This is a genomic window from Bacillus swezeyi (genome assembly GCF_030908325.1).
Classification (GTDB): domain Bacteria; phylum Bacillota; class Bacilli; order Bacillales; family Bacillaceae; genus Bacillus; species Bacillus swezeyi.
Map to the genome: position 1 here is coordinate 3,155,411 of NZ_CP133085.1, position 57,671 is coordinate 3,213,081.

At 46.0% G+C, this 57,671-nt stretch carries 55 protein-coding genes, 1 tRNA gene and 2 other annotated features (2 of these 58 running past the window's edge); of the genes, 6 read left to right on the forward strand and 50 right to left on the reverse strand.

Features of this window, described 5'->3' with window-relative positions; all coding sequences use genetic code 11:
* Both RBH91_RS15650 and RBH91_RS15655 read right to left on the reverse strand, forming a co-directional pair.
* Window positions 1-676 carry the 5' portion of a M50 family metallopeptidase gene (locus RBH91_RS15650; protein ID WP_307892156.1) on the reverse strand. Its footprint begins 191 nt before the window's first position, so only the first 676 of its 867 coding nucleotides appear in the window; its start codon is at window positions 674-676; the stop codon falls past the left edge of the window.
* The gene (locus RBH91_RS15655; protein WP_307892157.1) at window positions 669-1,460 is read right to left on the reverse strand and encodes a M23 family metallopeptidase; all 792 of its coding nucleotides are present in this window, start codon (window positions 1,458-1,460) and stop codon (window positions 669-671) included. The genes RBH91_RS15650 and RBH91_RS15655 overlap by 8 nt, the downstream gene beginning before the upstream one ends.
* A gap of 147 nt (window positions 1,461-1,607) precedes the next feature.
* Here RBH91_RS15655 and RBH91_RS15660 point away from each other — a divergent pair, with 147 nt between their 5' ends.
* Both RBH91_RS15660 and RBH91_RS15665 read left to right on the forward strand, forming a co-directional pair.
* Window positions 1,608-2,045 (forward strand): SRPBCC family protein, encoded by a 438-nt coding sequence (locus tag RBH91_RS15660; RefSeq protein WP_076762993.1) that lies wholly within the window; start codon window positions 1,608-1,610, stop codon window positions 2,043-2,045.
* Window positions 2,045-2,377: an ArsR/SmtB family transcription factor gene (locus RBH91_RS15665; RefSeq protein ID WP_148958197.1), complete on the forward strand. Its 333-nt coding sequence runs from the start codon at window positions 2,045-2,047 to the stop codon at window positions 2,375-2,377. The genes RBH91_RS15660 and RBH91_RS15665 overlap by 1 nt, the downstream gene beginning before the upstream one ends.
* A 45-nt stretch (window positions 2,378-2,422) precedes the next feature.
* On the opposite strand, the gene minD is transcribed toward RBH91_RS15665, so the two are convergent.
* From minD to RBH91_RS15720, 11 genes are all read right to left on the reverse strand, one after another.
* Complete coding sequence (gene minD / locus RBH91_RS15670) at window positions 2,423-3,229, reverse strand: septum site-determining protein MinD (RefSeq protein ID WP_076762997.1); 807 nt, start codon at window positions 3,227-3,229, stop codon at window positions 2,423-2,425.
* Window positions 3,230-3,231: 2 nt separating this feature from the next.
* Window positions 3,232-3,915 carry a septum site-determining protein MinC gene (gene minC, locus RBH91_RS15675; protein WP_076762999.1) on the reverse strand — a complete coding sequence of 228 codons (684 nt, stop codon included), beginning with the start codon at window positions 3,913-3,915 and terminating at the stop codon, window positions 3,232-3,234.
* Window positions 3,916-3,969: 54 nt separating this feature from the next.
* Window positions 3,970-4,488, reverse strand: a complete 519-nt coding sequence (gene mreD, locus RBH91_RS15680) for a rod shape-determining protein MreD (protein WP_307892158.1) — start codon at window positions 4,486-4,488, stop codon at window positions 3,970-3,972.
* Complete coding sequence (gene mreC, locus RBH91_RS15685) at window positions 4,485-5,396, reverse strand: rod shape-determining protein MreC (RefSeq protein ID WP_076763003.1); 912 nt, start codon at window positions 5,394-5,396, stop codon at window positions 4,485-4,487. Before mreC ends, mreD begins: the two co-directional genes overlap by 4 nt.
* 30 nt (window positions 5,397-5,426) lie before the next feature.
* Complete coding sequence (locus RBH91_RS15690) at window positions 5,427-6,437, reverse strand: rod shape-determining protein (RefSeq protein ID WP_076763005.1); 1,011 nt, start codon at window positions 6,435-6,437, stop codon at window positions 5,427-5,429.
* 87 nt (window positions 6,438-6,524) lie between these two features.
* The gene (radC, locus tag RBH91_RS15695) at window positions 6,525-7,199 is read right to left on the reverse strand and encodes a RadC family protein (RefSeq protein WP_076763007.1); all 675 of its coding nucleotides are present in this window, start codon (window positions 7,197-7,199) and stop codon (window positions 6,525-6,527) included.
* Between the two features lie 54 nt (window positions 7,200-7,253).
* Window positions 7,254-7,826, reverse strand: coding sequence for a Maf family protein (locus tag RBH91_RS15700; protein ID WP_076763009.1), 573 nt, complete (start codon window positions 7,824-7,826; stop codon window positions 7,254-7,256).
* A gap of 159 nt (window positions 7,827-7,985) precedes the next feature.
* On the reverse strand, window positions 7,986-9,014 hold the full coding sequence (locus tag RBH91_RS15705) for an SPOR domain-containing protein (protein ID WP_307892159.1): 1,029 nt from the start codon (window positions 9,012-9,014) through the stop codon (window positions 7,986-7,988).
* A 203-nt stretch (window positions 9,015-9,217) separates the two neighbouring features.
* Window positions 9,218-9,967, reverse strand: coding sequence for a prepilin peptidase (locus RBH91_RS15710; protein ID WP_307892160.1), 750 nt, complete (start codon window positions 9,965-9,967; stop codon window positions 9,218-9,220).
* A gap of 142 nt (window positions 9,968-10,109) precedes the next feature.
* On the reverse strand, window positions 10,110-11,408 hold the full coding sequence (locus RBH91_RS15715) for a bifunctional folylpolyglutamate synthase/dihydrofolate synthase (protein WP_307892161.1): 1,299 nt from the start codon (window positions 11,406-11,408) through the stop codon (window positions 10,110-10,112).
* A gap of 78 nt (window positions 11,409-11,486) precedes the next feature.
* Window positions 11,487-14,129, reverse strand: a complete 2,643-nt coding sequence (locus tag RBH91_RS15720; RefSeq protein WP_307892162.1) for a valine--tRNA ligase — start codon at window positions 14,127-14,129, stop codon at window positions 11,487-11,489.
* Between the two features lie 60 nt (window positions 14,130-14,189).
* Window positions 14,190-14,420 (reverse strand) — a binding site (T-box leader).
* Window positions 14,421-14,587: 167 nt separating this feature from the next.
* On the opposite strand from RBH91_RS15720, the gene RBH91_RS15725 reads away from it, so the two are divergent.
* Window positions 14,588-14,779 carry a YszA family small membrane protein gene (locus RBH91_RS15725; protein ID WP_076763020.1) on the forward strand — a complete coding sequence of 64 codons (192 nt, stop codon included), beginning with the start codon at window positions 14,588-14,590 and terminating at the stop codon, window positions 14,777-14,779.
* Between the two features lie 20 nt (window positions 14,780-14,799).
* Here RBH91_RS15725 and ysxE read toward each other — a convergent pair whose 3' ends face one another.
* The 8 genes from ysxE to hemA all read right to left on the reverse strand — a co-directional run bounded on the left by ysxE (window position 14,800) and on the right by hemA (window position 23,771).
* On the reverse strand, window positions 14,800-15,822 hold the full coding sequence (gene ysxE / locus RBH91_RS15730; RefSeq protein ID WP_307892163.1) for a spore coat protein YsxE: 1,023 nt from the start codon (window positions 15,820-15,822) through the stop codon (window positions 14,800-14,802).
* A gap of 27 nt (window positions 15,823-15,849) precedes the next feature.
* Entirely contained in the window at window positions 15,850-17,370 is a 1,521-nt protein-coding gene (locus RBH91_RS15735; protein ID WP_307892164.1) for a LysM peptidoglycan-binding domain-containing protein, read from the reverse strand.
* Between the two features lie 147 nt (window positions 17,371-17,517).
* The gene (gene hemL / locus RBH91_RS15740) at window positions 17,518-18,813 is read right to left on the reverse strand and encodes a glutamate-1-semialdehyde 2,1-aminomutase (protein WP_307892165.1); all 1,296 of its coding nucleotides are present in this window, start codon (window positions 18,811-18,813) and stop codon (window positions 17,518-17,520) included.
* 25 nt (window positions 18,814-18,838) lie between these two features.
* Window positions 18,839-19,813, reverse strand: a complete 975-nt coding sequence (gene hemB, locus RBH91_RS15745) for a porphobilinogen synthase (RefSeq protein ID WP_076763028.1) — start codon at window positions 19,811-19,813, stop codon at window positions 18,839-18,841.
* 3 nt (window positions 19,814-19,816) lie between these two features.
* The gene (locus tag RBH91_RS15750) at window positions 19,817-20,608 is read right to left on the reverse strand and encodes a uroporphyrinogen-III synthase (RefSeq protein WP_307892166.1); all 792 of its coding nucleotides are present in this window, start codon (window positions 20,606-20,608) and stop codon (window positions 19,817-19,819) included.
* Entirely contained in the window at window positions 20,598-21,539 is a 942-nt protein-coding gene (gene hemC / locus RBH91_RS15755; protein ID WP_307892167.1) for a hydroxymethylbilane synthase, read from the reverse strand. Before hemC ends, RBH91_RS15750 begins: the two co-directional genes overlap by 11 nt.
* A 34-nt stretch (window positions 21,540-21,573) precedes the next feature.
* Entirely contained in the window at window positions 21,574-22,404 is an 831-nt protein-coding gene (locus tag RBH91_RS15760; protein ID WP_076763034.1) for a cytochrome c biogenesis protein, read from the reverse strand.
* Window positions 22,405-22,409: 5 nt separating this feature from the next.
* Window positions 22,410-23,771, reverse strand: coding sequence for a glutamyl-tRNA reductase (gene hemA / locus RBH91_RS15765; protein WP_307892168.1), 1,362 nt, complete (start codon window positions 23,769-23,771; stop codon window positions 22,410-22,412).
* Between the two features lie 188 nt (window positions 23,772-23,959).
* Here hemA and RBH91_RS15770 point away from each other — a divergent pair, with 188 nt between their 5' ends.
* Window positions 23,960-24,445 (forward strand): hypothetical protein, encoded by a 486-nt coding sequence (locus tag RBH91_RS15770; protein WP_076763039.1) that lies wholly within the window; start codon window positions 23,960-23,962, stop codon window positions 24,443-24,445.
* A gap of 44 nt (window positions 24,446-24,489) precedes the next feature.
* Here the strand turns inward: RBH91_RS15770 and yihA are convergent, their stop codons facing one another.
* The 15 genes from yihA to gdhA all read right to left on the reverse strand — a co-directional run bounded on the left by yihA (window position 24,490) and on the right by gdhA (window position 45,353).
* Entirely contained in the window at window positions 24,490-25,077 is a 588-nt protein-coding gene (gene yihA / locus RBH91_RS15775) for a ribosome biogenesis GTP-binding protein YihA/YsxC (protein WP_076763041.1), read from the reverse strand.
* Window positions 25,074-27,398: an endopeptidase La gene (gene lon, locus RBH91_RS15780; RefSeq protein ID WP_307892169.1), complete on the reverse strand. Its 2,325-nt coding sequence runs from the start codon at window positions 27,396-27,398 to the stop codon at window positions 25,074-25,076. Before lon ends, yihA begins: the two co-directional genes overlap by 4 nt.
* A gap of 219 nt (window positions 27,399-27,617) precedes the next feature.
* Window positions 27,618-29,273 (reverse strand): ATP-dependent protease LonB, encoded by a 1,656-nt coding sequence (lonB, locus tag RBH91_RS15785; protein ID WP_076763046.1) that lies wholly within the window; start codon window positions 29,271-29,273, stop codon window positions 27,618-27,620.
* A gap of 394 nt (window positions 29,274-29,667) precedes the next feature.
* Window positions 29,668-30,933 carry an ATP-dependent protease ATP-binding subunit ClpX gene (clpX, locus tag RBH91_RS15790; RefSeq protein WP_076763048.1) on the reverse strand — a complete coding sequence of 422 codons (1,266 nt, stop codon included), beginning with the start codon at window positions 30,931-30,933 and terminating at the stop codon, window positions 29,668-29,670.
* Between the two features lie 269 nt (window positions 30,934-31,202).
* Window positions 31,203-32,477, reverse strand: a complete 1,275-nt coding sequence (tig, locus tag RBH91_RS15795) for a trigger factor (protein ID WP_307892170.1) — start codon at window positions 32,475-32,477, stop codon at window positions 31,203-31,205.
* A gap of 232 nt (window positions 32,478-32,709) precedes the next feature.
* The gene (ddcA, locus tag RBH91_RS15800; protein ID WP_307892171.1) at window positions 32,710-33,717 is read right to left on the reverse strand and encodes a DNA damage checkpoint antagonist DdcA; all 1,008 of its coding nucleotides are present in this window, start codon (window positions 33,715-33,717) and stop codon (window positions 32,710-32,712) included.
* Window positions 33,718-33,859: 142 nt separating this feature from the next.
* Window positions 33,860-34,459 (reverse strand): 3-isopropylmalate dehydratase small subunit, encoded by a 600-nt coding sequence (gene leuD / locus RBH91_RS15805; RefSeq protein ID WP_307892172.1) that lies wholly within the window; start codon window positions 34,457-34,459, stop codon window positions 33,860-33,862.
* Between the two features lie 12 nt (window positions 34,460-34,471).
* Window positions 34,472-35,890 carry a 3-isopropylmalate dehydratase large subunit gene (leuC, locus tag RBH91_RS15810; RefSeq protein WP_307892173.1) on the reverse strand — a complete coding sequence of 473 codons (1,419 nt, stop codon included), beginning with the start codon at window positions 35,888-35,890 and terminating at the stop codon, window positions 34,472-34,474.
* 33 nt (window positions 35,891-35,923) lie between these two features.
* Window positions 35,924-37,036, reverse strand: a complete 1,113-nt coding sequence (gene leuB, locus RBH91_RS15815; RefSeq protein WP_307892174.1) for a 3-isopropylmalate dehydrogenase — start codon at window positions 37,034-37,036, stop codon at window positions 35,924-35,926.
* Window positions 37,037-37,063: 27 nt separating this feature from the next.
* The gene (locus RBH91_RS15820; RefSeq protein WP_307892175.1) at window positions 37,064-38,620 is read right to left on the reverse strand and encodes a 2-isopropylmalate synthase; all 1,557 of its coding nucleotides are present in this window, start codon (window positions 38,618-38,620) and stop codon (window positions 37,064-37,066) included.
* The gene (gene ilvC / locus RBH91_RS15825; protein ID WP_076763063.1) at window positions 38,607-39,635 is read right to left on the reverse strand and encodes a ketol-acid reductoisomerase; all 1,029 of its coding nucleotides are present in this window, start codon (window positions 39,633-39,635) and stop codon (window positions 38,607-38,609) included. Before ilvC ends, RBH91_RS15820 begins: the two co-directional genes overlap by 14 nt.
* Window positions 39,636-39,658: 23 nt before the next feature.
* Window positions 39,659-40,177, reverse strand: coding sequence for an acetolactate synthase small subunit (ilvN, locus tag RBH91_RS15830; RefSeq protein WP_076763065.1), 519 nt, complete (start codon window positions 40,175-40,177; stop codon window positions 39,659-39,661).
* Window positions 40,174-41,898 carry an acetolactate synthase large subunit gene (gene ilvB, locus RBH91_RS15835; RefSeq protein WP_307892176.1) on the reverse strand — a complete coding sequence of 575 codons (1,725 nt, stop codon included), beginning with the start codon at window positions 41,896-41,898 and terminating at the stop codon, window positions 40,174-40,176. The genes ilvN and ilvB overlap by 4 nt, the downstream gene beginning before the upstream one ends.
* Window positions 41,899-42,054: 156 nt before the next feature.
* Window positions 42,055-42,313: a binding site (T-box leader), on the reverse strand.
* Between the two features lie 4 nt (window positions 42,314-42,317).
* On the reverse strand, window positions 42,318-43,232 hold the full coding sequence (gene ilvE / locus RBH91_RS15840) for a branched-chain-amino-acid transaminase (protein ID WP_076763069.1): 915 nt from the start codon (window positions 43,230-43,232) through the stop codon (window positions 42,318-42,320).
* Window positions 43,233-43,970: 738 nt separating this feature from the next.
* Window positions 43,971-45,353, reverse strand: a complete 1,383-nt coding sequence (gene gdhA / locus RBH91_RS15845; protein WP_307892177.1) for an NADP-specific glutamate dehydrogenase — start codon at window positions 45,351-45,353, stop codon at window positions 43,971-43,973.
* A 423-nt stretch (window positions 45,354-45,776) separates the two neighbouring features.
* Between gdhA and RBH91_RS15850 the strand changes: the two genes are divergently transcribed.
* The gene (locus RBH91_RS15850) at window positions 45,777-46,040 is read left to right on the forward strand and encodes a hypothetical protein (protein ID WP_307892178.1); all 264 of its coding nucleotides are present in this window, start codon (window positions 45,777-45,779) and stop codon (window positions 46,038-46,040) included.
* Window positions 46,041-46,097: 57 nt separating this feature from the next.
* Here RBH91_RS15850 and RBH91_RS15855 read toward each other — a convergent pair whose 3' ends face one another.
* From RBH91_RS15855 to RBH91_RS15920, 14 genes are all read right to left on the reverse strand, one after another.
* Window positions 46,098-46,580 carry a hypothetical protein gene (locus RBH91_RS15855; RefSeq protein ID WP_307892179.1) on the reverse strand — a complete coding sequence of 161 codons (483 nt, stop codon included), beginning with the start codon at window positions 46,578-46,580 and terminating at the stop codon, window positions 46,098-46,100.
* Between the two features lie 971 nt (window positions 46,581-47,551).
* Window positions 47,552-47,625, reverse strand: a tRNA-Arg gene (locus RBH91_RS15860).
* A 118-nt stretch (window positions 47,626-47,743) separates the two neighbouring features.
* The gene (locus tag RBH91_RS15865) at window positions 47,744-48,265 is read right to left on the reverse strand and encodes a metallophosphoesterase (RefSeq protein ID WP_307892180.1); all 522 of its coding nucleotides are present in this window, start codon (window positions 48,263-48,265) and stop codon (window positions 47,744-47,746) included.
* 16 nt (window positions 48,266-48,281) lie between these two features.
* Window positions 48,282-48,869, reverse strand: coding sequence for an XTP/dITP diphosphatase (locus tag RBH91_RS15870; RefSeq protein WP_076763082.1), 588 nt, complete (start codon window positions 48,867-48,869; stop codon window positions 48,282-48,284).
* 22 nt (window positions 48,870-48,891) lie between these two features.
* Window positions 48,892-49,632, reverse strand: coding sequence for a ribonuclease PH (rph, locus tag RBH91_RS15875; protein WP_307892181.1), 741 nt, complete (start codon window positions 49,630-49,632; stop codon window positions 48,892-48,894).
* A 137-nt stretch (window positions 49,633-49,769) separates the two neighbouring features.
* The gene (locus RBH91_RS15880) at window positions 49,770-50,879 is read right to left on the reverse strand and encodes a GerMN domain-containing protein (RefSeq protein ID WP_076763087.1); all 1,110 of its coding nucleotides are present in this window, start codon (window positions 50,877-50,879) and stop codon (window positions 49,770-49,772) included.
* A 180-nt stretch (window positions 50,880-51,059) separates the two neighbouring features.
* Window positions 51,060-51,881 carry a glutamate racemase gene (gene racE, locus RBH91_RS15885; protein ID WP_094777361.1) on the reverse strand — a complete coding sequence of 274 codons (822 nt, stop codon included), beginning with the start codon at window positions 51,879-51,881 and terminating at the stop codon, window positions 51,060-51,062.
* A gap of 7 nt (window positions 51,882-51,888) precedes the next feature.
* On the reverse strand, window positions 51,889-52,332 hold the full coding sequence (locus tag RBH91_RS15890) for a MarR family winged helix-turn-helix transcriptional regulator (protein ID WP_076763090.1): 444 nt from the start codon (window positions 52,330-52,332) through the stop codon (window positions 51,889-51,891).
* Window positions 52,333-52,494: 162 nt separating this feature from the next.
* Window positions 52,495-52,719 (reverse strand): spore germination transcription factor GerE, encoded by a 225-nt coding sequence (gene gerE, locus RBH91_RS15895; RefSeq protein ID WP_003184172.1) that lies wholly within the window; start codon window positions 52,717-52,719, stop codon window positions 52,495-52,497.
* Window positions 52,720-52,915: 196 nt separating this feature from the next.
* Window positions 52,916-53,614 (reverse strand): SDR family NAD(P)-dependent oxidoreductase, encoded by a 699-nt coding sequence (locus tag RBH91_RS15900; RefSeq protein ID WP_307892182.1) that lies wholly within the window; start codon window positions 53,612-53,614, stop codon window positions 52,916-52,918.
* A 36-nt stretch (window positions 53,615-53,650) separates the two neighbouring features.
* Complete coding sequence (locus tag RBH91_RS15905; protein WP_307892183.1) at window positions 53,651-54,103, reverse strand: acyl-CoA thioesterase; 453 nt, start codon at window positions 54,101-54,103, stop codon at window positions 53,651-53,653.
* Between the two features lie 59 nt (window positions 54,104-54,162).
* Entirely contained in the window at window positions 54,163-54,927 is a 765-nt protein-coding gene (gene sdhB, locus RBH91_RS15910; protein WP_076763094.1) for a succinate dehydrogenase iron-sulfur subunit, read from the reverse strand.
* Complete coding sequence (gene sdhA / locus RBH91_RS15915; protein ID WP_076763095.1) at window positions 54,924-56,687, reverse strand: succinate dehydrogenase flavoprotein subunit; 1,764 nt, start codon at window positions 56,685-56,687, stop codon at window positions 54,924-54,926. Before sdhA ends, sdhB begins: the two co-directional genes overlap by 4 nt.
* A 33-nt stretch (window positions 56,688-56,720) precedes the next feature.
* A complete protein-coding gene (locus tag RBH91_RS15920) occupies window positions 56,721-57,329 on the reverse strand; it encodes a succinate dehydrogenase cytochrome b558 subunit (protein ID WP_076763097.1) in 609 nt (202 codons plus the stop codon).
* A 302-nt stretch (window positions 57,330-57,631) separates the two neighbouring features.
* Between RBH91_RS15920 and RBH91_RS15925 the strand changes: the two genes are divergently transcribed.
* Window positions 57,632-57,671 carry the start of a YslB family protein gene (locus RBH91_RS15925; RefSeq protein ID WP_307892184.1) on the forward strand. The gene runs 404 nt beyond the window's last position, so 40 of the gene's 444 nt are visible here — the first part of the coding sequence; it begins with the start codon at window positions 57,632-57,634; the stop codon falls past the right edge of the window.

Sequence of the window (57,671 nt, forward strand, 5' to 3'; positions counted from 1 at the left end):
GTGACAACAAGCGCACTTCCCGCTCCTTTCCATAGTAGCGTTCAAGCAAAAAACGGATGTGTGCATAATGGCGATTGCGGTATTCGTTATGCAGAGAAACAGCCAGAAAGATAAACAGCACCCAGGCGCTCAGCTGCGAAGGAGAAATCAGCAAAATCAAGCCGATTAAAAAGGTACAGCCAATGCACGACGCAAACAAGCTCATCCGCTGTGCTTTTTGATATGGAATATATCTTGAAAACAGCAAAAACAGCAGTTTTCCCCCGTCAAGCGGCCAGACGGGGAATAAGTTAATCAAGAGGATCGTTATATTGTAAAAAGTGAACATCTTAAAAACTTCCGGCCCGATCAATGCATTGGCTGACAAAACCCAAGCTGCACATTGAAGCCAGATATGCTGCACCGGCCCCGCCGCTATGACGGAGAGCTCTTCTTTTAACGGTCTGTTGCCATGTTCATCAACCTCTAACGTTCCGCCAAAGGGGAGCAAAAAAATGCCCTTAATCCTCCATGAAAAATAAACGGCTGCCGCAGCATGGCCAAGCTCGTGAATGAAAATAATAATCATTAAACAAAATAGCGCTTTAATATGCCCGGTCATCAAACCGAGCGCCATCACAAACCACAGCAGCGGATGAATATGAAGCTTTGTGATGAGCTCCGTCCATTTATTCAAATGTAATCACCTGTATCGGGTCGACAAATTCCTCTCCCTGTTTAATCGCAAAATAATAGACGCCCTTATGATTTTTGCCCTGTTCAATCGTTCCCAGTTTGCTTCCTTTATCAACAAAATCATATAAAGCGACATCTGCTTTTTTCAACTGACCGTAGTAGGTGTAGCTGTTATCCGCATGCTGCACGACAACCGTCAGGCCGGTATCAGGGTTTTTGTCCACTTCAATGACATAGCCCTCCTTCATGCTCCGGATGGTTTCATCTTCTGTTTCTACCTTAATGCCCTGACCGGAGAATTTCTCCTGAACCTTTCCCATAGCAGGTGTAGCCAAGTCTTGATTGACCTCTACCTGACCGGACGGCTTGCCGCTTTTCGGCTGAAACAGTGCGAGCGGATGGCCGAATTTTGATTCATACCAATGCTCGAGAGCCGCAAACTGAAATTCTTCGGTGAACACCTGGCTGATCGCTGGTCTGACCTGTTTCAAGGGTGCAAATTGCCCTTTGTAGGCAATCGCGGATATAAGAACGAGGCAGGCGGCCAAAAGACATTTGATCATGAGCACATCTGCCTTTATAAGCGGATGCTTTCCGTTTATCAGAAAAGAACTTCCTTCATGCGCGGGAAATTCACCGTGTTTTTCATCTTCGGGAAAGGCAGTCCAGACAGGCGGCTTGGCCGGCCTTTTTTTGCTGTCCGGCTGACCGGGCGTTTTTCCCGCGGTTTTCTGCTTTCGTTTTTTGGCCATTCTTTTTCGAATCTCATCTGCTCTATGACTCATAACCCTCATCCTTTACATTCAGGTTGGTTTGTACATGATATGCCTTGTCCACGGCGATTATGCCGACAACATTGACATAAAACCAAAAGGTTGCATATAATAAAATGAAACCTTTTGGTTTTATTTTGATGATGGAGGTTGTATGCAATGAAGGAAAATCATCAGCAACATGTGCCTGATATACATAAAAAGGTTGTATTTCATGCACCGATTCAAAAAGTGTGGGAGGCTGTGGCCACTAGTGAAGGGATTGCCGACTGGTTCATGCCGAATGATTTTCGGCCGGAAATCGGCTATGAGTTTACCCTGCAGTCACCGTTCGGACCTTCCCCGTGCAAAGTGATTGAACTTGAAGCACCGCACCGCCTCGCTTTCAGCTGGGACACATCAGGCTGGATTATTACATTTGAACTGAACGAGACGGCTGACGGAAATACAGAATTCACCTTGATCCATTCGGGATGGGGAGATCCGGAAGAAACGGTTTCAAAAGCCGGCGAAAAGCAGGCGGATGTCCGCAACAGGATGAACGGCGGCTGGGAAAACATCGTCAATCAAAAGCTTCGTCAGGCAGTTGAAAACTAGTGTCATCATCCGCACGAAAACACGATGTGTTTCAAGCCGTTTCAGATCCCACCCGGAGAAAGCTGATGAAGCTCCTTGCCGATCAGGAATTGCCCATTGCTGATATCAGCAGACATTTCCCGATAAGCCGGACTGCCGTGACAAAGCACTTGCGGGTTTTATCTGAAGCGCAGCTTGTGAGCGGACGCAAGGTTGGAAGAGAAAAGCTGTACAGACTGCATCCAGAGCCGCTGAACGAATTGCAGCAGTGGCTCTCGTATTTCGACCAGTATTGGGACAACAAGCTTTCAATGCTGAAACATAAGGTCGAGATCAGGGATAAAGAAAAATGAAGCTATAAAAAAAGCAATCTCAGGTGATGAGATTGCTTTTTTCCTTTAAGCACGCACGCCAAAAAATGATTTAATTTTAGCAAATACGCCTTTATTTTCTTCTTCAAACGACTGTAAAGGCACCGATTCGCCCAGAACGCGGCGGGCGATGTTCCGGTAGGCGATCGAAGCTTTGTGATTCGGGTCCATGACAACAGGCTCTCCATTGTTGGACGCTTTAATGACTTCATCATCATCAGCGACAATACCGATCAATTCGATCGACAAGTGCTGGATCACTTCATCGACATCAAGCGTATCGCCGTTTTTCATTAAATGGTTGCGGATCCGGTTGACGATCAGACGCGGCGGCTCGATGTTTTCTTCTTTCTCAAGAAGCCCAATGATCCGATCGGCATCGCGAACAGCGGAAATTTCCGGTGTAGTCACAACGATCGCTTTGTCTGCGCCTGATACCGCATTTTTATACCCTTGTTCAATCCCTGCCGGACAGTCAATAACGATATAATCAAAGTCCTGTTTCAACTGCGTGATTAACTTGACCATCTGCTCAGGCAAAACGGCAGATTTGTCGCTTGTCTGCGCAGCCGGCAGCAAATAAAGCAAATCGTCAAAGCGTTTATCCTTTACAAGCGCCTGATGGATTTTGCATCTTTCCTCAACAACATCCACCAGATCATAGATAATTCTATTTTCAAGGCCCATGACAACATCCAGATTGCGCAGCCCAATGTCTGTATCAACGAGGCATACCCGTTTTCCTAAAATGGCCAAGGCGGTGCCAAGATTTGCGGATGTCGTTGTTTTCCCTACTCCGCCTTTCCCCGAGGTTATTACGATAGCTTCACCCAATTTTACATTCCTCCCTCAAGCCTTGTTAAACTAGGTCTTAAATGAGCTAATTGTTGAAGGCGGTCAATGACCATATTCTCATTTTCATCTAAATAAGCACATTCCATGTTGTCGTTCCCTTCTTGGATGTGGTCTGGGGAGCGATTGAGCACATGATTGATACGCAACTGAGTCGGTCTCATGTCCGAAGCCGCAATAACAGCTCGTTTATTTCCATTAAAACCAGCGTGGGCAATCCCTCTTAATGAGCCGAGGATAAAAATATTCCCTCCGGCTTTCACCATTCCTCCCGGGTTCACATCCCCAATGAGAAGCAGATCGCCCTCTGTTTCCAGCACTTGTCCTGAACGGACAATCTTAGCGACAGAAATGATCTCGCTTTCGGCTTTTAGGCGGTTTGCTTCTTTCTTGGTCATGACTTCACTTTCAATGGAGTGGATAAACAGGTTTTGTTTTTCAGTGATCACTTCGGTCAGTTTTTCTTCTTGTTCCTTTGTCACATAACGGTGTCCGAGCTTAATGAGAACACTGATTTTCTGGCCTTTTCCATCCATATAATGTTCGAGTGACAGCATATCCTGAAGACCGTACAGTAATTCTTCAAAAGAGCATGTGTCATCAAGATGAAGCGTCAGTCCATTTTTCGTTCCTTTAATTGTTACGTATTGCTGCTTTTGGGTCTTCACGGTGTTCACCTCAACATCATACTCATTTCGACATCGGCTCATAAAATCCTTTTTTTACTCGTCCCTAAGCTCTTTCTTAAGACTGGTAAAAAACCATTTAAACGGATAGATGAGTAAAATACCGCCGACAGCGTTCAGCGCAAGCGTAGGCAGAAGCCTTCCAAGCACAAATTGGTGGAACGGCATGATTTCCGGACGAATCAACATCTGCACGCCGTATTGGTAAAACTCAAGAATGCAGACGGCGAGCACCGATATAAAGATGACGACGAGCGCATTCGTCTGCAAGACTTTAAATGCTTTTGACGATAAATAGCAAATACCGGCAAAACCAAACATATATACACCTAAAAGGTCGGTATAGTTAATATCATATAACAGTCCGAAAATAAATCCATATGTAATAGCAAAAGGCTGATTGACATAAGCCGTCATAAAAACCAAAACCAGCAGAATAAAACGCGAAATCAGCTGCTGATCCTCCGTTACAAAAGGGAGTTTGATAAAATCCGCATACACGCTGTCAGATACCAAAACAAACATCATGACGACGGGAAGAAGGAAACGTTTCACGAACCTTCCTCCTTTTCATCGTCCATCTTGTCGACATCAACCGTATCGAGCGTCCGGTCAACAACGATTACATTGTCAAGATTATATAAATCAGCAGCCGGCTCGACGTAAGCGATTTTCGTTAAGCCGTAGGAATCAGGTTCCACCTCTGTCACTTTTCCGATCGTTAAGCCCTTCGGAAAAACGCCGCCTGCTCCTGAGGTTTCGACAAGATCTCCTTTTTTCACTTCCCTATCTTCATCAGGCTCAATAATCTCCATTGAAAGCGCCTTTTTGTCGGCATCATATCCGTTAATGATGCCGTTTACTGTTTTCTTGCCTTTATCTGCAGCGATGACCGTAGAAATTCTGTTGTTTCTGTCTGTTGCACTTAATAGCTGGACAATCGAAGTGAAATTATTCACTTTTGTGCTTTTGATTTTCCCGATCAGGTTTCCGGTCTCATCTGTTACCGCCATATCCTTTTCAACTCCGTGTTTTGAACCTTTGTTTATCGTGATCAGGTTCCACCACTCATATTTATCCGGATTTCTGGCGATGACACTAGCTAAAATCGGCGTGTAATCTTTGATTGACTTCAAATGGCCAAGCTCTTCTCTCAAAGACTTATTCTCATTTTCGAGCTCCTGAAGCTTTGCTTCATATTGTGTTTGGCCGTCCAGCTTCTTCCGCAGGCGTTCATTTTCTTTATACGTATTTTTTAAGTCCTCTACATTTTCAAAGAAGCCCGCGAAAAACTGAGCGGGCGTATGAAAAATAGTTTGGAATACACCAGTTGTATCGCCAATAAATTTTTCGGGCCAAGTTGCATTCCGGTCGTTCTTCAACGAAAATCCAATCATTGCCACTAAAATGATGATACAAAGGAGTAAAAGCATCAACCGTTTATTTGTAAAAAACTGCGGCATGATTATACACCTCTTCTATTCCCTGTGTCCTTAATTTTTGCCTTTAAATAGATGAATTTGCTCTAGTGCTTTACCTGTTCCGATCGCTACACAGTCAAGAGGGTCTTCCGCAATTAAAACCGGCATTTTCGTTTCTTCGCTGATGACTTTGTCCAAATGGCGAAGAAGCGCACCGCCGCCTGTCAGGACAATTCCTCGGTCCATAATGTCCGCCGCAAGTTCAGGAGGGGTTTTTTCAAGCGTATTTTTCACGGCGTCGACAATGGCGGTGACGGTGTCGCGCAATGCAGCCGTAATTTCTTTTTCGGTGATTTCAATGGTTTTTGGAAGTCCGGTTAAAAGATCACGGCCGCGGATTTCCATGCTTTCTCCGTTTTCAGGTGCTTCAGCAGAGCCGATTTCAAGTTTGATAGCTTCTGCGGTGCGGTCCCCGATCATCAAGTTATATGTTTTTCTGATATAAGTAATGATAGAATCATCCATTTCATCTCCGGCGACGCGGATAGACTGGGATGTTACAATTCCTCCGAGGGAAATAATCGCGACTTCGGTCGTTCCGCCGCCGATGTCGACGACCATGCTTCCTGTCGGCTCCCATACTGGAAGGTTCGCACCGATCGCCGCGGCAAACGGTTCTTCAATCGGGTATGCTTCCCTCGCTCCAGCCTGGCGAGTGGCATCAATAACCGCCCGCTGCTCAACGGCTGTGATGCCTGAAGGCACACAAACCATAACATAAGGCTTTCTTGCAAACAATCCTTTGTTTTTCACAGCTTTACTAATATAATGTTTCATCATCGTTGCCGTTGTTTCGTAATCAGCGATGACTCCGTCTTTCATCGGGCGGAGTGCAACGACATTCCCGGGAGTCCGTCCAATCATGTTTTTCGCGTCGTTTCCGACTGCGACAATTTGTTTTGTGTCCGTTTGCAGCGCTACGACAGAAGGCTCTCTGACAACAATTCCTTTTCCTTTAACAAAAACAAGCGTATTCGCCGTTCCTAAATCTATTCCAAGGTCTCTCGCACCAATTCCAAACATTTGTATGTATCTTCCTTTCTTAAAACAAAATTCCTAAGCAAAAACCCATAAACTCTATTATAGCTTAATTTAATGAAAAAAAAAGTGTTACAAATATCCTTTTTCTTTTAAGCTCACAAATTTTTGATCGCCGATGACAATATGGTCAAGCAATTCGATTCCGAGGAGCTGTCCGCATTCGCCAAGACGCCTTGTTACATCAATATCCTCGCGGCTCGGAGCCGGATCTCCTGACGGATGATTGTGGACGCAGATGAAAGAAGCGGCAGACCGCTTCAAAGCCTCTTTAAACACTTCCCTTGGATGGACAATCGAAGAGTTCAAGCTTCCGATAAATACCGTGCGTTTGTGAATCACTTGGTTTTTAGTGTTCAAGTAAAGGCAGACGAAGTGTTCCTGTGATAAAAAACGCATGTCCTCCATTAAAACATTCGCTGCATCTTCCGGAAAGCGGATCACGTGCCGCTCTTCATAAACCAGTTTGTGAATGCGCCGTCCAAGCTCAAGCGCCGCCAAAATTTGAACGGCTTTTGCACGGCCGATTCCGGAGATGCTGGAAAGTTCCTCAACTGAGGCTTCTTTTAATAAGCGCAGTCCGTCAAACGTCTGAATCAGGCGGTTTGACAGCTGCAGAACCGATTCTTTTTTTGTGCCGGTCCTGAGCAGAATCGCCAGCAATTCATGGTTGGACAGGCTTTCGGCGCCTATGTTCAGCAGCCGTTCCCGCGGCTTTTCATCTTCCGGAAAGTCTCTTAATTTCAAAGGCTGATCGTTTATGATAAACCCTCCCTGTGATTCCCCTTCTCGTTCGGTTCATCAAAAGGAGTGAAGAGCAAACTTTTTCAGCACTCTCATCGTTTTGGAAATCGGCAGGCCGACTACTGTATAATAGTCTCCCTTTATATGCCTGACAAACAGCGCGCCTTTTCCCTGTATCCCATAAGAACCCGCTTTATCAAACGGTTCGCCTGTTGCGATATAGGCGCTGATTTCCTTATCTTCAAGGGGCCAAAAAGTGACCTCGGTTTCTTCAAAAAATGTTTCGCATCTGCTGTTTGACTTGATACAGACACCTGTGAGCACTGAATGGGTTTGTCCGGAAAGCATCCTGAGCATCCGTTCCGCCTCATCGGCATCTTTGGGCTTGCCCAAACAAACGCCGTCATAACACACAATGGTGTCAGCGCCAAGTACAACAGCATCAGGATATTGTTCGGCTACTACCCGCACTTTTTGTTCCGCCAACCATTTGACGTTTTCTGCGGGTGAAAAGTTTCGGTTTAATTTTTCTTCCGCTTTGCTGACGACAATACTGTACGGAATTTGCAGGAGATCGAGGAGTTCCTTTCTGCGGGGTGATTGTGAAGCCAAAATCAGCGGTTGTGTCATAAGAAGCCATCCTTTCAAGGGTTTTTGCATAAGAAAAAAAGATACCTGTTTTATCCTACCAAAAGAACGCCGCATCCACAATTTCAGAAAAATAACTTTTTGATGACAAAAAGCGAGAAAATAAAAAACCAGCGCACCGGCTGGTTTTTCTTTTATCCTTTACTTGATTTGACCCAGCAAAAGCTGCTGGCTTTTCCAGCCGTTCGCTGCCGTCGGATTCTCCAGCAGGTCTACAGCTTCAAGTATGCCCTCTTTTATTTTTTCAGTGTCTCCGTACGATTGAATCCCATCGATTTCCGCTTTCAGATCAGCGATGTTTTTTGAGGTGACCTCAGCGCCGAGAATTGCCTTCGCCGACAGCTCTGCCGCTTCCTTAAATACCGGGGTCAATCCTGAAGCGAGTGAAATCGGAAGCTCCTTTCCGCCCCATGCTTCAAAATCATTTTCTATTAATATCTGCCCAAGTTCAGATGTCATTTGCTTTTCCCCGGTTATGCCGGCAATGACATAAAATCCGTCATCTTTTGCAAGCGTTACGGCAGCATACCCCTTATCAACAATTTGAGAAGCCATAGCTTCCGCCCCTTCTTTTGAAGAAAACTTGCCCGCTTGGACGGCAAAACTTTTAAATTCTTCACCTGCTTTGCCGGCAGCTTTTTCTCCTTCTGTCTGCTGTCCGTCATCACCAGCTTTGGCCGTCTGGCTGTCTTCTGCATCTGCACCGAGGCTGCCCGATGCCGGCACTCCTTCTTTATTGGCTGCCAGATTCAGCGCAAACACCCCAAGACCGGTGCCAAGCAAAACGGCAAAAATAATCGTTGCCGCGAAACGCTTAACAGGATTTGAAAGTGATCTTTTAGGCTTTTGGTAGCTTTTGTTTTCGTTTTTCTTTTGATATGGCGCCACCACTTTCGGGTCGTCTTGATACACGTTTTCTTCTTCATCCGGCGAAACCCATGTAAACTCGTCCGCCTCAGGTTTTCCGTCTTCTTTTGAAGCCGAAATTTCCTGTTCTGCCTTTCGCTTTTCTTCCCAATTCGAAAAGGTTAGTTTTTTTTCTTCATTTTTCTTTAAAAACTCTTTTTCAGTTCCGTAAATCGTCTCTTCCTTGCCGTTGATCATCACTTTTAGCGGATCTTCTTTCGGCGGTTGACCGGCAGAATTTCTCTTGCTTTTCCGTTTTTTCATGTCCTTCCCTCGCTTCCGTTCTAAAATTATAGTTAGCTTTAAGACGGAAACCCGCCTTTATGAAACGTGCCAGCAGAGGGAAGCCAAAAGGAAGGAGGAGTTCTCCTAAAGGCTGTCCCTCTTATTGTCCACACTTTATCACAGCCCGAAAAAAAAAGAACAAGACTTTTGTCGTCTCGCTCAAAAAGGTTTCGTCAATTTTTTCAAACAAGCATAAATTGAATATATCGATCTATCAATTGTTGGCCGTAAAAACAGGAAGCCAGCGTTCCGATCAAAATGGCAGGTGCAAAAGGCATCGGCTCCCGCCTTTTAACCTTTCCTGCCAGTATTCCGGCAATACCCAGCACGGTTCCGGCCGCTGCGGAGAGGAAAAATACGAGAAATATCAGCCTGGAGCCGAGGACAAAACCAATAACGGCAAACAGCTTGACATCTCCCCCGCCGATTCCATTCCTTGTCACCACCACTGTAAACAGCGGAAGCAGGAAGCCGGCTATCGCTCCTGTCAAACTGGAATGCCACGGCTCAAGCGGAACCAGCACTCTGCCAATGACGAAAAAAGGCAGAAAAAAACAAAGGATGGTATCCGGAATCACCATATACACGACATCTGAGACAAAAACAATCAGCAGCAAGGAAATAAGAGCGAGTGCAATCACCAGTTCTCCCTGACAGCCAAACCGGAGCCCCGCCAAAACAAACAGCATGGCTGCAGACAGTTCAACAGCAGGGTAAACAATAGAAACAGGGCTTTTGCAGCCTCTGCATCTTCCTTGCAGAAATAGATAGGATAAAACCGGTATAAGCTCAAGAAAGGTCAGTTTGCGGCGGCAGACAGGACATGAGGAGCGGGGGGTGATCAGAGATATTTTTGCAGGTATGCGGCGGCCGGCGGCATTAAAAAAAGAGCCGAGCACTAAGCCTGCTAGAAAAAGATAAGCCAAAAACATAAGCATCAGCCTCACATGTGAATTTTCCCGGCTGGAACATATGCGGCCGGGAGCAGTTATTTTAGCAAACAGAAAGAAATTTCGCTTTTCTTAAAAATAAAAAATGCGCTTTTAGCCGAGGCTAAAAACGCATTTTTATTTCTCATTTTTTCAAAGCCGACCTGACGGCAGAAATAAAGTAAAGCGAACCCGTGATGACAACAACCGATTGTTCATCCACAGTTTTTTCTTCAATCAAATGAAAGACGGAGTCGATTTGTTCATCATATGTTTTATGGCTGGATCGGCTCTCTTCGAACATCTTTTGGGCAGATTCGGCTCTCGGGAATTCAAAGGACGTAAAATGAATGGAAGACGCAAACGCCTCCATTTTGCGAATCATTTCTGTATATGGCTTATCCTTTAATGCACTGAAGCAGACATGGACATTCCGATCCGCAAAGCGGGCCGCAATCGTCTCGGCCAGCCTGTCTACGCCCTCCTTGTTATGAGCGCCGTCAATAAATGTCAGCGGTTTGTCCAAAATTTTTTCAAAACGGCCGGCCCATGCCGCTTTTTTTATACCGGCACGTATATCCCGCGGGCTGATGTGTGCATGTTTTTCAGCTGTCAGCCACTCAGCTGCAAGAATCGCTAAGGAGGCATTTTGCCGCTGATGGGTGCCGATCAGACTCGTTTCCATCTGTTCGTAATGATGAGCCGGTGTTTTAAGAGAAAACTGTTCGCCATCAGGCAATGAGTGTTCCCCATATCGTTCACACCGCTCATGAAGGGACATATGGGGGGATTCGTTTTCCTTTGCTTTACATTTGATCACATCGGCCGCTTCAGGCTGGTGAACGGCTGTTAAAACGGGAACGCCAGGTTTGATGATCCCCGCTTTTTCACAGGCGATCTCTTCAAGCGTCTCCCCCAAAATCGCCGTATGATCATAGCCGATTGAAGTAATGACCGTCAGGATCGATTCAATGACATTCGTTGAATCCAGGCGGCCTCCAAGACCGGTTTCAAAAATAACAAAATCGGTCTTGCGGTACTTTGCAAAATATAAAAATGCACACGCCGTAATGATTTCAAATTCGGTAGCCGCTCCGAATTCGGTTTTTTCAAGCTCGAGAACAAGAGGGCCGACTTCATTAAAGAGCGCCGTCCATTCTTCATCTGAAATCGGCATGCCGTCAACACTGATCCGCTCATTAAAGGTAATGATAAACGGAGAAGTGAAGGTGCCTGCTGAATACCCGGCTTCATTTAATATCGAGCGGATAAAAGCGATCGTTGACCCTTTTCCGTTTGTTCCGGCTACATGGATGGCGTTGAGCTTTTTCTCAGGACGGCCAAGCGCTTCTAGCAGCCAATCCATCCGTTCCAAACCCGGCTTGACGCCAAATTTGAGCCTTCCGTTAATCCATCTGAGTGCTTCATCAAATGTTTTGAACAAGCGTATTCCCTCTCTTCAATGATGAAGGTGCTTTCCAGCCTTGCCTGAGGCCGGAAAACACCCTCTTTTTTCGGATTTTTAGTTTTTCAATTCAGCGATCCGCTTTTCTACAGCTTCCCGCTTAGCTGTATAATCGGCTTCTTTCGCCCGTTCTTCTTCAATGACGTGTTCCGGCGCTTTTTTGATAAAGCCTTCATTGCTTAATTTTTTCTGAACCCGTTCAACTTCCTTCGTCAGTTTATCGAGCTCTTTTTGAAGGCGGCTGATTTCTTCGTCAATGTTGATCAGACCCTCGAGCGGCAAGATCAATTCGGCTCCTGAAACGACAGCTGTCATCGCTTTATCAATCGCTTTGACCTCCGTTCCGATTTGAAGCAGGCTCGGATTTGTGAAGCGCTCCACATATGAGCGGTTCTCTTCAAGGCGGGCAGCGATTTCCGTCGAGCTTGTTTTAATATAAAGCTCAATCTGTTTGCTGAGCGGCGTATTGACCTCGCTGCGGATGTTCCGTACGGCGCGGATCACTTCAACGAGAAGTTTCATATCTGCCGCAGCCTCGCTGTCGGAGTATTCTTTGACGGCTTCAGGCCACTTCGTGACAGTAATAGATTCTCCTTCATGAGGAAGGTGCTGCCAAATCTCTTCTGTCAGGAATGGCATAAACGGATGCAGAAGACGCATCGTCTGATCCAGCACATACGCTAAGACGGAGCGGGTCGTCTTTTTCGCCGCTTCATCATCGCCGTAAAGCGGAAGTTTGGCCATTTCGATGTACCAGTCGCAGAAATCGTCCCAAATAAAATTGTAAAGGTGGCGGCCGACTTCACCGAATTCATATTTTTCAGCGAGCTGTGTCACCGTTTCAATCGTTTCATTCAACCTCGTTAATATCCACTTGTCGGCGACCGATTTTTCACCGGATAAATCGAGTTCATCGTATGTCATGCCATCCATATTCATTAATGCAAACCTTGAGGCATTCCAAATCTTGTTCGCAAAATTCCATGTTGATTCAACTTTTTCAAAGCTGAAGCGCAGATCCTGCCCAGGTGAGCTTCCTGTCGCAAGGAAGTAGCGCAGTGAATCAGATCCGTACTTATCGATCACTTCCATAGGATCGACGCCGTTTCCGAGTGATTTGCTCATCTTGCGGCCCTGGTCATCGCGGATGAGTCCGTGAATCAAGACATCTTTAAACGGACGTTCTCCCGTAAACTCGATACCTTGAAAGATCATTCTGGATACCCAGAAGAAAATAATATCATAACCGGTCACAAGGACGTTTGTCGGATAATAGCGCTTGAAATCTTCAGCGTCAATATCAGGCCATCCCATCGTTGAAAACGGCCACAGCGCCGAGCTGAACCACGTATCAAGAACATCTTTGTCCTGTTCCCAGCTTTCGGCGTCTTCAGGCGCTTCAAGTCCGACATAGACTTCACCTGTTTCTTTATGATACCAAGCCGGAATCCGATGACCCCACCACAGCTGACGGGAGATGCACCAATCACGGATATTTTCCATCCAGTGAAGATATGTTTTTTCAAAGCGGTCTGGAACAAAATTGACTTTCCCTTCGCTTCTTTGCAATTCGATTGCCGCATCGGCAAGCGGCTGCATGTGGACGAACCATTGTGTTGAAAGGTACGGTTCAACGACTGCGCCGCTGCGCTCGCTATGACCAACGGAATGCGCATGCTCTTCGATTTTGAAAAGAACGCCCTGTTCTTGAAGGTCTTTGACGATTGCTTTGCGGCAGTCAAAACGATCCATTCCTTTATACTGAAGGGCATTGTCATTCATTGTTCCGTCTTCATTCATGACAAGAATCCGTTCAAGGTTGTGGCGGTTTCCGATTTCAAAATCGTTCGGATCATGGGCAGGCGTGATTTTAACAGCGCCTGAGCCGAATTCCATATCGACGTATTCATCTGCGACAATCGGAATTTCTCTTCCGGTGATCGGCAGAACAACCGTTTTTCCGATTAAATGTTGATACCGTTCATCTTCTGGATGCACCGCGACTGCCGTGTCTCCCAGCATGGTTTCAGGACGGGTTGTCGCAATCTCAATGGAGCCTGAACCGTCTGTCAGCGGATAGCGCATATGATAGAACGCGCCTTGAACATCTTTATAAACGACTTCAATATCAGACAAAGCCGTCTTTGTCGCAGGGTCCCAGTTGATAATATATTCCCCGCGGTAGATCAGGCCCTTTTCATAAAGCTTGACGAAAACTTCGCGAACCGCTTTTGAAAGCCCTTCATCAAGGGTGAAACGCTCTCTTGAATAATCGAGGCCAAGGCCGATTTTTGCCCATTGGCTACGAATGAAGTCGGCGTATTCCTCTTTCCACTTCCATGTTTCTTCAAGGAATTTTTCGCGTCCCAGGTCATAGCGTGTTTTGCCTTCTTCACGGAGCTTTGCTTCAACCTTTGCCTGTGTGGCAATTCCAGCATGGTCCATCCCCGGCAGCCAGAGCACGTCATATCCCTGCATCCGTTTCATTCTTGTCACAATATCCTGCAGCGTCGAATCCCAAGCATGCCCCAAGTGCAGCTTTCCGGTTACATTCGGCGGGGGGATGACAACGGTATACGGCTCTTTTTCCGGATCGTTTGCGGCTTCAAAAAATTTGCCGTTCACCCAATATTCATATCTGTCTTTTTCAATTACGGCCGGATCATATTTTGTCGGCATCGTCAGTTCTTGTTTATCCATTTTTAAACCTCCAGCAATGTTAAACGGCTGATCAATAGAAAAGAGCCCTCTTTATCCTAATAAAAGGACGAAGAGAACTCTTTCGCGGTACCACCTTTTTTCATGAATGCGAAACACACATTCATGCACTTAAATGGGATAACGGGACTTTCCCGAATTTCTCTACTTTTCAGTTCAAGAAATTGCGCTCCTGGGCGACCTTCCAAAAAAGACTGGCTGGGAAGCCTTTCAGCATGGGCATCCCTCTCTGTAAGCGTCTGTTTTTGTACTCTTCCCATTCAAAGCGGGTGTCTATTGATCTTTCAGCACGTACTTTTTCTTGTTCTTATATTACTAAATCTTTTTCAATTTCGTCAATCATCTTTTCCGTTTTTATCTTGTTTTATACAAGGCTGGGCCATGCACACGAGTTTATTTTTCTCATATGATGCTGTAACGAAAAGGAGAGGAGGCATAAGGTGCGAAAAAAATTCAACACACACTCACTCCAGCCTTGGCTGAAACAAATCAGGCTTGTCGCTGTCCAGATCGTCCTCCCGATTACGATCTTTCAAGGCATTCGAACCATTATCTTCCCAACGACATTTGACGTTCTCCTTTTGGGCATTTTGATATTCCTTGCATGCGCCTTCCACCTTGATTGGATTTAATGCATGCAAAAAAGTCCGCATCATGATGATGGGGACTCTGTTTCTTCCTGCAATTTTCGGTTTTCTTCTGTTTCAAGGATATTCATCACGAGCGGCTCGGCATTTTTCATTTGCCAATACGCCTTCAGCAGCCTCGTACAAGCTTCTTGTTCTCCGATTCTCTTCTCTGTCTGATAGCGGTCGAGCACAGAAAAGACCGCCCCAGGGTAAGCCATATAGCTTAAGAATAAACGGATTTCTTCCTCTTGCAAAGGATAAACATTGTGATACGTATAAAACCAGTTTACACAATCTGTGCACATCACAGGATTGGTCTTAAACATTCTGGTGTAAAACACGATCAGATCATTCGCAGGCGGTGCATATCCCGCTTTTTCAAAGTTTGTAAAATAGCCCGTTCCCATATCGTTATACAGAAAATGACGAACCGACAATTGTCCGTGGTTTAAAACCATTCTGGAAGACTCTTTATCTTTGATGGCTTCATGCCACTCATCAAGGCGGCTAAGCGCGAAATCAACGGCTGATATCGTCTCTCTGTAATACATAGCTGCCTGAAGCTGAAAAGGGGACATATACCATTCGGTTTCCGCTCTGCTTACCATTTCTTCATATTTTCGCTTCTGCGCCTCCCATTCGCTTTTTGTCCTTTGATAGTGCCTGAGTATATCTTCCCGCCTCATTCCAAGCTCTTTTTCCGTTTTCTGATGGAGAAGCGCGATTTCTTTAAACAAATATTCGTGTTTCTGATCCCGCTCTTCCTCTCTTTCAAGAGCGAGCCATGGCATTAAATAGCAAACTTCAGCACCCGCTCCGGTCAAAAATTCCCCACCGCGGTTTCTGTAGACGGGAACAAAATGTCTATAGCCTTTTTCCTCCAGCATGATCATCTGTTCTGTAAAACGGGCGTTCCTTGAAGCTTCTAGTTTTTTTAAAGCAAATACACCGTGATCTGTATACACCTTCCATACTTTTGAACTGACAGGCTCTATATATTCAGCCCTAAGACCGTATTCATTTAAAACAGACTGGATGTCTTCCATTCCGTTCACCACATTTTTGCAAATACATTAGGCATGGCTATTATGATAATCAGGAATATATAGTATTTGTCCTTCTTTTAATTCCTCATCAAGAGAAAGGGAATTCATTCGTATGAGCTGCTGAGCATTAATGTCGTAGCGTTCGCACAGAAGATCGATTGTATCATTTTGCTGAACGATGCACATCCTCATTCGCGAAAACTCCTCCTCTCCCTGCTTTGTAAACAATTTTGTCAAATAAAGAGCATTATCATTTTCTTTAGCGGATACATTCTCTTCATCATATTCATCTCTTGCTTCTTTTTCAGGCTCTGTCTGCTCATGAAACGAGTATTCAGGAATCTCGATCGTTTCGCCTGCTTCCTCTTCTTCTGCTGATTCCTGGGTTACTTCAATGTCAAATGAATCCGGCTCTCTTTCCTCTTCTTCATTTTCTAAGAGAGGAGGAGCGCCGAAAAACGGTGTTTCTTTTGTTTCTTCATCACCGGTATAAGACCTGTAAAGCGGTTCCGGCTCTTCGCTTTCTTCTCTTTTCAGCTCAACTTTAGCATCTTCGGCATATTCAGCGGTTTCCAGTGAGTCTTCAGAGCTTTCACTGGTTTCCAGTTGCGTTTCAGCATCATCGGAGCTTTCATGGGATTCTGCTTGGGCTTTCGGATCTTCACGGCTTTCATGGGATTCTGCTTGAGCTTTCGGATCTTCACGGCTTTCATGGGATTCTGCTTGAGCTTTCGGATCTTCACGACTTTCATGGGATTCTGCTTGAGCTTTCGGATCTTCACGGCTTTCATGAGATTCCGTTTGAGCTTCCAGTTCACGTTTTGTCCTTTCTGCTGCAGACAAAGACGCTGTAAAAAACGGTTTTGCTTCACTTTCAGAATGTCCGAGGAACGACTGATAAATCGGCACTGTTTCTTCACCGGTCTCCTCATCTGCTTTTTCCGCCTCATCGTATAGCTGCCCGGCTTGCTCATCGTACGGACTTTCCAGATTAATCAAGAATTCTTGCTCTGAATCGGCTTCTTCTCTTTCGCCGGCTCTGTAGACCGGCTCAAGTTCCTCCTCTGCTTGAGCTGCAGATTCAAAATCAGGCGGGGTATGCACCTTTTCTCTCTCATCCGCTTCACCGCTCACATTCAGCAGGCCTTCAATTGCCAAGTCCGCCTGAATCGTCAGCATCCGGGCATCTGTCAGCTGATAATCGAAAGCATCAATAAATACAAACACGTCATTTAAATGATTGACTTTGTTTTTCGGGATTGTAATATCCACAGGGAAACAATGCGTCAGCTCCGCGCTGCCGTCCCCATTCAGCTTCACGTCTTCCACAAATCGGCTTGTCGCAGGCAGCTGAGCATACTCCCGGGTTTGATCTATGTTGTATTCGCCTGTCAGCTCTAATGACCCTCGTATTGATACATAATCATTCACTTCCTGAACGGAAATATCCGGATCCAATGAAATCGATAATAGTTCGGATACTTCCTGTCCTTTTTGAAAACAGATCGACTCTTCTACAGAAAATTGCAAACGATTGTTTTGCGGCAAAATGATATCCTCCCTTCACCTAATTTTTAAAATTAGATGTCAGTAAAGATGTATGAAAAAAACCGGCAGAATATGAACAGAAATATCAGCATGTGTTTTCGGACGCAAACAAAAAAGCCGCCGGCAATACCGGCAGCTCTGCTTGCTTTACTTGGAACGGCTGATTTGGCTAAATACACGTTCAGCTGCTGTGATCGTATGTTCAATGTCTTCATCCGTATGGGCGGTTGACAAGAACAGCCCTTCGAACTGGGACGGCGGAAGGAACACGCCTTCATCAGCCATGCCTTTATAATAGTCGGCAAACAGGTTAAGGTCAGACTGTTTGGCTGTGTCATAATTGATGACAGGTTCATTTGTAAAGAAGAAGCCGATCATTGAACCCGCACGGTTGAATGTATGAGGAATGCCATTTCTTACGGCGGCTTCAGAGATTCCTTTTTCCAATCTGTCGGCTGTACGGGAGAACTCCCTGTAAGAATCAGGCGTCAGCTGTTTCAATGTTTCAAGCCCCGCCGTCATTGCAAGCGGATTGCCTGAGAGCGTTCCTGCTTGGTAAATCGGACCGCTCGGCGCAATTTTCTCCATGATTTCAGCTTTGCCTCCGTAAGCGCCGACAGGAAGACCCCCGCCGATAACTTTACCGAGGCATGTCAAATCCGGTGTCACGCCGAAATAGCCTTGTGCACAGTTGTAATCCACTCTAAAGCCTGTCATGACCTCATCGAAGATCAAGAGAGCGCCGTATGTCTCGGTCAGCTCGCGAAGCCCTTCTAGAAACCCTTTAACAGGCGGAACAACCCCCATATTCCCCGCTACAGGTTCAACGATGACACCGGCAATGTCATCGCCGTATTCCTGAAAGACCAGCTTCATGCTTTCCAGATCATTGTAAGGAACAGTCATCGTGTTTTTGGCAATGCTCTCAGGAACCCCAGGGCTGTCCGGGAGACCGAGCGTTGCGACTCCCGAGCCAGCTTTGATGAGCAGCGAGTCGCCGTGTCCATGATAGCAGCCTTCAAATTTCACAATTTTATTCCGGCCTGTGTATCCTCTCGCCAGCCTCAAGGCGCTCATGGTGGCTTCGGTTCCCGAGCTCACCATACGTACGATTTCTATGGAAGGAACGCGGTCGATAACAAGTTCGGCAAGCTCGGTCTCAACCTTTGTCGGCGCACCGAAGCTTGTTCCGTATTGAGCCGTTTTTTGAATCCCGCTGACGACTTTTTCATTGCTGTGTCCTAAAATAAGCGGGCCCCATGATAAGACATAGTCGATATATTCGTTTCCGTCAATATCATAGATTTTCGATCCTTTTCCCCGTTCCATGAAAATGGGGTCCATGTTTACAGATTTAAAAGCGCGGACCGGACTGTTCACTCCGCCCGGCATGACTTGTTTCGCCTCCTCGAAAGCCGCTTTAGACTTTTCATAGCTGCGCATCCTCTAAAACCTCCAGTTCATTTTCTTATTCAGCAATCCACTTTGCCGCATCTTTCGCAAAATACGTAATGATCAAATCGGCGCCGGCCCGCTTCATGCTTGTCAGCATTTCAAGGACAAGCGCTTTTTCTTCAATCCAGCCGTTTTGGGCAGCGGCTTTGACCATGGCATACTCACCGCTTACGTTGTACCCGACGACAGGCAGATTGCATTCGTTTTTCACCTCACGGACAATATCCAGGTAGGAAAGCGTCGGTTTGACGATCAGGAAATCGGCGCCTTCTTCCACATCGGATTTCGCCTCTCTGAGGGCTTCCCGGCGATTGGAATAATCCATTTGATATGTTTTCCGATCCCCAAACTGCGGGCTGCTGCCGGCTGCATCGCGAAACGGACCGTAAAAAGCGCTCGCATATTTTACAGCGTACGACATAATCGGCACATTTGTAAATCCTTCCTGATCGAGCGCCTCCCTGATAGCTGCAACGAATCCGTCCATCATGTTTGACGGAGCAATAATGTCTGCGCCTGCGCGTGCTTGGCTTACAGCCGTTCTCGCCAAAAGGACGAGCGATTCATCATTTAAAATTTCACCGTTTTCCACAAGGCCACAGTGGCCGTGATCCGTATACTCGCAAAGACATGTATCAGCGATGACGACAAGCTCCGGAAAATCTTCTTTAATTTGAGAAATCGCTTTTTGCACGACGCCATGGTCATGAAACGCTTCACTTCCGACATCATCTTTGTGCTCAGGCACACCGAAAACGATGACCGATTGAATGCCTAAACCAACGACTTCCTCCATCTCTTCTTTCAGCATGTCTAAAGACAGCTGGTACACTCCCGGCATGGAAGGCACTTCACTTTTCACGTTCTGTTCTTCCGTCACAAAAATCGGGTAAATGAAGTCAGATGCTCTTAATTCGGTTTCTCTTACCAATTTCCGCATGCCTGCTGTCGTACGCAGACGGCGGTGTCTATGAAATGATGCTTCCATTTTTCATTCTCCTTTTCTTGAAATGCGGCACATCGTCTCCAGCATTCCGTCAATTGTGTAAACGCTTGGCATGTATGAAGAAATCCCGTATTCCGACAGCGCCTTCTTTGTCAAAGGGCCGATGCTGACAAAAACGGTATGGCCTTTTTCGGCCCATATTTTACTTTCCGCTTTCAGAATGTCCATAAATGTATGTACCGTCGAAGAACTCGTAAAAGTCACAAAATCAAATGATTTCCGGGCCGCCGCTTCTTTCAGTTCATGAATTCCCCGCTGGTCAGGAACGGTCTCATATAAAGTCCATTCTGAAATATCAATTCCGAGGGGGGAAAGGGTTTTTTGAATGACATCACGCGATAAATTCCCTTTCAAAACCGCTACTTTGTCATCCCGGCTCACCTTTTGCTTTAAAGCCTCTGCCAGCTGTTCGGCCACATAAACATCTGGCATGAGATCCACCGGAAGATCTCTGTCTCGCAAATAACGGGCGGTTTTTTCACCGACAGCGGCAACTTTCGCCTTTGATGCTGCCGGCAGGGTCATCCCGTGATCTTCCAGGTATGCAAAAAAGAATTTGGCGCCGTTTACGCTTGTAAAGACAAGCCAGTCCGTCTCATCAAGAGCAGCTTGAAAAAGCGGCGCTTGTTCCGAGGATAAGGCGGGGCGGAATGAAATCAAAGACGTTAAAACCGCTTCTCCTCCCAAACCTTCCACTTTTCTTCCGAAAGATTGTGCTTGGGATTTATTGCGGGTAACGAGCACCTTTTTTCCCTGCAAAGGAAGCTCATGCTTCATGATCTTCCAGCTCCTGTTTGACCCGATCGATTAAAGCCTTTGCTCCTTTTTTTGACATGATCGCTGCACATTCGCGGCCGACAGCTTCAGGGTCTATACCTTCCACTTTTTCCTTGTACACCGTTTTGCCGTCAGGAGAGGCGACAAGACCGGTCAATTCAATGACATCCTCTTCATTCATCGTCGCAAATCCTGCAATAGGGACTTGGCATCCGCCTTCCATCGCATGAAGAAAAGCGCGTTCAGCCATGACCGTCTGCTGTGTATAGCGGTCATTCAGCCGGGAAAACAGGGACAGCAGCTCTTCGTCCGAAGCTCTGCATTCAATCGCCAAAGCGCCTTGCCCCACAGCGGGCAGACAGCTCTTTGGATCAAGGAATTCTGTTACGACATCTTCCTTCCAGCCCATTCTTGACAGGCCTGCCGCCGCTAAAATAATCGCGTCATATTGCTCCGTTTCAAGCTTTTTCAGCCTTGTGTCAATATTTCCTCTGATCCATTTGATCTCAAGATCGGGGCGAATCTGCAAAAGCTGTGCGCTTCTCCGCAGGCTGCTCGTGCCTACTACCGCTCCTTGTTTCAGATCCGCGAGCTTTTGGTGTCCCTTTGAAATGAGCGCATCGCGGACATCTTCCCGCTTCGGAATACAGCCGATCATGAGCCCTTCAGGGAGCGCAGACGGCATATCCTTCATGCTGTGAACCGCCATATCGATTTCTCCTGCGAGCATCGCCTGCTCGATTTCTTTGACGAAAAGCCCTTTCCCGCCGACCTTTGACAGGGTGACATCTAAGATCCGGTCGCCTTTCGTCACGATTTCCTTTATTTCGAACGTAAAATCCGGATTTAATTCCTCCAGCTTCTTGATTACCCATTTTGTCTGGGTCATCGCCAATTTGCTTCTTCTTGAGCCTACGATGATATTTCTCATGTTTTATCCTCCCACTTCCGTACGGGCAACCGTTTTAACTAAACCAATGAAATTGCGAAAAGCTGCCGAGTAAAAAGAAATTGATTAAAAGTACAAGAAAAGATGCGGTATTCCACATGGCCGCAATCCTTCCCTGCAGCTCTTTGACAATCCTGATAAATAAATAGTATCCATATAAAAAAAGCAGCACAATCGAACCAAGCACCTTGGGGTCCGTCCAGTACAGGGTTTCAAGTGATACATAAGACCAAATAATCCCCAGTATCAAGCTTAAGAGCAGCATCGGAACCCCGATGATGTTGAGGACGTATGCCATATAATCAAGCTTTGACAGATCTTCAATTCTCAGAAGCCATTTTCCCCATTTTTTCTTTTTCAATAAGCGGTACTGAAAAAGATAAAGCACCGAAAAGACGAATGACAAAGAAAATGCTCCGTATGAGAGAATCGCCATTGTAATGTGAATGATCAAAAGCTCTGATACGAGCCTTCCCGAAAGCTCTGCCGACTGCTGAGCCGTCGGTGTAAATGTGTGAATCGCCACCATGGAAAATCCGATCACATTTGTAAAAAAGACAAGAAAATCAACTTTTAAAAGCTTTGTCAGCACAAGGGACAGCGTGACAAGCACCCACGCGTAGAAATAAAGTCCCTGAGCGTTATTCAAAACGGGAAATGCATCTGTATACCGCATAAAATAGAAGAGATACACCGTCTGAAGAATCCAGACAATAGAAAGCAACCAGAAGGCCGTTTTTCCTGCCTTCCGGTTGTGCTGTAGAAAGTCTATAAAATAAAAGAGGACGCTGAGCGCATATAACACGATTGTCACTTCATTAAGCCTTGCTAGCAATGTGTCCGTCATAGCCGTCACTCGCTCGCGATCGAAGTAAAGCCCTGCTGATTTTGCTTTTTAAGCATATGAACAGGCTGACGCTCATCTTGTTCCTTTTCAGCCGGTAAAGCCGCTTCTTCAATATCAAAGATTTGCATAAACAAAGCGAGCTTCTCTTCGGCATCCGATTCTGACGCGAATTCCTTCACTTTCAAAATCGGGTCTCGCAAAAGCTGGTTGATAATGCTTTTCGTATGCTTGTTTAAAAGCTTTTTCTCTCTCGTGCTTAAATGAGGGAGTTTCCGTTCGATACTTTCCATCGTTTCCGACTGGATCGACAGGGCTTTTTCTCTTAAAGCCGAGATAACAGGCACGACGCCGAGTGTATTTAACCACTGCTTAAAGGCAACGATTTCCGCCTCGATGATCAGCTCCACCTCCTCGGCAACAGCCTGGCGCTCCTTCAAGTTCTCTTCAACGATGCCTTCGAGGTCATCAATGTCATACAAAAAGACGCCTTCCGCTTCGCTGAGAGCAGGGTCAAGATCACGCGGAACAGCTATATCCACCATAAAAAGCGGACAGCCTTTGCGAAGCTTGTTGACATGTTCAATCATTTCTTTTGTAATGACATACCCGTTTGCCCCCGTTGAACTGATGAGAATATCGGCTTCCATTAAAGCGCACTGCAGTTCATTCATGCTTTTCGCCTTGCCTGAAAAGCGGCCGGCAAGCTCTTTCGCTTTTGAAAAGGTTCTGTTGATGACCGTAACCTGTCCGATCCCTTGGCCGTGAAGGTTTTGAACGGCAAGCTCACCCATTTTGCCTGCACCGAGAATCAGCACGTGCTTATCTGATAGATCGCCGAAGATTTTTTTGGCAAGCTCAACGGCAGCATAGCTGACAGATACGGCGTTGGAAGCGATGTCTGTTTCGGCATGGCAGCGTTTTGCGACAGTGACCGCCTGCTTAAACAAATAATTGAAAACGGTACCAATTGTTTTCTCTTCCTGAGCCAGCTTGAAACTTGTACGAACTTGGCCCAAAATTTGCGTTTCTCCGATTATCATCGAATCCAAACCGCAGGAAACCCGGAACAAGTGTTCAACAGCTCCGTCATTTTCATAGAACTTTAAGTAGGGCGAAACGTCTTCCTTGCTCATCCCAAACCAATTCGCCAAAAACATTTTCATATAATAACGTCCGGTGTGCAGCTGATCTACGACTGCATACAGCTCCGTCCGATTGCATGTCGACACGATGATGTTCTCGAGTATGCTTTTTTCCTCTTTTAACTGCGACATGGCCTGCCCCAGCTCACTCGGCTGAAAGGTTAATTTTTCGCGTATATCAACAGGGGCTGATTTGTAATCCAATCCCACGACAAGTATATGCATAATGCTTGCTTGCACCCCCAACATCTATCTAAATTAGAATAATTACAATATAGAATTTATTATTCAAAACGATTATAACATATATTCACTATTTTCTCTTCACAAAATGTGAACAGATTTTAAAAAATTGTTGTGTTATAGTAGAAATTGCTTTTCTAGTTCATTCACAACATCAAGAAGGTGATACTTTGAAAAAGAAATCTGTTTTGCTTCCATTGTTATTGCTTGCTGTGTCCATATACGCCTTTTTGCGTTCCGGACAAATCAGTGTGTTTGACGGCCAGGGGGAATGGTCTGTCTTGGCGGGGCTGATCGGACTGGCCTTTTTATATCAGGGACAAAAAGAGGCTGATTCGGCTCATTTCTTTGCCGGCCTGCTCGTGGCTGCAATCAGCGTTTATTTCACCTTTAAACAGGAGCTTTTCGGGCATGCGGATGATTTTGCGGTCATCGTGCTGATTGCCGGAGCGGCCCTTCTGCTCAAATCTCTGCGGACAAAAGAATACCAATATGAGAGTTTGCTGATGATCGCCGTCGCTTTATACCTTTATTTTTTTCATCAGATCATCGCCTGGCTTCGTTCGATGAAAATCGAGACGGCCTATGTTGAAACCTATTGGCCTGCCGCTTTGATACTCGTCAGTCTGCTCTTATTATTCTTAAAACGAAAGTAGTTTATTCCAAAAAAGCACTTGCATCGTAGCGCAAGTGCTTTTTTTCAGCTGTTGATCATTTGTTCAATGGCAGACCACGCTTCTTGTTTTCCTTTTTTCGTTTCCGAAGAAAACAAAATAAGCTTGTCTCCCTGTTCAATATTCAGGGTCTGCCTGACGACTTTTGCATGCTTTTCCCATTTTCCTTTAGGGATTTTATCCGCTTTGGTCGCGATCACGATCACTGGGATATCATAATGCTTCAAAAAATCGTACATGATGACATCGTCTTGTGAAGGGGCGTGCCTGAGGTCGACGATTTGAACGACCGCTTTCAGTTCCTCGCGGGTCGTCAAATACGTCTCGATCATGCGTCCCCACGCCTCACGCTCCGTCTTGGACACTTTTGCAAAGCCGTAGCCTGGGACATCGACAAAATGGAGTACATCATTAATGATATAAAAGTTTAATGTCTGTGTTTTTCCGGGTTTTGAAGACGTTCTCGCTAAGTTTTTCCGGTTGATCATTGTGTTGATGAATGACGATTTCCCGACATTCGACCTTCCGGCGAGGGCGATTTCCGGCAGCCCCCCTTCAGGATACTGCTCAGGTTTGACCGCACTGATGACGATTTCTGATTTTGTTACTTTCATTTCTCTTCTCCCACTAATGCATGCTTTAGGACTTCATCCAAATGGGCGACAGGAATGAATGTTAAACCTTCCCGCACGCTTTTCGGAATGTCCTCAATATCTTTTTCATTTTCCTTTGGCAAAATAATCGTGTTTAGGCCGGCCCGATGGGCGCCAAGCGCTTTTTCCTTGAGGCCGCCGATCGGAAGCACCCGCCCTCTGAGCGTAATCTCCCCTGTCATGCCGACATTACGGGAAACCTGACGGCCTGTCAGCGCTGATACGAGAGCGGTCGCCATCGTGATGCCTGCTGATGGGCCGTCTTTTGGAACGGCGCCCTCGGGCACATGGATGTGAATGTCGTGCTTTTCATGAAAATCCGGGCTGATTTTCAATTCTTCCGCTTTTGAACGGACATAGCTGAAGGCAGCCTGCGCAGACTCTCTCATGACATCGCCGAGCTTTCCTGTTAAGATCAGCTTCCCTTTTCCCGGGGACAATGACACTTCGATTGACAGCGTATCTCCGCCGACCGCCGTGTAAGCAAGCCCTGTAACAACACCGATCTGATCATCAAGCTCAGCCTGCCCGTATCTGAACATTCGTTTTCCGAGATAGTCTTCAAGGTTTCTCTCTGTGACCGTTATTCTTTTTCTTTCGCCTGAGACGATCAGTTTTGCCGCTTTCCTGCATATGGCTGCAATCTGTCGTTCAAGGCTTCGTACACCGGCTTCCCTCGTATAATAGCGGATGACATTCAGAACAGCCTGATCACGCATTTGCAGATTCGTTTTCTTCAATCCGTGCTCTTTCAGCTGTTTAGGCAGCAGGTGGTCTTTTACAATTTCAACCTTTTCTACTTCCGTATAGCCCGCGATCGTGATGATTTCCATCCTGTCTCTAAGCGGGCCGGGGATCGTTGCTAAGTTATTTGCCGTTGCGATAAACAAAACTTTTGATAAGTCAAATGTCTCTTCAATGTAATGATCGCTGAATGTATGGTTCTGCTCGGGATCAAGCACTTCCAGCATAGCTGAAGCAGGATCACCCCTGAAGTCAGAAGCCATTTTATCAATCTCATCCAAAAGAAACACGGGATTGTTCTTGCCTGCTTTTTTCATCCCCTGAATAATCCGTCCCGGCATGGCGCCCACATATGTGCGGCGATGGCCGCGGATTTCAGATTCATCTCTGACGCCGCCAAGTGAAATGCGGACGAATTTTCGTCCGAGCGATTTGGCGATCGATTTGGCAAGAGACGTCTTTCCCACCCCCGGCGGTCCAGCCAGACATAAGATCGGACCTTTCAAAGAGCGGGTCAGTTTTTGCACGGCTAAATATTCGAGAACCCGTTCCTTCACTTTTTCGAGACCGTGATGTTCTTCATCCAGAATGTTGCCGGCCAGCTTTAAATCAAGCCTGTCTTCTGTCGCATCACTCCATGGAAGTGCAATGAGCCATTCGATATAATTGCGGATGACCGAGCTTTCTGCAGAGCTTGAAGGGATTTTTTCGTATCGGTTCAGTTCTTTCATTGCTGTTTCTTTCACATGGTCAGGCATTCCGGCCTGTTCGATTTTTTCTGTGAGTTTTTGAACCTCGCCCGTTTTTCCTTCTTTATCGCCGAGCTCTTTTTGAATGGCTTTCATCTGCTCGCGCAAGTAATATTCCTTTTGCGTTCTTTCCATTGAACGCTTAACGCGCTGCCCGATTTTCTTCTCAATCTCAAGGACTTCTTTTTCATTGTGAATCAGATCGATCACTTTGTTTAATCTGGCTTTCACATCGATGGTTTCCAGCACTTCCTGCTTGTCTTTCAACTTAAGCGGAAGATGGGAGGCGACGATATCAGCCATTCTTCCCGGCTCTTCAATGTCCGTCACAGCCGCAAATGTTTCAGCCGATATTTTTTTAGAAATCTTTATGTATTGATCGAAATGGTCAAGCAGGGTGCGCATGAGGGCTTCGTCTTCCACATCTTTTTCAGTCTCTTCATCGATTCGCTCGATTTTAACAGATGTATATTCATCTAAATCATGATATTCGAGGATTCGGGCGCGCTGAATACCTTCCACCAAAACGCGGATCGTTCCGTTTGGCAGTTTAAGCATCTGCTTGATTTTCGTATAGGTCCCGAATGTGAAGATCTCTTCTTCATTCGGTTCGTCTATGGATATGTCCCGTTGTGTTGCCAAAAAGATCATATGATCGTTCATCATAGACTGCTCAAGCGCCTGTACCGACTTTTCACGTCCTACATCAAGGTGCAGAACCATTGTCGGATAGACGAGTAAACCTCTTAAAGGGAGGAGCGGGATGTTTCGTTTCGTTTCATCTGCCATTTTGACTGACACCTCCGTAGCTTTAGTATGAACCATTATAATATACTTTTTTTATCCCTGTACAATTGTAAGTCCCGCGAAATAAAAGGGTCTACTGTAGTATACCCTTTCTTTCACTTCTGAAAAAGGAAAAGATGTCCTTCGCAAAGAAAACGTTCCTCCGGGCGTTTATGAGCCTCTTGACGCCGTCAAAAAATCCCCATCTGATCATGATGAGGATTATACAGATTCTTTTTTGATTTGAGCCCCGTCCGGCATTTCTGTAGGCGGGTTCACCAATGCGAGGTCAAGCACTTCCTGCATCGTTTTGACGGGAATGATATGGACCCCTTCAATCTGTTTTAAGATCGACTGGACGTTTTCATGCGGAATGATGACGGTTTTAGCACCCGCATGTTTGGCCGCTTTTATTTTCGGAATCACGCCGCCGATCGGCTTCACACGGCCGTGCAGACTGATTTCCCCAGTCATAGCGATCGTATGGTCAATCGGAATTTTATGAATGGCTGAGAAAATCCCCGCCGCCATCGCAATCCCCGCAGATGGTCCGTCAACCGGAATTCCGCCCGGAAAATTGATATGTATGTCATAATCGGAGGCTTTCACTCCCATTGTCCGCAGAACGGTCATGACATTTTCAAGAGAGCCTTTCGCCATGCTTTTTCTGCGGATCGATTTTGACTGGTTGCCGATATTTTCTTCCTCTGCAATACCTGTAATATTAATCGTTCCGTTATCTGCCGCCTGATTGACGGTTACTTCAATCTCCAGCAGCGATCCGCTGTTCGGACCGTGGACGGCAAGGCCGTTGACAATGCCGACTTGAGGTTTCGGAGCGATTTTTTGTTCATATTTCGGTGTCAGCTGGCTTGAATGAATGACCCATTCGATATCTTCGAGGGTTACATGGTCGCGTTCTTCCGTCAATGCCATACCGGCGGCGATCTGCATCATATTGACGACTTCGCGGCCGTTTCTCGCATAACATGTCAGGAGGTCAAGCCCTTCTTTTGAGACTTGTTTTTGAATTTTTTCTGCCGCTTTTTTGGCCACCGTTTTCAATTCGTGCTTTTCAAGGTCTCGGAAAAACACTTCCAAGCATCGCGAACGTATCGCTGGCGGGATTTCATCAGGCATTCTCGTCGTCGCTCCGATCAGCCGGAAATCCGCCGGCAGTCCGTTTTGAAAGATATCATGGATATGCTTTGGAATCTGCGTGTTTTCTTCACTGTAATAAGCACTTTCCAAAAACACTTTTCGGTCTTCAAGCACCTTCAGCATTTTATTCATTTGAATCGGATGAAGCTCTCCGATTTCATCGATAAATAAAACACCCCCATGAGCATGTGTGACAGCGCCTTGCTTCGGCTGCGGAATCCCAGCCTGCCCCATCGCACCAGCTCCCTGGTAAATCGGGTCATGGACCGAACCGATCAAAGGATCGGCGATTCCGCGTTCGTCAAAACGGGCCGTTGTCGCGTCAAGCTCTACAAAAACGGAGTTTTCTTGAAATGGAGAACGCTTATTTTTTTTCGCTTCTTCCAAAACAAGCCGCGCGGCTGCGGTTTTTCCCACCCCGGGAGGACCGTAGATGATCACGTGCTGCGGATTCGGTCCGCAAAGAGCAGCTTTCAGCGCTTTAATTCCGTCCTCCTGGCCGACAATGTCCTTAAAGTTTGCCGGCCTTACCTTTTCTGATAAGGGTTCTGATAAATGGATTGATCTCATTTTCCGGAGCTGTTCCATCTCTTTTTTGGACTCTCTGTCTATCGTAACCTTTTGCGTTCGTTGGTTTTTAAGCAAATTCCAAAAATATAAACCGATGATAATCCCGAAAAATAATTGTACAAAAAGTGCAATGCTAGTCCAGCTCAACTGATGGTCCCTCCTGAAATGGTTTCGTATCTGAGTATGTCAGTTAGTATTTCCTGAACAGAGAGGGAATAAACGTAAAGAAGGGGATAATTTTGCTAAAGAAAAACCCCCTGGAACTGAGAGGGTTTCAGCGTGTCGACAAACCCTCGCATTCGTTGTCAGGCCTGCTAAGTCGGTGCTCACATTTAAGGAAGGAACGGCGGCTAATCGCTCAAGCGTCCTGCCTGAACGCCGCTGTTACCACATCTAAAAGTAAGGAACGACGGACGTTCTGTCCGAACACCGTCGTCATCGCATCCTGTGAAAGCCCGATGCTCGTCCTTCCTAGACTGCAAAGGTTTCGGGTCACGCTGAAAGAATGACAAAACCCCCTGGAACTCAGGGGGTTTTAAACTTAAGCGGATGTTTTTTTATCTTTATTGACGACAGTGCCGTCTTTCAGAATCAGACGCGGCGGTTCGCCGTCGGTGACGGTTTGGCCCGTGATCACGCATTTTTCAATGTCTTCGCGTGACGGCAGATCAAACATCACGTCAAGCATAATTCCTTCGATAATGGAACGAAGTCCGCGCGCACCTGTTTTGCGTTCGATTGCTTTTTTGGCGATTTCTGTAAGAGCCTCATCTTCAAAAACAAGCTCGACATTATCCAGTTCAAGCATTTTCGAATACTGCTTCACAAGTGCATTTTTCGGTTTTGTTAAAATTTCAACCAATGCTTTTTCATCTAGCGGCTCAAGGCTGGCAATAATCGGAAGACGGCCGATGAATTCTGGTATCAGCCCGAAACGAAGCAAGTCTTCAGGAAGCACTTTTGAGAGCAGCACTTCTTTTTCAAGGTCTTCATGCTTGTTGTCAGAGCCGAAGCCGATGACCTTCTGTCCGAGACGGCGCTTGATGATTTGTTCAATTCCGTCAAACGCCCCGCCGCAAATGAACAGGATGTTGGTCGTGTCAATCTGAATAAACTCTTGATGAGGATGCTTTCTTCCTCCTTGCGGGGGAACGCTTGCAACCGTACCTTCAAGAATTTTAAGCAGCGCCTGCTGAACGCCTTCGCCAGACACATCGCGTGTAATGGAAGGGTTCTCGGATTTTCTCGCGACTTTATCAATTTCATCGATGTAGATGATGCCTTTTTCCGCTTTTTCAACATCGTAGTCAGCAGCCTGGATGAGCTTGAGCAGAATGTTTTCCACATCTTCCCCGACATAGCCTGCTTCCGTAAGTGATGTAGCGTCTGCGATGGCAAACGGCACATTTAAGATGCGGGCCAGCGTTTGAGCAAGAAGCGTCTTCCCGCTTCCTGTCGGTCCGATCATGGAAATATTACTTTTGGAGAGCTCGACATCATCGACTTTGCTGTTGGAGTTGATTCGTTTATAGTGGTTGTAGACAGCCACGGCAAGAGATTTTTTTGCCTGGTCCTGGCCGATTACGTATTCGTCAAGAATTTCGCGGATTTCCTTCGGCTTCGGAACATCTTTAAATTCCACTTCTTCTTCTGAACCGAGTTCCTCTTCTACAATTTCGGTGCAGAGTTCGATGCACTCATCACATATATATACGCCTGGTCCGGCGACAAGCTTGCGTACCTGATCTTGAGTTTTACCGCAAAACGAGCATTTCAATTGTCCTTTTTCCTCGTTGAATTTAAACATTCTTTCACCCCTTATATCCTTGTCATTCTGTTTCTTCGCCAGAAAGAAACATACGCTGTAAACATTCGTTCCATTATGTATTGCATTTTACCACACTTTCCAAAAAGGCGATAATGTTGTGTTTGCCTTTCCGGCATATTCAATATGTATGTTCATCCGCTTGACATTATCTATCCTTTCCCAAAGAAAAGCCGATAAGTCAAAATTGTATAAAACAAGGCACGAAACATTCGCGCCCTGTTTTATATAGAGTATGATTATGAAACATATTAACGGTTTTCTACAAGAAAATCAATTGCTTTGCGAACTTTTAAGTCCTCTTTCATTCCATCTGTAGAACCGATTGCTTGTTTGATATTTTCAACAGGCATGTTGTAAGCTTCAGCCATTTTAGAAAGCTCTTCTTCGACTTCTTCATCCGTCACTTGAAGGTTTTCTGCTTTGGCGATCGCTTCCAGCGTCAAGTTTGATTTCACGCGTTTTCCAGCATCTTCTTTCATTTGCTCTTTCAGCGCGTTTTCGTCTTGGCCTGAGAACTGGAAGTAAAGCTCAAGGTTCATGCCCTGCATTTGCAGACGCTGTTCGAATTCTTTCATCATGCGGTCAAGCTCAGTATCGATCATCGCTTGAGGAATGTCAGCCTCTGCATTTTCAGCGGCTTTCGTTACAAGCTCTTCGCGCAGTTTAGCATCCGCTTCGTTTTCTTTTGCTTCCTCTAGACGTTTTTTCGTTTTTTCAGTCAGTTCAGCAAGTGTTTCAACTTCTTCATCGACATCTTTCGCAAACTCGTCATCAAGCTCAGGAAGCTCTTTTGTTTTGATTTCATGGATCTTCACTTTGAAAACTGCAGGTTTGCCTGCTAGGTCTTCGGCGTGATATTCCTCAGGGAATGTGACTTCAACGTCTTTTTCAGCACCTGCTTCAAGTCCTGCAAGCTGGTCTTCAAAGCCCGGAATGAAAGAACCTGAACCGACTTCAAGAGAATAGTTTTCCGCTTTTCCGCCTTCGAACGCTTCGCCGTCGACGAATCCTTCGAAGTCAAGAACAACGGTGTCTCCTTCTGCTACTTTGCCGTCTTCTTTTACAACGAGTTCGGCCTGGCGCTCTTGAAGAGATTTGAGTTCGTTTTGAACGTCTTCATCCGTTACGGCTGTATCGTCTTTTTCAATGCCCAGCCCTTTGTATTCGCCAAGGTTCACTTCAGGTTTAACAGTTACTTTCGCTGTGAAGATCAGGTTTTCGCCTTTTTCGATCTTTTCAACATCGATTTCCGGACGGTCGACAGGCTCAATGCCCGCTTCTTCGATCGCTTTCGGATACTCGACAGGAAGCAGGATGTCCAGTGCATCCTGATAAAGCGCCTCAACGCCGAAACGCTGTTCAAATAATCCGCGCGGCACTTTTCCTTTGCGGAATCCAGGAATGGATACTTGTTTGACTACTTTTTTAAATGCATCATCAAGGGCTTTATTAAAGGTATCGGCATCTACCTCAACCGTTAAAACGCCTTCGTTTCCTTCTTGCTTTTCCCATTTTACTGACATGTGTTTCCCTCCAAGATCTATTCAGGTTGTGTCGGTTTTCCATTTTAAAACAAGCAAACGGCTACGTCCATAGAAAGCTGCTGTCCGCCGGCAGCTTTTAGTTCTTTCTGACAGCCACCATTATGTATACAAAGATAAATAATGAATCTTTAGCGGCAAACGGAGCAATCAGCTTCCGTTTTTCACAAATGCAACCACTATATTATAACACAATGCCTGCTGCTTTCAACATTTACAAATAAGAAATTTCTTCTATATCTTTGATCATCGCGCAAGCTTCATCAAGCTGTCTGTCATTGAATTCGTAAAGAATGTGAAGCTCCTCTTTATCAATGTCAATGCCGTGCATTTCATATCCGACTTTATGAAGCGCGGCAGCCCAAAGCTCGCGGTTTGAGTACTTCGGCTGAAACGGATACAGCACATAAATATGCCTCCGCCACAGCTCCTCCACCGCCTGGTAAAGCGAGGGATTTTCATTTCCCAGCGTGTCATCGAGCACATTAAGAACGTGCTTTAAAATCGGCATGGCGTCCGGTTTGACCGTTTCTTTCGGATTAATTGTCATCGATTCGCCAAATTTTGTGACAAGCGTCGGTTTATCATGGTCTGACTCGTCCAGAAGCTGCAAGATCATCGTTTTCACGAGGGGATGGCCGTTCGGGTTTTGCAGGATCGTTTTCAATAAGCCGATGTAGTTCGTCAGATTGCGGTCTTTAAGCCCATGGAGCAGCTTGACCTGCTCTCCTGTATCATTTAAAAGCCTCTCCTGATCGAGCTCTTCTGTCTCCGGCAGATCCTCAATCACGTCCTCAGGCCCAGGGTCCTCTGTCATCTTGCGGCTGAAATCAAGCAGTTTATAAAATTGTTCAGCGCTTTCCGGAGGCAGCTTGTTTTCCTCAAGAACGGCTTCAATCGTCTCTTTTACTTTTTCATACTGCCTGAGCTGAATCAAAATCGTCATATAGACCTGTAGAACGGTAAAATAGTGTCCGTGGCCCTCTTTCAGCATTTTTTCGCAAATTCCTTTTGCTTCCTCCAGCTCACCTATTTCCAAAAGACAGATGGCCATTCCCAGATAAATGTCAGATTCCTCATCGTCATAGTGCTTCGCCTCTGAAAACAGCTGCAGCGCCTCATGATAATTTTTTTCTTTGAGCGCAGACATCCCTTTATGCACTAAACGCTCCTTTACGTTAGGGAACGGGATGATCTTTGAGTTTTTCTTGTCATGCTTCATTTCTAAGTTCCTTTCAGGCACTTATTTTTAACAAGTGTATCAACCCGGCCAGCTAAAAACAAGAAAGAACCGATAACAGTATGTTTTCCGTCATTTCAACTTTCAGCAAAAAAAGCCTCCGAAAAATATCGGACAGCTTTTTTTATGCATAAAGCCAAGAGCTTCTATGCTTCTCAAATTGTTCAATCTCATCTTCAAGAAGCAATGTTAATGAAATTTCATCATGGCCGTTCAGCAGCATTTCTTTCCAGTGCGGATCGACTTCAAACGCAATCTGCTTTTCGCTGTGATCTGTAATCAACTGTTTTTCGAGATCAACAGTCATGGATAAACGCTGATGTTCGTACTGTTCCGCAAGCTCTTTCCATGTCTCATAGGGCAGGCGGATCGGCAGCATTCCGTTTTTAAAACAGTTTTGATGGAAAATATCAGCAAAAGACGGCGCGATGATGATTTTAAATCCGTAGTCGTCAAGCGCCCATGGCGCATGCTCCCTGGAAGAACCGCAGCCAAAGTTTTCGCCGGCGATTAAAATCGATGCCCCTTTATATTCAGGCTGATTGAGCTCAAATTCGGGGTTTGGCTCACCGTCCGCCAAATACCGCCAGTCAAAAAAAGCAAAACGGCCGTACCCTGTTCTTTCAATCCGCTTTAAAAATTGTTTCGGAATGATCTGATCTGTGTCTACATTGATTCTGTTTAATACCGCCGCTATTCCGGTATGCGTCTTTAAAGGCTCCATCTTTTCACTCCTTTACACAGCTGTTGTCTCTTGATAATGTTTTCTGACATCTACAAAACGGCCGTGAATCGCCGCTATTGCCGCCATTGCCGGGCTGACGAGATGCGTTCTGGCTCCTTTGCCCTGCCTTCCTTCGAAATTACGGTTGGAGGTAGAAGCACAGCGCTCACCTTCAGGCACAACATCATTGTTCATGCTCAAACACATGCTGCATCCCGATTCTCTCCATTCAAAGCCGGCTTCGATGAAAATCTCATGAAGACCTTCTTGTTCCGCCTGAATTTTGACGCTCTGGGAGCCGGGAACAACGATTGCCCTGACGCCGTCAGCGACTTTTTGCCCTTTGATCATGTCGGCAGCCTGGCGGAGGTCTGTCATGCGCGAATTTGTGCATGAGCCGATAAAGACGTGTTCAATTGAAATATCTTCAATTTTTTTATATGGTTCAAGCCCCATATATTCATATGCGCGCTGCGCTTCTTTTTTATCGTCTTCCTGTGCGAAAGCCTCAGGTCCCGGAATCGCTTCATCAACCGGCAAAACCATTCCCGGGTGGATACCCCAGGTCACCATCGGCGAGATGTCGCTTCCATCCAGGACAATCGTCCGATCGTATTCAGCGCCCGGATCGGTCCGCAGACTCTTCCATTCCTTAACGGCTTTCGCAAATTCTTCGCCTTTTGGCGCATATTTTTTCGTTTTTACATATTCAAAAGTTGTTTCATCAGGTGCGATCAGCCCTGCTCTTGCCCCTGCTTCGATCGACATGTTGCAGACTGTCATCCGTTCGTCCATTGACATGTTTCGGAACACTTCGCCGGTATATTCAATGACATAGCCGGCGCCGAATTTAACCCCGTATTTTCCGATGATCGCAAGAATGACGTCTTTTGCAGTCACTCCTTGCTGCAGTTTGCCGTCAACGCGGATTTCAAGCGTCTTCGGTTTTTGCTGCCAAAGCGTCTGTGTTGACAGAACATGTTCAACCTCGCTCGTTCCGATTCCGAATGCGAGCGCGCCGAACGCCCCGTGTGTTGATGTATGGCTGTCTCCGCAGACGATCGTTTTGCCTGGCAGTGTCAAACCGAGCTCAGGTCCGATGACATGAACGATCCCCTGATCAACGCTTGACAAGTCAGCAAGGCGGATGCCGAATTCTTCGCAATTTCGTTCAAGCGCACTGACCTGCCGTTTCGCGACTTCATCTTTAATCTCAAACCGGTTGACGGTCGGGATGTTGTGGTCCATTGTGGCAAACGTATTTTGAGGCCTTCTGACTTTTCTTTTCTTTTGTCTCAGCCCTTCAAAGGCTTGGGGCGAAGTGACTTCATGTATCAAATGCAGATCGATATACAAAAGATCAGGCTTCCCCTCCCCTTTTTTAATCACGTGCTGATCCCAAATTTTTTCGATGATCGTACGAGGCATCATCTTTTTTCCTCCCTCTACCAATATCCATTTTCCTTAAACGTATGCGGTCATGATGTTTGAAATGGCATTGTCGTCTGCCAGCGCGGCTTTTACTTCTTCTGTAATCAATTGGGTCGTACAGTGCTCTGATCCTTTTGCGAGATCTTTCGTTCTTTTTCCAGACTGAAGAACTTGATCGACCGCATGCTCAACGGCTTTCGCTTCCGCTTCAAGGCCGAATGACGTGCGCAGCATCATGGCAGCGGACAAAATCGCAGCAAGCGGGTTGGCGATATTTTGTCCTGCGATGTCTGGAGCTGAACCGTGCACAGGTTCATATAAGTGAAGGCCTGAACTTGATAAGCTTGCTGACGGAAGCATGCCGAGCGATCCGGTCAGCATGGATGCTTCGTCACTTAAAATATCGCCGAACATGTTTTCAGTGACGACGATGTCAAATTGCCTCGGCGCATAGATCAGCTGCATGGCAGCATTATCGACCAGCATATGCTCAAGCTTGACATCAGGGAATTCACCGGCGACTTCTTCGGCGGTTTTTCGCCAAAGTTTGCTCGATTCAAGGACGTTCGCTTTATCAACCGATGTGACTTTTCCTGTGCGCCCTTTTGCCATCCGGAAAGCTTCCCTGATGACTCTTTCCATCTCCGTTTTTTTATAAAACAACGTGTCAACGGCTGCCTGTTCGCCGTCCTGATTGACGTACTGTTCGCTCGGCTTTCCAAAATATAAGCCGCCCGTCAGTTCGCGCACGATAACAAAGTCAACGCCTTCGATATATTCCTTTTTTAGAGGAGATGCATCTGCCAAGCTTTCAAACACTTTAACAGGCCTCAAGTTGGCGAAAAGATCGAGCTGTTTGCGAATGGCCAGCAGCCCTTTTTCAGGTCTCAGTTCAGAAGGATGTTGATCCCATTTCGGCCCGCCTACCGCTCCGAGCAAAATGGCGTCCGCAGCTTTGCAGACGGCGACTGTTTCCTCAGGCAAAGGCACACCCGCTTCATCGATAGCCGATCCGCCGATCAGGCCATATTCAAATTCGAATTCATGCTGATAATGTTCAGCAACGCTTTTCAGTACATCAACAGCCGCTTCCAAAACTTCGGGGCCAATTCCGTCACCGGGCAAAAGTGCGATTCGTTTTTTCAAGTTAAACAAACTCCTTCCTTCTTACTGTCATGATCCTACAGCCGCTTGCTTTGCCAATCCTTCTGTGTTCGACTGGAGCACGAGATAACGGTTCACCGCATTCAAATAGGCTTTTGCCGAAGCCTCAAGGACATCCTGGGCGACTCCGCGTCCGCCTGATTCTTTTCCATTAATCAGCACCCTGACATAGACTTGAGCGAATGCATCCTGTCCTTTGCGGTTGGATTGAATCCGATAATCGAGCAGCTGGACCTCTTTATCCATACAGCGCTTCAGCGTGTTGTAAACCGCTTCGACACTGCCCGCTCCTGTCGCCGCTTCCTGAATGATCCGGTCTGTTTCCTGATCCTTTAGGGAAACCGTTGCTGTCGGAACCTGTGAGGTGCCGTAATGCACCTGCAGAGAAATAAAATCATAACCGATTTTACGGTCTGTCGCTTTTTCTTCGAGAATCAGGGAAATCAGATCTTCATCTGTAAATTCCTTTTTCTTTCCTGTCAGCTCTTTAAATATGCTGAAAAATTTATTGATCTCCTCTTCTCCAAACTGGAATCCGAGGTTATTCAGCTTATCTTTAAAAGCATGGCGTCCTGAATGCTTCCCGAGCACGAGCGCGTCTGTTTTGACCCCGACAAGCTCTGGAGAAATGATTTCATACGTTGTTTTTTCTTTGAGGAAGCCGTCCTGGTGAATGCCTGATTCATGGGCGAAAGCATTATCGCCGACGACCGCTTTATTGCGCGGCACAACCATTCCGGTCAGCTTGCTCACTAAATCACTTGTCCGTTTAATTTCATTCAATTGAATCGTTGACTCGGCCTGATAAAAGTCTTTGCGAATGTGCAGCGCGACGGCAATTTCTTCAAGAGACGCATTCCCCGCTCTTTCGCCAATGCCGTTGATGACAGACTCTACTTGGTCTGCGCCGTTTTCAATTGCGGCCAAAGAGTTGGCGACGGCCATTCCCAAATCGTCGTGGCAATGGGCTGAAAGCTTTATCTTATCAGCATTGCTGGCATTTTCTTTTATATAGCGGAAAATGTTGCCGTATTCGGCAGGCGCCAAGTATCCCACCGTATCCGGAAGATTGATGACATCCGCACCGGCACCGATCACCTCACTGACGATCTCGGCTAAAAATGGAAGATCTGTCCGGCATGCATCCTCGGCTGACCACTGTACAATCGGGAATCTTTGTTTGGCGTATTTCACCATTGCGACTGCCTGTTCCAACACTTGTTCACGCGTTTTTTTGAGCTTATATTTTAAATGGATGTCAGACGTAGCGATAAAAAGATGAATCCTTGGTTCGGCTCCGTCTTTCAGCGCATCCCACGCCGAATCGATATCTCCTTTGACAGATCGGGCAAGCCCTGTTACGGAGCAGTTTTGAATCGTTTGCGCGATTTCTTTGACAGCGCTGAAATCCCCAGGGGATGAAGCGGGAAAACCCGCTTCCATAATATTGACCCCGAGTTTTTCGAGCTGCTGGGCGATCGCAAGCTTCTCCTGCGTGTTTAAATTAACACCTGGCGACTGTTCACCATCACGGAGCGTTGTATCAAAAAAGTTAATTTTTCGCACCGGCTACCACCGCTTCCTTTTTCTTTCCTTGCTTGACAAACGGCATCATTTCACGAAGCTTTCTGCCGACAACTTCAATTTCGTGCTCGTTTTCGCTTGCGTTGATGGCGTTAAAACGCGGACGGTTGACTTGGTTTTCAACGATCCATTCTTTCGCGAAGGTTCCGTTTTGAATATCTTTCAATACTTCTTTCATGGACGCTTTGACATTCTCATCGACTACGCGCGGACCTGATACGAAATCTCCCCATTGAGCCGTATCGGAAATGGAGTATCTCATGCCTGCCAATCCTTCTTCATACATGAGGTCGACGATCAGCTTCAGTTCATGCAGACACTCGAAGTAGGCAAGCTCAGGCTGATATCCCGCCTCTGTCAGCGTTTCAAAGCCGGCTTTGACAAGGGAAGTCAGTCCGCCGCACAGTACCGCCTGTTCACCGAATAGATCTGTTTCAGTTTCTTCTTTAAATGTTGTTTCCAGAACGCCCGCTCTCGCACCGCCGATCGCTTTTGCGTAAGCCAGCGCTTTATCCTTCGCTTCGCCTGTTACATCCTGATAAATCGCAAACAGTGCAGGAACGCCGGCGCCTTGTTCAAATGTTCTTCTGACAAGATGCCCAGGCCCCTTAGGAGCGACAAGGAATACGTCAACATCTGCCGGAGGAACGATCTGATGGAAATGAACGTTGAATCCGTGTGCGAAAACGAGTGAATTGCCGGCTTGAAGCTCATCTTTAATTTCAGCTTCGTATACTTTTTGCTGCTGTTCGTCAGGAAGCAGAACCATGATGACGTCCGCCTGTGCCGCTGCTTCTCTTACCGTAAATACTTGATGGCCGTCTTCCTCAGCTTTTGTAAAGGATTTTCCTTTTCTGACGCCGACAATGACGTCCACTCCGCTTTCTTTCAAATTCAATGCATGGGCATGGCCTTGTGAACCATATCCGATAACCGCTACTTTTTTCCCTGCCAATACGTTTTCTTGGATATCACCGTTATAATAAACTTTTACCATTTCAATCTCTCCCTTTTTATGTTTTATACAATAGATATTGGTTTAATAGAGGCCGGCTTTTGCTGTGTTCCTCTCGCAAAAGCCGTGGTGCCTGTTCTGGCGACCTCTTTAATCCCGTATGGTTTCAATAGTTCGATAAGTGCTTCTACTTTGCTGGATTCGCCCGTCACCTGAACGACGACGCTGTCTTTCGCCACATCGACGACAGAGGCCCGAAACGGCTCGATCACGCCGTTTATTTCTGTCCTGTTTGAAGGAGGAGAAACGACTCTGATTAACGCCAGCTCCCTTTGCACGATTGACTGATTCGTAATGTCTGTGACTTTCAGAACGTCAATTTGTTTGTTTAATTGTTTTGTCAGCTGTTCCGTCTCTTTTTCATCTGCCACATGAACGACAAATGTGATTCTGGAGATGCCCGCTGTTTCGGTGTGTCCCACCGTAATGCTTTCAATGTTGTAGTGCCGTTTTGTAAACAGTCCGGTTATTCTGTTTAAGACGCCGGTCTGGTTCAAAACCGTCAGCGTGATGATTCTTTTCAAGGTTTCACCCCCACCATTTCATGCAGCCCTTTTCCTGGCGCAACCATCGGAAACACCTTCTCAGCCTGTGCAACCTGAACATCGATAACCATCGGTTCATTCGATGTCAAAGCGGCTTCGAGCTTTTCTTTTGCTTCCTCTTCAGATGTGATCCGGACACCTTTGATGCCGTAAGCTTCAGACAGTTTGATGAAATCCGGCTGCGATGTGAATTTAGAATGTGAGTAGCGTTCATCATAAAAGATTTCCTGCCATTGCCGAACCATTCCGAGACAGCGGTTATTCAAGACAACGACTTTAATCGGAAGGTTCAGATCATGGATGACAGACAGTTCCTGAAGCGTCATTTGAAATCCTCCGTCACCGAGAATGGAAACAACTGTTGCCTCTCTGTCCGCAAGCTGTGCCCCGATCGCTGCCGGAAGTCCAAATCCCATTGTTCCGAGGCCTCCTGAAGTGACCCACCTGTCGGCCTTTTGGAACGGATAAAATTGCGCGGCCCACATTTGATGCTGTCCCACATCCGTTGTCAAAATGGCTTCACCCTTTGTATAACGGTGAATGTATTCGACCAGCTTCTGAGGCTTAAACCCTTCTTCTTCATTCTCTTCATACCAGAGAGGGTACTCGTTTTTCCAGCCAGCGAGCTGTTTTTTCCATTCATCAGAAGCACTCGGCTTGCCGTTTTGTTTGATCAGCTCCGCCAGCACAAGCTTGCTGTCTCCTACGACCGGAATATGAGTATGGATGTTTTTGCCGATTTCAGCCGGATCGATGTCAATATGGGCGACTTTTGCATGTTTAGCGAAATGCTTCAGATTCCCTGTAACCCTGTCATCAAATCTGGCGCCGATGCTGATCAACAGATCGCTTTCATACAGAGCCATGTTGGCGGCATATGTGCCGTGCATCCCTGCCATTCCGAGAAAGAGCGGGTGGTCGGCGGGGAATCCTCCCAATCCTAAAAGCGTATGCGCCACCGGGATTTGCTGCTGTTCAACATAATTTTTTAATTCTTCTGACGCTTTCCCGTGCAAGACGCCCGCACCCGCCAAGATGACAGGCTTTTTCGCTCCGCTGACCGCTTCTACAAGCTTTCTGATTTGCAGATAGTTCGGTTCTTTCGTCGGCTGGTAGCCCGGAAGGTGAATGTCATGGTCATAGCTGAAATCCCCTTCGATTGCGGCGATGTCTTTTGGAATATCGATTAAAACGGGACCCGGTCTCCCGGTTGTCGCAATGTGGAACGCTTCTTTTATGATTCTCGGAAGGTCTTCAGCATCCCGAACCTGGTAGCTGTGCTTTGTAATCGGCATCGTAATCCCGATCACATCAGCTTCCTGGAATGCGTCAGAGCCAATAACCGAAGTCGCCACCTGACCGGTAAACACAACCAATGGCAATGAATCGATCATCGCGTCGGCAAGACCCGTCACAAGATTGGTCGCTCCGGGCCCCGATGTCGCGATGACGATACCAGGCTTGCCGGAAATCCTCGCATATCCTTCAGCTGCATGAATGGCGCCTTGTTCATGGCGCGTCAGCACATGAAACAATCCTGATCCATACAGTTTGTCATAAATCGGCAGGACTGCCCCTCCCGGATATCCGTAGATCACTTCAACATTTTCCTGTTTTAAAGCCTCAATCAGCATAGACGCCCCAGCCATTGTTTGTGTACATTGGGCATTTTCTGCATCCAACTGTACATTCGTCCCCATTTTTCTTCCTCCTTGTCAAGTGATGTTCATCACTGCTCATTCACGATTGATTTTGTTATTTTGCAATGTATATGTGCCGTAAAGCATGGTTTCCAATCTGCTTTTACAGCTAAAAAAGCCTTCCCGCCCCCAATTGACGCTGCTCACCTCGCAGGCCAAAGGGGCGAAAAGGCTTTTCTTTCCGCGGTACCACCCTTGTTCACGGCTTTTTTAGCCGCCTTATGGACAATCGCTTATCCGTTTTAATAACGAGTAAACCTTCATACGTTCACCCGGCCGGCCCTACTAAACATAAATGTTGTTCAGGCTGACACTCAGAGGGGAGTTCACAGAGGAGGCCACCACCGGTTCCCAGCAATTCCGGCTCTCTGCAGATGGCGTTTCCGCTGCTACTTATCCTCTTCTACGTTTATCTTTATTTAGCTGACACTTAAACTTTGATCTTTGATGTCTGCTTTTTCCCCTTCGCGCACTACACGCTCGCGGAACTTTTCAAGCATCCGGTTTGTATGAACTCCCGGCTTGCCGTCTCCGATTTGCCTGCCGTCTACTTTAACAACCGCAATGACTTCGGCAGCCGTTCCGGTCAAGAACACTTCATCGGCTGTATAAACATCATGACGGGTAAACGGCTCTTCCTTCACTTCATAGCCGAGCTCTTCGGCTATTTCAATGATGGCATTGCGGGTAATCCCTTCCAGCGCTCCGATATACCCCGGCGGTGTTAACAGCTTGCCGTTTTTATAAATAAATACATTATCCGCAGAACCTTCGGCCACATAGCCTTGGTCATTAAGCATCAGCGCTTCGCTGACTCCTGCCATCTGCGCCTCGATTCTAACAAGAATGTTATTTAAATAGTTTAGGGATTTTACTTTCGGACTTAACACATCCGGCCGGTTTCTTCTTGTCGGCACTGTGACGATATCAATTCCCGTTTCATATAAATGTTTCGGGAATATTGCCAATGGTTCGACAATTATAATGACACTCGGGTTTGAACAATTGTTTGGATCGAGTCCAAGATCCCCTGCCCCTCTTGAAACGACCAGGCGAATATAAGCATCTTTAAGCCCGTTTTTTTCAACAGTTCTGAGAACGTATTGTGTCAGCTCTTCCTGCTGATAAGGGATTTTCAGCAGAATGGATCTTGCTGAATCATAGAGACGATCCATATGCTCTTTCATTCTGAAGATATTTCCGTCGTACACCCTTATCCCTTCAAACACTCCGTCCCCGTATAAAAATCCGTGATCATAGACTGATATTTTAGCGTCTTCTTTTTTAACGAGTTTGTCGTTTAGGAAGATCCACTGGTCTTTCTGGTCCCCCATGCCCTCTAGCACACCTTTCTGTTGTAAATAAACGCTTTAAACGAGTAAAAAATCGTGATGCGGGAACCCGTTTTCCCGCTGTCTTCCTCGGGAAAGATGAAAAGTTTTAAAAGGAATTGTTCTTTTGTTTGAACTCATATTACGCCCCTTTACAGGCAGTGTCAACCGTATTTTTTAAAATAATTAGACAATTTAGATTAATCAATCTACTTGTATACGCTTACATTATTGATATATAAGGAAAATCAAAAATAAAAACAATTTAAAATATTTTCTTTAATCTATAAACGATACACAATTAAATCAGTGTTTCATACAACTTTGTCATATTTTATCACACAAAAAAAGAAACCTTATGTTTTATCTAGTAAGGTTTTTGCCATCTAACATGTACAGACTCCATTTATCCAGAATGTAATAAAATGTTAAAAATATCAAGAAATGAGTGATATCATGACAGCCACAATTACAATTGAACCGTATGATTTGAGTATGGGGCTATATTCAATCCGCCAGTATCCAGGATTTTTTCCGGGATATTTCGTATCCCAGCAGCCATATGTGTACAATCCCACCCTGCATCCGGGCCATATTACCGTGCACTACCCCTACGGTTTTGTGTTGCCTGGGCCCATTCTCGGGGGCTTCGGCATTGGGCACGGATTCTCCCGATCGTTTGCCGGGCACAGAATGTAAGAGGGAGAGCCGAACACTCTCCCCCTTTCCTCATGCTCAGTATTAAACAACCCCTTGAGCGATCATGGCATCCGCCACTTTCATAAATCCTGCGATATTGCAGCCGTCGGTCAAATAGCCGGCTCTGCCGTATTCAGAAGCGGCTTTCACACTTTTTCTGTAAATATCGGTCATAATTCCGCGCAGCCTGGCATCCGTTTCTTCCGCCGTCCAGCGCAGCCGAGTGCTGTTTTGAGCCATTTCCAGCGCGGAAACGGCGACACCGCCGGCATTTGCGGCTTTAGCCGGCCCGAACAGAATACCCGAATCCAAAAACCGCCGGGCGGCCTCCTGTGAACACGGCATATTCGCTCCTTCTCCGATCGCTTTGACACCGTTCTCGATCAGAACTTGCGCCGCTTTTTCATCCATTTCATTTTGCGTCGCACACGGAAGCGCGATATCACACGGGACAGACCAGATCCCTAAGCAGCCTGTAAAATAGCGTGCTTCAGGATGCTCATCTACATATTCACTGATTCTTTTGTTTCCAAATTCTTTTAACCGTTTCACCGTGTCAAGATGTATACCGTTTTTGTCATATATATACCCGTCTGAATCGCTGCAGGCTACGACTTTAGCGCCGAATTGCGCTGCTTTTTCCATGGCATAGAGCGCCACATTGCCTGATCCGGAGACGACAACGGTGCTGCCTTTAAAGCTCAGCCCTTGATCTTTCAGCATTTCTTCAACGAAGTAAACAAGCCCATAGCCAGTAGCTTCTTTTCGTGTGAAACTGCCGCCGTATTCCAGGCCTTTCCCCGTTAAAACACCGGCATCATATCGTCCGCGGATTTTTTTATACTGCCCGAACATAAACCCGATTTCCCTGGCGCCGACTCCAATATCCCCCGCGGGAATATCAGTATCGGGTCCCATATATTTACACAGTTCATTCATGAAGCTCTGCGTAAAGCTCATGATCTCTCTGTCTGATTTTCCTTTCGGGTCAAAGTCTGCTCCGCCTTTTCCGCCGCCGATCGGCTGTCCGGTGAGAGAATTTTTAAAGATCTGCTCAAAGCCTAAAAACTTAATGATGCTGGCATTCACGGAAGGATGAAAGCGTATGCCCCCTTTATAAGGACCGATTGCACTGTTGAACTGGACGCGGAATCCCCGGTTAACCTGGACATTGCCCTGGTCATCAACCCATGGAACTTTGAATACAATCATTCTCTCCGGCTCCGCGATTCTTTCAAGAATCCGATGCTCGATATACTTCGGGTGCCTGGCCAGAACAGGGACGAGCGAATCAAATATTTCTTTTACAGCCTGAAGAAATTCGCTTTCATGACGATTACGCTTCCGAACCGTTTCATACGCTTTTGTCACATAATCTCTTGCCGATTGGATATCCGTTTCTTCGACTCTTTCTAAAATTTGCACCTTTCTTCAGCTCCCTTTTAAGATGAATGAAAACTACATCTTGGCAGATTACCTATCATGGTAAATTTTACAACCATCAAGATACTCCTTCAATCTGGAAAACAGATGAAACCATTGCTGATATGAGATGTTTGTCAGAAAGCGAAAATTAGCGGGCACTTAGACAGGGAGATACATGCCGAAAGCTGAGGCGGAACGGCCTAGAAGATCTAAAAAAACATTTGATTCACACTGTTTTTCCGCAAACAAAAAAAGCCTTTTTTCTTCATCTTCTGCATGTTTGTCAGGTTTTTGGCAAGCGGTATAAATGAGTTTTCATCCCGATTTTAACCCGCAAAAAAATGAATATTTCAGCTTATAAAATGAAAACACATAGCACCCGTGATTTCAGGGCAACACTATAGCTAAAAACGGGGTGTTCTTATGGATCAGAGAAAAGATGCTGAAGATATGTCAAACGTTGAAACACAAAGGAATTTCTTAACAGCTGAGGAATTTCCGGAAGGGGCTTATGGAGCAGCGGCAGACAAAGATGAGCCTGTTGAAAACAAAAGCACTCCATGGCGGGAAGGTCAGCAATACTACAGCAATTTCACATATGAATTCCGGAATCTGCATCAAGGGTTGCCAAGGCAATACCCAGGGGCGCATCCGACCCATGATGAAAAGGACAAAAACGAGGAATGACCGCCGATATTTATGAAAAAGAGCCGGGAAGAGCCGGCTCTTTTTCAGCCTTTTAAATTATTGAAGCGGCTGTTGGAATTGCTGATTTTGGTTTTGCTGCTGTTGGCCTTGTTGGCCTTGCTGATTAAATGATTGTTGAGCCTGCTGAAGCGCTTGGCTCATTTGGTTCATCGCTTGGTTTGTTTGAATGCCTTGAAGAGCCTGATTAAGCTGTTGGACGGCTTGCTGAATGCTTTGCTGAATTTGCTGATCTGTCTGCTGCATCTGCTGTTGGGATTGAGAACTGAATTGCTGAATTTGCTGCTTTAATTGATTGATTCCCTGAGTCAATTGAGATTTCTGCTGGCCGCTTTGACCTTGCTGCTGAGAAGATCCTAATTGTGAAACAGTTTGCTCCAGCTGGGTAAGCTGCTGCTGTATGTTTCCGAATTCTTGAGCAAGTTCGGTATCTGTAATGTTGACTCCAAGCAGCTGCTCATGCTTTTGTTTTTGTTGTTGTTGTTTTTGCTTTTGCTGCTGATTTTGCTGTTGTTTTGTCATAAAACATCCTCCTTAAAATTGATCACACTCCTTATCATTTTCATTCTTTTAAAAAGATGAAAGGGAATTTTTAGGGGAAGATAAATCCCAAACCTTTACTTGAAGATCACCTCAACTATCCCTGTTTATAAGGAGGACATTAAGGGCTAGGTCCTCATTTTCAATTGGTTTTTCTGGTCTTTTTAAATGCCAATTAAAAGGATTATCCATAAAAGAGCATTCCCAATGGAATGAACAGCAAATGAAGCCCATGTCAAATTGGTATATTGAGCATGAATGGTGCAATAGCCATAATTGGGAGCATACCAATTACATGCCGATCCAAACTCAGAACAACCCAATTATGATTCAAGCAAAATATCCAAACATCGCTTCTTGTATTGGCAAGGTTTTAGCCTTTCACTAAAACATCGCATGAATTGGTACAAAGGCAATTCATAATTTTCAGTTACCTATTATTGAAGCACAAAAATTTCTTTTCGTGGTATAGAAAGCTTTTTTAGTGGGTTGAATGGTCCAGGCAAATATTTCGGCGACGAAAACATTCATAACTTGCCAATATTCTCCCTATCGGCTCAAGCGCAATCCACAACGAAAAGGAATAAAGAAAAAGTCAAGACACCGTAACCGGTCATGAAATCATTAAGCATGCAGACATATGGCAAGTTGTCATAACACCTGTACAATTAAAAAATTTGCATAACGAGTTAACACCTCTAGCCCTTTAACTCTAACATCATGTTTCGAAAACCAATTCAATTCATTCATCAAAAAAACAAAACATGATGAAGCTGACTAAAAAAATCAACCGCACAATTTGACAGTTATTTGAGAATAAAACAGCGCTTGGTGAAAATCCGCTCCCAGTTCACTCCCAAAACGCACTTTTAAACCATAAACAAAGGTTCTAAACAAACAAAAAATCCCCAAACCCTTGAATTATCAATAGGTTTGGGGATTTTTTGATGTGACGTCCCAGGAGAGATTCGAACTCCCGACCGACGGCTTAGAAGGCCGTTGCTCTATCCTGCTGAGCTACTGGGACATAATGTTGTTTTGTTTGCTTTAACTATCAGCGACAAGATTTATTATATTCGTATTAGGTCGCAAAGTCAACAACTTTTTAGAATTTTTTTCATCACGAGGAAGAAAAAAATTCTTCCTCATGAATCTGATGGCAATTGGTAATGATTTGCCAAACTTTCGATCTCACGTCCGTCTGTACCGTAAAAACGGACAGACGTATTGTCTGTATCAATGCTTAGTATAGCATAAGTTTTGTCTCTCCGCACCCGCGGAAGGCGGATGCTGCCGGGGTTGATCAGCAGTTTCCCGTCCATCAGCTCGCTTCCCGCGATGTGGGAGTGACCGAAGCAGATGATATCGGCTTCAAGCTCGGCCGCCCTGTAATAAACGTTTAACAGCGACTGTTTGATACCATATAAATGTCCGTGTGTAAAAAAGAGCTTTCTTGATCCGACCGGAACGACGATTTCATCTTTAAAATCTCCGTAAAAGTCGCAGTTTCCTTTTACCGTTAAGTAAGAGGCAAGTGCCGGGTGAGAAGGGTCAAGTTCGGAATCTCCGCAGTGGATGCTGAGATCCACATCCTTCTCATGCCGTTCTGCGATCGTTTGCAGCTCATGTTCAAGGCCGTGGCTGTCGCTGACGATCAGCACCTTCATTCCGGCTCCTCCTCTCTTATTCATCCAATAAAGCGGACAGCTTTTTCAGCGCTTCCGCCCTGTGGCTGATTTTGTTCTTCTCTCCGCTTGAGAGCTGAGCCATTGTCTGATCCTTATCTTTGACCAGAAAGATCGGGTCGTAGCCGAAACCGTTTGTCCCTTCCGGCTGCTCGGCAATAAACCCTTCGACTGCGCCTTCGACCGTTTTGGTTTTTTGCCCCGGAATGCACAGAGCAAGCGCACATCTAAATCTTGCTGAGCGATCTTCTTTTTCGATCCCTTCAAGCTCTTTCAATACTTTTTTTAAGTTGGCGAGGTCATTTTTTTCTTCTCCGGCATAGCGCGCCGAATATACCCCCGGGCTGCCGCCGAGATAATCGACCGACAGTCCGGAATCATCTGCAATGACCATTTTGCCGGTCTCTTTTGAAATCGTCTCCGCTTTAATCATTGCATTTTCTTCAAATGTTTGTCCGGTTTCCTCGATTTCGGCCGTATAGCCGATATCTAACAGAGATTTGACATCGTAGCCTCTCGGTTCAAGCATCTCTTTGAATTCCTTGACTTTCCCTTCATTTTTTGTGGCGATGATGACTTCTTTCATTTCATATCAAGCCTTTCTCAAATTATTGTTGAATGGCCGCCGCAACATCACCGAGCACTTCTTTCTGCTTTTCGATGAGTTCTGCGATCCCTTTTTCGGCAAGCTCCAAAAGCCCGTCCAATTCGTTTTTGGAAAACGTCGCTTCCTCTCCGGTTCCCTGCAGCTCGACAAAACGGCCTTCTCCTGTCATAACGACATTCATATCAACCTCTGCGTTTGAATCTTCCTGATAGTTCAAATCAAGGATGAGCCCATTTTCCCGATCAATCCCCACTGATGTAGCAGCCAAAAAATCGTTGATCGGCATCGATTTGAGGGTGCCTTCTTCAACAAGGCGTCCGACAGCTAATGCCATGGCCGTAAACGCTCCGGTGATCGACGCCGTTCTTGTGCCCCCATCTGCCTGAATGACGTCGCAGTCGATCCAGATGGTCCGCTCACCGAGCTTTTCTAAATCAACGACCGCCCGCAAAGCTCGTCCAATCAGTCTTTGGATTTCCATCGTTCTTCCGGAAATTTTTCCTTTTGACGATTCCCTGATCGTTCTTTGGTTTGTCGCACGGGGCAGCATGCTGTATTCCGCCGTAATCCAGCCCTTCCCTTCCCCTCTTAAAAAGGGCGGGACGCGGTCTTCTACAGAAGCATTGCATATCACCTTTGTATCACCGACTGTGATCAGAACCGATCCTTCAGGATGTGTGATGAAGTCAAGCTCCATCGATACAGGGCGCAGTTCATTGTTTTCTCTTCCATCGTATCTCATTTTTTACCTCCGATTGTATGTACATAAACATTTGACAATAATTTCGCTTTAAGAAAGCGCGTTCTGAAAAGCTGAACAAAGAAAGAGGCAGCTTTATGCGCTCACCTCTTTTTTTATAGTATATCAAAAATGTCCGGCTAAAAACTACCTGTGTTCACCCGGCTCGGTCTTGAGACAGGTTTTGAAAGCTTTTCGCCCTTTTCATTCACCAGTTCGGCTTTTCCGTTAACCGTGACGGAAACGCTTTTAATATCCGGAAGCTCGGTCAATGTCAAAACGATGCTGTTTAACACCTCGTCTGAAATGACTTTCTTTTCGCCATCTGCACTGCCGTAAATGGCTTCGTTAAAGTCGAGGGTCACATGGCCGTCTTCAATTTTCGGCTTGCTTTCAAGCTTGACGTCCCCTTGGAAGTCCGACAGCAGCCCGCTTTTATTGCTCGGCCCTTCCGCCAGTTCTTCAATCGCCGCTGTCACCTGGTCATTTTCTTTATCTGAGGTGCGCTTAGTCACCGGTACATAGTATGCGCCTTCATCAGATTCAGCCAAATAATAAACGGTTACAGGCTGTGTAGCGGTCATATCCGTGACACCTGCTGTGTCCAGGTTGATGCCGTCTTCGCGGCTGAGTTCTTCCGAGATCGGCGTGCCGTTGACAGGCATTTCTTTTAAATCATGACCGTTCATGCGGATTTTCACTTTATCAACTGAATTAAATTGCGTCAGCGTCCATGTAATCGCCTGGACGATTTTTTGTTCATCTTCAGCCTTATAGTTTTTAAATTCTTTTGAGAAATCGGCGACCGCTGTCCCGTCTTCTTTTATATCAACATTTACGGTTGTATCTGCCGGCAGCACGGCTCTGAATCCATTTGGCAGTACGTTAGAGACCGGCCCGCCTTCAACAAGGTATTCGAGCGCTTGCTTGGCCGTCCCTTCCTGTTTTGGAAGAGGGAGCGTCTGTGCTGTGACATATCCGTTTTTATCAATCAGATAAAGCTCTCTCATCACCGTGTCGCTATCCTGTGCAGCTTTATGTTCACCGGTCGTTTTGCTGTCTTTGTCATCTGTTTGGTCTTTCGTTTTGTCCGTTTGGTCTTGCTCCTTCTCCTCTTTTACGTATGTGATATCCTGCGGCGGATCTATTTCCTCTGAGGCTTGATCTGACTGAAATATTCCGCATCCGGAAAGAAGCAGCGCGGATGCTGTGACAGAGACCGCGATTCCTTTCATTCCTTTTTTCAGCATACTTTTCCCTCCTAAGGCAGTTTGTACTACCATGTATACGAGCCCATTTTTTGAATTAGACCGTTTTTTAAAAATTCGTTATCATGCATGAAAGCTTGCTGAAAAACAAAAAACCTTTTCTTTGACAGAAAAGGCCGGGTTTGTGGCGAAGCGCCAAAAAGCTGCCGTTTCCGGCAGCTTTTACTTTATTGCGGTTTTTTCTTTAAGCGAGATGCTTTCAACATTTTTCACTTCATATCCAAACCAATCGTTTGCGATTTTTTTAAAACGGGCACGATCTCCAGTTGTTAAAAATAGATGTTCTGGAGAGACAGCGTTTTTGTTCAAGAGGCCATTGTAGGACAAAATCGTGCTGACCTCTCTGGCGGTCTCATCTCCTGAAGAAATAATGCTGACGCGCTCGCCCATATAGCGCTGAATCGGATCTTTTAAAATGGGATAGTGCGTGCACCCGAGAATCAGTGTATCAATTGAAGAATCCCTGAGCGGATATAGTGATGACCTGACAATCTCATCAGCCGTTTCATCCAAAAATTTACCGCTTTCCACAAACGGCACAAACATTGGACAAGCCAAATTTTCCACCGTCAGATCGCTGTTTAGCGAAAGCAGCGCTTCTTCATATGCTCCGCTTCTAATCGTATTTTCCGTTCCGATGACGCCGATCCGCTGATTTTCTGTCACTTTAATGGCGGTTCTGGCCCCCGGCTGCACCACTCCGATGACGGGAATGGCGACTTCCCGGCTGATTTCGTCCAATGCGATGGCCGTTGCTGTATTGCACGCGATCACGAGCATTTTAATATGATGGCGGGATAACAGGTAGTTTGTCATTTCCCATGTATATGAAAGGACTTCTTTTCTGTCCCTCGGTCCGTATGGACATCTTTTTGTATCTCCGAGATAAATGATGTTTTCTTTTGGCAGCTGCCTCATGATTTCCTTTGCAACAGTTAAACCGCCAACTCCCGAATCAATGACTCCTATCGGTTGATCCAACAAAATCGCCTCATTTTCTATTCATTTCCTGCTGAAGTTTAATTAATAATTTTTCAAAATCGGCTGTTTCTTTTTCAGAAAACGCTTCTAACATGTTTTCCAAATAATCCTGCCTTTTTTGAATAACCTCCTGGATGATTCGTTCTCCTTCTGATAACAGGCGAATCCGGACAACCCGTCTGTCAGAAGGGTCTTTTACCCGTTCAACAAGGTTGTTTTTCTCCATTCGGTCAATTAAATCTGTCGTTGTGCTGCACGCCAGATACATTTTTTGGGATAATTCGCCTATCGTCATGTCCCCGTATTCAAACAGCCACTGCAGGCCGACAAACTGGGGAGGCGTAATCGTATATTGGGTAAGAATTTCTCTGCCTTTTTGTTTAATGATGCCCGCGATATGGCGGAGAGATTTTTCAATATCCGCAATGTGATTCAAAGAAGCTTTCGAATTCATTTTCTCTACCTCGCTCAACTCGTTGTTTTGTTTGCAAAACACTCGAGTCTATTTTCCTTCTTTTCTACATAAATTGCAAGACTTCAACATGAATATACAACTCATGCCAAAAAAACAAATAACCGGTTCCCTTCTTTATCCAAGAAGGAACACCGGCTCAAGTTAGAGCTCTAGCTCACCCATTCGAAGAAGTTCAACAACAGCTTGCGAACGGCCTTTCACTCCCAATTTTTGCATTGCATTGGAAATGTGATTACGAACAGTCTTTTCACTTATAAAGAGCTCGCTTGCGATTTCCTTTGTTGTCTTGTCTTGAACGAGCAATTCGAACACTTCTCTTTCTCTTTTTGTTAGCAGCGGCTTTGATTGAAACTCTTTCTCCTTCAAGTATTGTAACCCTCCTTGCTAAGGTGAGAGCTGATCTGAAACGAATGGGTTTCGATATAGTCGTGATATCATATGAAACATACGCAAGGTCGGTGACGTTTCTGACGGAGAAAAGGGTTCCCTCAAACACCTATTTTTGGCCCCTGAGCGATCAAGAGCTCGCTCTTTCTTATCAGCGCCTGGTGATACACCTTCTTTAAGGAAGGCATTTCAAAATCCATGCGATGATCCGCCATCGTTTTGTAATATAAGCGTGTGTTTTCTTTTTTCGCACGGCCCTGACAATTTGCGCCGCAGCCTTTTCAGGGGAGGCGGCCCAAAACAATTGATCTCCTTTTGCAAGGGCGGTATGGACGAAACCGGGCTGAATTTCGGTAATGACAATGTCAGCACTCTCGAACGTTTTCACTTTTTGGCGCAGGCCTTTTAAATAGTTTGAGACAAACGCTTTTGAAGCCCCGTAGGTGACGGCTGCTCCGTTTCCCCGGAGCGCTGCAATTGATGAGATACCGACTAAACAGCCTTTGCCATTTTGGATAAAATGATCGACAAACAAGTTTGAACAAGACACAAACCCCGCAATATTGACATCAATTGTTTCTTTTTCTTTCCGCCAGTCCATTTCCGTTTCCAAATAGCCGACGCCTGAACAAATGAAAACGGTGTCCACCCTTCCCATCTCACGAATCAGATCTTTTAACAGCATATTCGCACGCTCGCTGTCGGCTGCATCAATTTTTTTGATATATGAAAGACCTGGCAGGCTATCACGCAATTTAACAAGAAGCTCTTCCCGCCTTGCAGCAAGTCCCAGTACAACACCTTCCGCTGAAAGCTTTTCGGCAAGCGCTTTGCCGATTCCTGAACTGGCGCCGATCACCACCGCTTTTTTCATGTCTCTCTCCTTACACATTATTTCTCAGGAAATGAATCAGCCACCAAGCAACTTTGCTTTTTGCTCGTTTGTCCAGTTCTCCGGTGTCCCCGTATCCTTGGCAATCTGCACCATGACGGCTTTTCCTGTGAAACATGGCGTACCGGCTTCATTTTTCGCCAAGTAGTGGAGCGTGAGTGAGGCATTGCCGACAGCAGCCGTTTTGACGCCGATTTTTAAGTTTTCATGAAGCATTACCTGCTGAAAATAATCGCATTGCTGGCTGGCCACGACAGGAATTGTCCTGCTGTGCTCATCTGCAAGATGGTCCATGGTGCGAAGATGTTTAAAATAAGAAATTCGCGTTTCTTCAAAATAGATGAACGGTGTCACATTGTTCATATGACCGAACATATCTGTTTCTGAAAAACGGACAGATACTTCCTCAAAAAAAGAAAACGACTGACACCAACTGTCAAACGGTTCCTCGATATATCCCGGCAATTTCAATGTTTTCATCCCCTTTTGATATGAAAACACCTCTTCAAACTGAAGAGGTGTGTTTCAAGTTACTCTGTGTTGTCGCTTCCGAAGAAGTTTTTAAACGACTGGATGGTTGTATCTCTGTTTAAGGCGGCGATTGATGTTGTTAAAGGAATTCCTTTCGGACAAGACTGAACACAGTTTTGCGAATTCCCGCACTCCGCCAGACCGCCGTCTCCCATAATCGCTTCAAGCCGCTCAGACTTGTTCATCGCCCCCGTCGGGTGGGCGTTGAATAAGCGGACTTGTGAAAGCGGAGCAGGACCGATAAAGTTTGATTTATTATTCACGTTTGGACAAGCTTCAAGACAGACGCCGCATGTCATGCATTTTGACAGCTCATAGGCCCACTGGCGTCTTTTTTCAGGCATTCTCGGCCCGGGTCCCAAATCATATGTGCCGTCGATCGGCACCCATGCTTTGACTTTCTTCAAGGAATTAAACATCCGGCTCCGGTCTACTTGTAGGTCTCGGACAACCGGAAATGTTTTCATCGGCTCAAGGCGAATCGGCTGCTCAAGCTTGTCAATCAGGGCTGTGCACGATTGTCTCGGCTTCCCGTTGATAACCATGGAACAAGCGCCGCACACTTCTTCCAGACAGTTCATATCCCATGTAATCGGGGACGTTTTTTCCCCTTTTGCATTGACCGGATTCCTTCTGATTTCCATTAAAGCAGAAATGACGTTCATGTTCGGACGGTAAGCAATCACAAATTCTTCCTGATAAGCATCGGAATCCGCTGTATCCTGACGAGTGATGATGAACCTGATTGTCTTATTTTCACTCATGATTTCGCCACCTTTTTCTTCGAGTAATCCCGTTTACGCGGTGCGATTAATGAAACATCGACATCCTCATAATGGAATTTCGGGGCTTCAAAATCGCCTGTATGTTTCGCCATTGTCGTTTTCAGCCATTCCTCATCATTACGGTCAGGGAAATCCGGTTTATAATGGGCGCCGCGGCTTTCGTTTCGGTTGTATGCTCCTAGCGTGACCACCCTTGCCAACTGCAGCATGTTGCGCAGCTGACGAGTAAATACGGCCCCTTGGTTGCTCCACTTTGTCGTATCGTTAATGTTAATGTTTTGGAAGCGTTCAGCAAGTTCCTGAATTTTCTCATCGGTTTTCAAAAGCTTGTCATTATGACGTACGACCGTCACATTGTCAGTCATCCATTCGCCAAGCTCTTTATGAAGTACATAAGCATTTTCATTTCCGTCCATCTTCATAATGTCCGCCCATTTTTCTTCTTCTTTGCTGACATGATCGTCATATAGAGAAGATGACAAATCTTCGGCAGATGTTTCAAGCCCTTGAGTGTATTCAACTGCTTTCGGGCCGGCCACCATGCCGCCGTAAATCGCGGACAAGAGCGAGTTCGCTCCCAGACGGTTGCCGCCGTGCATGGAATAATCGCATTCTCCCGCGGCGAACAGCCCCGGAATGTTTGTCATTTGGTTGTAATCAACCCAAAGTCCGCCCATAGAGTAGTGAACGGCAGGGAAAATTTTCATCGGCAGCTTGCGCGGGTCATCACCCATGAATTTTTCATAGATTTCGATGATACCGCCAAGCTTGATATCAAGCTCTTTCGGATCTTTATGGGAAAGATCGAGGTAAACCATGTTTTCGCCATTGATTCCGAGTTTCTGCCTTACGCACACATCAAATATTTCGCGGGTTGCGATATCGCGCGGCACAAGGTTTCCGTACGCCGGATATTTTTCCTCGAGGAAATACCAAGGTTTCCCGTCTTTATATGTCCAGACTCGTCCGCCTTCACCGCGTGCCGATTCACTCATCAATCTAAGCTTGTCGTCCCCCGGAATGGCGGTCGGGTGAATCTGAATGAATTCTCCGTTCGCATAGTAGGCGCCCTGCTGGTAGACGATTGAAGCCGCTGATCCTGTATTGATCATCGAGTTCGTCGATTTTCCAAAGATGATTCCCGGTCCGCCGGTTGCCATGATGACGGCGTCCGCACGGAAGGAGTCGATTTCCATCGTCGTTAAATTTTGCGCGACAATGCCGCGGCACGTTCTGTCATCGTCAAGCACCGCGCCCAGAAATTCCCATCCTTCATATTTTGAAACAAGCCCTTCGACTTCAAAGCGGCGGACCTGTTCATCAAGTGCATACAGAAGCTGCTGACCTGTCGTCGCGCCGGCATATGCCGTTCTGTGATGCTGCGTTCCTCCGAAGCGCCGGAAATCAAGCAAGCCTTCCGGTGTTCTGTTGAACATGACACCCATGCGGTCGAGCAGATGAATGATCGACGGCGCAGCTTCACACATCGCTTTGACCGGCGGCTGGTTGGCCAAAAAGTCGCCGCCGTATACCGTATCGTCAAAATGCTCCCAAGGGGAGTCGCCTTCGCCTTTTGTATTAACCGCTCCGTTGATTCCGCCTTGCGCACATACCGAATGTGAGCGCTTCACCGGAACGATGGAAAATAGTTTTACGTTTGTTCCTGCTTCCGCAGCTTTAATGGTCGCCATCAGACCCGCAAGTCCTCCGCCGACAACGATGATGCTTGAGTTACTCATGCCAGCCCCACTCCCTCTAGTAATCTAGTTCTTTTACACAAATGCCAAAATCGCTCTAAGCCCTACATAGGACAGCACAACAAAGACTCCCATTGTCACAAACGTGGAGATTCGCTGTGAACGCGGAGAAACGGTAATTCCCCAAGTAACAGCAAACGACCATAAACCGTTTGAAAAGTGGAAGATTGTTGAGAGGACACCTACAATGTAAAAGCCGAGCATGATCGGGGAGCTCAAAATATCAGCCATCATGTCATAGTTCACTTCAGCGCCCATCTGCGCAGCGATCCGTGTTTCCCAGACGTGCCAGCTGACGAAAATTAAAGTAATGATTCCTGTAATCCGCTGCAAAACGAACATCCAGTTTCTAAAAAACCCAAATCTGCCCGCATTATTTTTCGCTGTAAAAGCTATGTATACACCATAAACAGCATGATAAATCAGCGGAAGGAAAATCACGAAGATTTCCAAAGCGTACCTGAACGGCAGGTTTTCCATAAAATGAGCGGCATTGTTAAACGCCTCTTCTCCGCTTGCCGCAAAATGGTTGACAACTAAATGCTGAATCAAAAATAGACCCACCGGTATAACGCCAAGCAAAGAATGTAATCTTCGATACACAAACTCTCTGTTCCCGGCCATTGCTTAACCCCCTAGTTGAAAAGTGCTGTAAAAATGAAAGGTCTCCTATCCCCCGTCCTGTTTCAAATATCGCACTTTGTTAAGTTTTTATGACAATTTCATTTTACTCCTATGAGAAAAAAGCGTCAAGAAAACGCGTACATAAATTGAAATTTTCTAATATTTAATGAGATTTTAGAAAATTTTATTTTATCAAAATATAAATATAATAGATTTTTTTCTTTGCAAATGCATCTCCTCTCTGTAATCTCTCCCCCGATTTAAGCTATAATAAACGGAGGAAAGAGGGGAGACATTGGACAATGAATAAATATGAAGCAAACTTAGCGCAATTAAAAGAGC

Coding starts and splice junctions, on each gene's coding strand:
- RBH91_RS15655 (WP_307892157.1), bottom strand. CDS start 1,460: ATGAGTCATAGAGCAGATGAGATTCGAAAAAGAATGGCCAAAAAACGA.
- RBH91_RS15660 (WP_076762993.1), top strand. CDS start 1,608: ATGAAGGAAAATCATCAGCAACATGTGCCTGATATACATAAAAAGGTT.
- mreC (WP_076763003.1), bottom strand. CDS start 5,396: ATGCCGCAGTTTTTTACAAATAAACGGTTGATGCTTTTACTCCTTTGT.
- RBH91_RS15690 (WP_076763005.1), bottom strand. CDS start 6,437: ATGTTTGGAATTGGTGCGAGAGACCTTGGAATAGATTTAGGAACGGCG.
- RBH91_RS15700 (WP_076763009.1), bottom strand. CDS start 7,826: ATGACACAACCGCTGATTTTGGCTTCACAATCACCCCGCAGAAAGGAA.
- RBH91_RS15705 (WP_307892159.1), bottom strand. CDS start 9,014: ATGAAAAAACGGAAAAGCAAGAGAAATTCTGCCGGTCAACCGCCGAAA.
- RBH91_RS15710 (WP_307892160.1), bottom strand. CDS start 9,967: ATGTTTTTGGCTTATCTTTTTCTAGCAGGCTTAGTGCTCGGCTCTTTT.
- RBH91_RS15720 (WP_307892162.1), bottom strand. CDS start 14,129: ATGGATAAACAAGAACTGACGATGCCGACAAAATATGATCCGGCCGTA.
- ysxE (WP_307892163.1), bottom strand. CDS start 15,822: ATGGAAGACATCCAGTCTGTTTTAAATGAATACGGTCTTAGGGCTGAA.
- hemL (WP_307892165.1), bottom strand. CDS start 18,813: ATGCGCAGCTATGAAAAGTCTAAAGCGGCTTTCGAGGAGGCGAAACAA.
- hemB (WP_076763028.1), bottom strand. CDS start 19,813: ATGGAAGCATCATTTCATAGACACCGCCGTCTGCGTACGACAGCAGGC.
- RBH91_RS15750 (WP_307892166.1), bottom strand. CDS start 20,608: ATGAAGCATGAGCTTCCTTTGCAGGGAAAAAAGGTGCTCGTTACCCGC.
- hemC (WP_307892167.1), bottom strand. CDS start 21,539: ATGAGAAATATCATCGTAGGCTCAAGAAGAAGCAAATTGGCGATGACC.
- RBH91_RS15760 (WP_076763034.1), bottom strand. CDS start 22,404: ATGACGGACACATTGCTAGCAAGGCTTAATGAAGTGACAATCGTGTTA.
- hemA (WP_307892168.1), bottom strand. CDS start 23,771: ATGCATATACTTGTCGTGGGATTGGATTACAAATCAGCCCCTGTTGAT.
- yihA (WP_076763041.1), bottom strand. CDS start 25,077: ATGAAAGTAACAAAATCAGAAATCGTCATCAGTGCGGTCAAACCTGAG.
- lon (WP_307892169.1), bottom strand. CDS start 27,398: ATGGCAGATGAAACGAAACGAAACATCCCGCTCCTCCCTTTAAGAGGT.
- clpX (WP_076763048.1), bottom strand. CDS start 30,933: ATGTTTAAATTCAACGAGGAAAAAGGACAATTGAAATGCTCGTTTTGC.
- tig (WP_307892170.1), bottom strand. CDS start 32,477: ATGTCAGTAAAATGGGAAAAGCAAGAAGGAAACGAAGGCGTTTTAACG.
- ddcA (WP_307892171.1), bottom strand. CDS start 33,717: ATGAAGCATGACAAGAAAAACTCAAAGATCATCCCGTTCCCTAACGTA.
- leuD (WP_307892172.1), bottom strand. CDS start 34,459: ATGGAGCCTTTAAAGACGCATACCGGAATAGCGGCGGTATTAAACAGA.
- leuC (WP_307892173.1), bottom strand. CDS start 35,890: ATGATGCCTCGTACGATCATCGAAAAAATTTGGGATCAGCACGTGATT.
- ilvC (WP_076763063.1), bottom strand. CDS start 39,635: ATGGTAAAAGTTTATTATAACGGTGATATCCAAGAAAACGTATTGGCA.
- ilvB (WP_307892176.1), bottom strand. CDS start 41,898: ATGGGGACGAATGTACAGTTGGATGCAGAAAATGCCCAATGTACACAA.
- ilvE (WP_076763069.1), bottom strand. CDS start 43,232: ATGGGGGACCAGAAAGACCAGTGGATCTTCCTAAACGACAAACTCGTT.
- RBH91_RS15850 (WP_307892178.1), top strand. CDS start 45,777: ATGGATCAGAGAAAAGATGCTGAAGATATGTCAAACGTTGAAACACAA.
- RBH91_RS15855 (WP_307892179.1), bottom strand. CDS start 46,580: ATGACAAAACAACAGCAAAATCAGCAGCAAAAGCAAAAACAACAACAA.
- RBH91_RS15865 (WP_307892180.1), bottom strand. CDS start 48,265: ATGAAGGTGCTGATCGTCAGCGACAGCCACGGCCTTGAACATGAGCTG.
- RBH91_RS15870 (WP_076763082.1), bottom strand. CDS start 48,869: ATGAAAGAAGTCATCATCGCCACAAAAAATGAAGGGAAAGTCAAGGAA.
- rph (WP_307892181.1), bottom strand. CDS start 49,632: ATGAGATACGATGGAAGAGAAAACAATGAACTGCGCCCTGTATCGATG.
- RBH91_RS15880 (WP_076763087.1), bottom strand. CDS start 50,879: ATGCTGAAAAAAGGAATGAAAGGAATCGCGGTCTCTGTCACAGCATCC.
- RBH91_RS15890 (WP_076763090.1), bottom strand. CDS start 52,332: ATGAATTCGAAAGCTTCTTTGAATCACATTGCGGATATTGAAAAATCT.
- RBH91_RS15900 (WP_307892182.1), bottom strand. CDS start 53,614: ATGAAAAAAGCGGTGGTGATCGGCGCCAGTTCAGGAATCGGCAAAGCG.
- sdhB (WP_076763094.1), bottom strand. CDS start 54,927: ATGAGTGAAAATAAGACAATCAGGTTCATCATCACTCGTCAGGATACA.
- sdhA (WP_076763095.1), bottom strand. CDS start 56,687: ATGAGTAACTCAAGCATCATCGTTGTCGGCGGAGGACTTGCGGGTCTG.
- RBH91_RS15920 (WP_076763097.1), bottom strand. CDS start 57,329: ATGGCCGGGAACAGAGAGTTTGTGTATCGAAGATTACATTCTTTGCTT.